This is a genomic window from Pseudomonas fluorescens NCIMB 11764 (genome assembly GCF_000293885.2).
Classification (GTDB): domain Bacteria; phylum Pseudomonadota; class Gammaproteobacteria; order Pseudomonadales; family Pseudomonadaceae; genus Aquipseudomonas; species Aquipseudomonas fluorescens_B.
On record NZ_CP010945.1, the window covers coordinates 1,205,123 to 1,255,000 of the forward strand.

Consider the following 49,878-nt stretch of genomic DNA (forward strand, 5'->3'; position numbering starts at 1 on the left):
CGGCCACGCTCGGCAACGTACGACCATTCAGCACGCGAGGCAGGAAACCTTCCATGGACGGACCGATCCAGTAAACCAGATCCACCGATTGAACCTTCCGTACGTCGGAAGGGCGCAAGGCATAGTTATGTGGGGAGGCCCCCGGCGGAAGCAGTACCTCCGGGATCGCCACGCCGTCCTGCACCGCAGCGGCAATCAGCTGTAGCGGCTTGATGCTGGTGAGGACCTTGACGTCGGCTTGAGCAGAACCAATCAACAGAAAACTGGCGACAAATGCGACAAAGATAGAAAAAAGTCGGGACACGATGACCACTCGAAGAGGCGAGAACGGGTAACATAATAACGTCTCTCACAAAACTCGTCGCCGCTCATGCCTAAAACACCGATTGCCAGCCGTCCCCACGACCACTCTCATTGCGTTCACAGCGCACTGTCTGAGGCCGATGCCCTGTGCGCACGTCAAGGCCTGCGCCTGACCGCCTTGCGCCGGCGGGTGCTGGAACTGGTGTGGCAAAGCCACAAGCCTTTGGGTGCCTACGACATCCTTGCCGTGCTCAGTGAGCAGGACGGCCGCCGCGCCGCGCCGCCGACCGTGTACCGCGCGCTGGATTTCCTGCTGGAAAACGGTCTGGTGCACCGCATCTCCTCGCTGAACGCCTTCGTCGGCTGCAATCACCCGGAACACGCCCACCAGGGCCAGTTCCTGATCTGCCGTGAATGCCACGCCGCCATCGAACTTGAGCAGAAGTCCATCAGCGACGCGATCATCGGCAGCGCCAGGGATGTCGGATTCGTCGTCGAAAGCCAGACCGTCGAAGTGGTCGGCGTCTGTTCGGGTTGCCAGGGGGCTTGATGAGCAACGCGCTGATCCGCCTTGAGCAGGTTGCCGTCACCTTTGCCGGGCAAAACGTGCTGGATAACATCGAACTGAGCGTCGAACCGGGGCAGATCGTTACCCTGATCGGTCCCAACGGTGCAGGCAAAACCACCCTCGTGCGGGCTGTGCTCGGCTTGTTGAAGCCGGACAGCGGCAGTGTGTGGCGCAAGCCGAAACTGCGGGTCGGTTACATGCCGCAAAAACTTCACGTCGATCCGACACTCCCGTTGTCGGTGCTGCGCTTCTTGCGGCTGGTGCCCGGTGTGGATCGCACGCGTGCGTTGGCGGCACTCAAGGAGGTGGGCGCCGAACAGGTGATCGACAGCCCGGTGCAAAGCGTTTCCGGTGGTGAAATGCAGCGCGTGCTGCTGGCCCGGGCGCTGTTGCGCGAGCCTGAATTGCTAGTGCTGGACGAGCCGGTGCAGGGCGTCGACGTAGCGGGGCAGGCCGAGTTGTACAGCCTGATCACCCGTCTGCGTGATCGTCACGGTTGCGGCGTGTTGATGGTTTCCCACGATTTGCATCTGGTCATGAGCACCACCGATCAAGTGGTCTGCCTCAACCGTCATGTCTGCTGTTCCGGTCATCCCGAGCAGGTCAGCGGCGATCCGGCTTTCGTCGAGTTGTTCGGAAAGAACGCACAAAGCCTGGCGATTTATCACCACCATCACGACCACGCCCATGATCTGCATGGTTCGGTGGTCACCACGGCCCCGACGGCCCAACCCCACGTACATGGAGATAGCTGCAAGCATGGCTGATTTTCTGCTCTACGCCCTGCTTGCAGGCCTGGCCCTGGCGCTGGTGGCGGGTCCGTTGGGATCTTTCGTGGTCTGGCGGCGTATGGCTTATTTTGGCGACACCCTGTCTCACGCAGCCTTGCTCGGCGTGGCGTTGGGCTTTCTGCTGGATGTCAGCCCGACGGTAGCCGTTACCGTCGGCTGTTTGTTGTTGGCGGTGTTGCTGGTGACCTTGCAACAGCGTCAGCCACTGGCATCCGACACGCTTTTGGGAATTCTCGCACCGAGCACGCTCTCTTTGGGCTTGGTGGTACTAAGCTTCATGCACGAAGTGCGGATCGACCTGATGGCCTATCTGTTCGGCGACTTGCTGGCGATAAGCCCGACCGATCTGGCGTGGATTCTCGGCGGTAGCGCGGCCGTTCTGGCCCTGCTGGTGACGCTGTGGAGGCCTTTGCTGGCGATCACGGTGCATGAAGAGCTGGCCAGGGTGGAAGGTTTGCCGGTGCCGGCGCTGCGCCTGACCCTGATGTTGCTGATCGCCGTGGTGATCGCGGTGGCGATGAAAATCGTCGGTGTGTTGTTGATTACATCGCTGTTGATCATCCCTGCGGCTGCGGCACAACGTCACGCCCGGTCGCCGGAACAGATGGCACTGGGGGCGAGCCTGCTGGGCATGCTCGCGGTGTGTGGCGGGTTGGCATTGTCATGGTTCAAGGACACCCCGGCAGGCCCGTCGATCGTGGTGACGGCCGCCGCGCTGTTTCTGCTGAGTTTTGTCCTGCCCCGTCGAGGGGTGTAGACTTGCTCGTTTTTTGCGCAAATAGAGAGTCGCAGGAATGAAGCTGTTAGCCTCCCGTTATCTGCTCCTTGTTGCATTTTCGCTGCTACTGGGCGCCTGTCAAAGCACGCCACCAGCGGCCACCGAGGTCACTGATGCGCAGGCCACGGCCATCGCACAGCTCGAGCAAAGCCTCGCCAGCAGCGAGCTGGCCACTGCTGAAGATCAACTGGCTGCCTTGCAGGCCGGGTCGCCAAACGACCCATCGCTTGTGCAGTACCAACGGCAACTTGCCGAAGCCTATCTGCAACGCAGCCAGATCGTGCTGCAAAAAGGCGATGTGAATGCTGCTGCCACCGCCCTGAGCCGGGCGCGGGCACTGATGCCCAAGGCGCCGGCGCTGACCGGTGGGGTCAACAACGCGATCGTCAATGCGCGCAAGGCAGAGCTCGATAGAGCTGAAGCGGCGCTGCTGGCTGCCGAGGCTAAACCGCAGGCGAAGGTGATTGATCCGACCGCTGAAAGCACCACGGTAGCGCTGAATCTCACCGATATGGGCAAACTTCGTCGGCAACTGGATGCGATCGCGGCCGATGTAGTGAATTACCAGTGCGACGTGAGCATTCAGGCGCCGCGCACGCAGGATTATCCTTGGTTGGCGACGTTGTTGACCAAGCGGGTGAAGAAGCTGGATTCGAATTTCGATCTGAATCTGCAGAAGCAAATCGTGCGCAACATTCCGGCGCAGATTGTCTTGAGTCCGCGTAAACCTTGAAAGCATCGCGAGCAGGCTCGCTCCCACAGTGGATTGAGGTGACCCTATATTTGTGGTGAACCCATAACCCTGTGGCAGCGAGCCTGCTCGCGATAGCGTCCTTGCTATTGATTCACAACCTAAGCCGGAATCGCCTTGGCCTTAGGTTCTCGATCCCAAACCCGATGCTGCCCGATCGCCGCGAAAAACGCTTTGATCAACTTCGCGTCCGTCCCCACGATCAACCCCGCATCAGCTTCCAGTTTCAACATATCCAGCAGTTGCTTGGCTTCGCCTTGCAGCGCGATCGCCTTTAAATGCTTGTACGCCTCCAGCACGTAATGCAACGCCACGCCATCACCGCTCAACGCTTTGATGGATGCCGCGCCACCTGGCACAAAGACCGCATCGAAGGCGATGGATGGCATGCCTTCCATGGAGGCATCCACCGGCAGCGACTTGCCATCGGCCGTTGTCACCGGGGCGGACGTCGGGCCGAGCAACTTGGCGTGCGCGCCTTCAGCTTTCAGCGCTTTCTTCATGGCATCGATTGCAACGCCATCGACACCGTTGGCCGCCAGAATCGCGACTTTTCGGGTTTTGATATCGCCGGGCAACAAATTGGCCTGGCTCAGGGCGGGTGAACGGTCCAGGGATATTTTCGGTACATCGACCGTCCCGGCCTTCGGTGCCGGCAAGCCAAGGTTCTGCGCCACACGCTTGGCCAGTTCCAGGTCGATGTTGGCAAGGATCTCATTCACTTCGCGCGCACGGATAAATTCCCGCTCAACCTTGCCCAGCTCAAAGCTGTAGGCCGCAATGATGTGTTCCTGCTCGTGTTTGCTCATGCTGTGAAAGAACAGTCGCGCTTGAGAAAAGTGATCGCTGAACGACTCGCTGCGCTGGCGGATCTTGTTGGCATCGATGCGCTCTGGATACGTCTCGAAACCACCATCCTGCGCGGCGGGCGGTGTTTCCTTCGGCCAGCCACCGTCGATGGAATTCGGCTCGTAGGACGCGCGACCCTTGTCGATGGTGGTGCGGTGCATCGCATCCCGTTGGCCATTATGGAAGGGGGCGACCGGACGGTTGATCGGGATCTCGTGAAAATTCGGCCCGCCGAGTCGGCTGATTTGTGTATCGGTGTAGGAAAACAACCGACCTTGCAGCAACGGATCGTTGGAGAAATCGATCCCCGGCACGATGTGCCCCGGGCAGAAAGCGACCTGCTCGGTTTCGGCGAAAAAGTTGTCCGGGTTACGGTTGAGCACCATTTTGCCCAGTGGGGTGATGGGTACGATTTCCTCGGGAATGATTTTGGTCGGGTCGAGAATGTCGAAATCGAAGGCATGTTCATTTTCCTCCTCGACGACCTGTACGCCCAATTCCCATTCCGGGTAATCGCCCATCTCGATTGATTCCCAGAGATCGCGGCGGTGGTAGTCGGTGTCTTTACCGGCGAGCTTCTGGGCTTCATCCCAGACCAGCGAGCAGGTCCCGGCGGAAGGGCGCCAGTGGAATTTGACGAAGCGTGATTTGCCCTCGGCGTTGATCAGCCGGAATGTGTGCACGCCAAAGCCCTGCATGCTGCGCAGGCTTTTCGGGATCGCCCGGTCGGACATTGCCCACATCACCATGTGCGCTGATTCCGGAACCAGCGAGACAAAGTCCCAGAAGGTGTCGTGCGCCGAACCTCCCGTAGGAATCTCGTTGTGTGGCTCCGGTTTTACCGCGTGAACGAAGTCAGGAAACTTGATCGCGTCCTGTATGAAAAACACCGGCATGTTGTTCCCCACCAAGTCGAAGTTGCCTTCGTCGGTGAAGAACTTCACGGCGAAACCGCGTACATCGCGCACGGTATCGCCTGACCCGCGCGGGCCTTGCACCGTGGAAAATCGTACGAAGACTGGGGTTTTCTTACCCGGGTCCTGTAAGAAACCGGCCTTGGTCAGTACGGAATGGTTTTCATAGGTCTGGAAAAAACCATGAGCCCCAGTGCCCCGGGCATGGACGATGCGCTCCGGGATCCGTTCATGGTCAAAGTGCGTGATCTTTTCACGCATGATGAAATCTTCCAGCAACGACGGCCCGCGGGCGCCGACTTTCAACGTGTTCTGATTGTCCGAAACCTTCACGCCCTGGTTAGTGCGCAGGGCCTGTTGGGTGGCGTCGGAGCGGAATTTTTCCAGGCTGTCGAGCTTGGCATTGGTGTTGCCGCGGTCCAGTGTGTCGGTCCCGGCCATTGCGCTTTTAGGTGCGGCAGGCTTTTTAGTACTCATCAGTCGTTAACTCCTCGTTGCGATTCCTGCCGTAGCCAGGACTCTTATGTATTCCCCAGGCACGGCACCGGGGGGCGTTTTCGAGTTGCCTTATTAGTGACTGATGGGGTTTTTAGCCGTTCCTTTTTTATGACCTTTGATCGCGTTATTGCCAAATGAAAGGTTGAATGCGGAATAAATGCTAATAACCTCTATACGGACAGGCTAAAATGCGCGCCCGGCTAACCGCTGATTCTTTTCTAACGCGCCCCACAAGGTTCGCTACGTGATCGAGTTTCAAAACGTCCATAAAACCTACCGCGTCGCCGGTAAGGATATTCCCGCCCTGCACCCGACCAGTCTGACGATTGAAAACGGTCAGGTCTTCGGCCTGATCGGTCATTCCGGTGCGGGAAAAAGTACTCTGCTGCGTCTGATCAATCGCCTGGAGAACTCCAGTGGCGGCAAGATCATCGTCGACGGCGAAGAAGTCACGGCGCTCGACGCCAACAGCCTGCGACGTTTTCGTCAGCAGGTCGGGATGATTTTCCAGCACTTCAACCTGCTGGCGTCCAAGACCGTTGCCGACAACGTCGCGTTGCCGCTGACCCTTGCGGGCGAATTGTCGCGCAGCGAGATCGACCAGCGTGTGGCCGAGTTGCTGGCGCGGGTTGGCTTGTCCGATCACGCCAAAAAGTACCCGGCGCAGTTGTCCGGCGGCCAAAAGCAGCGCGTCGGGATTGCTCGTGCGCTGGCGACCAAGCCGAAAATCCTGCTGTGCGATGAAGCCACCAGCGCCCTGGACCCGCAGACCACAGCGTCGGTCCTGCAATTGCTGGCCGAGATCAACCGCGAGCTGAAGCTGACCATCGTCCTGATCACCCACGAGATGGATGTGATCCGTCGCGTCTGTGACCAGGTTGCGGTCATGGACGCGGGTGTGATCGTCGAGCAAGGTTCGGTGGCCGAGGTGTTCCTGCATCCCAAGCACCCGACTACCAAGCGTTTCGTGCAGGAAGACGAGCAGATCGACGAAAGCGAACAGCGGGACGATTTTGCTCACGTGCCAGGCCGTATCGTGCGCCTGACCTTCCAGGGCGAAGCGACCTACGCGCCATTGCTGGGGACTGTCGCTCGGGAAACGGGCGTGGACTACAGCATCCTGGCCGGTCGTATCGACCGCATCAAAGACATCCCCTACGGGCAATTGACCCTGGCGGTCACCGGCGGCGACATGGAGGCGGCGTTTGCCCGCTTCACCGCGGCTGATGTCCACATGGAGGTGCTGCGCTGATGGAAGCCCTGACAAGTTTCTTCGCCAATATCGACTGGTTCGAAATCTGGCTGGCCACTGGCGATACCCTGCTGATGCTCGGCGGTTCGCTGTTGTTCACCGTGCTGCTGGGCCTTCCGCTAGGCGTGCTGTTGTTCCTTTGCAGCCCGCGTCAGTTGCTGGAAGCCAAAGGCGTATACGCAATGTTGTCGCTGGTGGTGAACATTCTGCGTTCGCTGCCCTTCATCATTTTGCTGATCGTGATGATTCCGTTCACCGTGTTGATCACCGGCACTTCGCTAGGTGTTGCCGGTGCAATTCCTCCGCTGGTGGTGGGTGCCACGCCGTTCTTCGCACGACTGGTGGAAACCGCCCTGCGTGAGGTGGATCGCGGCATCATCGAAGCGACACAGGCCATGGGCGCGACGACACGTCAGATCATCACCAATGCCTTGCTGCCAGAAGCCCGCCCGGGCATCTTCGCGGCGATTACGGTGACAGCTATTACACTGGTGTCGTACACGGCGATGGCCGGCGTGGTGGGTGCGGGTGGTCTGGGTGACCTGGCGATCCGTTTTGGCTACCAGCGTTTCCAGACCGATGTGATGGTCGTCACCGTGGTATTGCTGCTGGTTCTGGTTCAAGTGTTGCAAACCGTTGGCGATAAGCTGGTCGTACACTTCTCGCGTAAATAAGTCATGAGCCGGCCATTCGCTGGCAGGCGCCATGCGCCTCACAAGGAGTTTGCTGAATGAAAAAACTACTCGTCGCGTTCGCTGCTGTTGCAGCTTTTTCCGCCCACGCCGGCACCCTGACCGTTGCGGCCTCCCCGGTCCCGCACGCAGAAATCCTCGAATTCGTGAAACCGGCCCTGGCCAAGGAAGGCGTGGACCTGAAAGTCAAAGTCTTCACCGACTACATCCAGCCGAACGTGCAAGTGGCCGAGAAACGCCTGGATGCCAACTTCTTCCAGCACCAGCCGTACCTCGATGAGTTCAACAAGGCCAAGGGCACCAACCTGATTTCCGTGGCCGGTGTGCACCTGGAACCCTTGGGCGCTTATTCGAGCAAGTACAAAGCGCTGACCGAACTGCCGGGCGGCGCCAACGTAGTGATCCCTAACGACGCCACCAACGGCGGCCGCGCGCTGTTGCTGCTGGCGAAGGCTGGCCTGATCAAGTTGAAGGATTCGAACAACATCCTGTCGACCGTCAAGGACATCACCGAGAACACCAAGGACCTGAAATTCCGCGAACTGGAAGCCGCGACCCTCCCGCGCGTACTGACCCAGGTCGACCTGGCGCTGATCAACACCAACTACGCGCTGGAAGCCAAGCTTGATCCGGCCAAGGATGCGCTGGTTATCGAAGGCAGCGACTCGCCGTACGTGAACATCCTCGTTGCCCGTCCGGACGACAAGGACAGCGAAGACATGAAGAAGCTGGTTACCGCGCTGCACAGCCCGGAAGTGAAAGCCTTCATTCTCGAGAAGTACAAAGGCGCGGTAGTGCCGGCGTTCTGATCTGAAGCTGTAACGAAAAATGGGGCGCATTCAAATGCGCCCCATTTTTTTATGCCTGAAACACGGACCCTGCAGGAGCCGGGTGTTATTTGCGGTTAAGCATCACCGGCAACTGCGCCACCAACTTGGCGTTGTTCAACGGCGCCCGGATGAACCCGCGCTGCGTCCCGTCCGGCCCGATCACCGCCAGGTTGCCGCTGTGATCAACCGTGTAATTCGGCTTGCTGGTGTCCGCCGGAATGAACGGAATGCTCACCGCGTTGGCCAGCTTCTGAATGTCCTCGACCGAGGCCGCCGTCAGTCCTTGAAACTGCGGGTCGAAGTAACCCAGGTATTGCTTGAGCTGCTTGGGTGTATCGCGGTTCGGATCGACGCTTACCAGGATGATCTGCAATTTATCCACAGCCTCCGGCGGCAATTCGCTCTTGATCTGGCGCAGCTGGGCGAGGGTGGTCGGGCAGATGTCCGGGCAGAAGGTGTAGCCGAAGAACAGCAACGACCACTTGTCTTTCAACGCATTGACCGCCACCGGTTTGCCGTCCTGATCGGTCATCGTCACGTCCGGCAGGTTGCGGCTTTGCGGCAACAGGATAATCCCGGCGTCGATCAGTGCCGTAGGGTCACCCTGGCCTTTGCCGGACAGCACTTTGTTGATGGTCAGGCCCAGGACCAGCGCGATCAGGGCGACAAGGATGAAGACGGTTTTCTGGGTTCGAGTCATAGGTTCAACAGTAGGTAGTGGTCTACGAGCAGCGCGATAAACAGCAGGAACAAGTACCAGATAGAGTACTTGAACGTGCTGATCGCCGCGTGCGGCCGAGTGCCACGGTACAGCACGACGGCCCATTGCAGGAACCTCGCGCCAAGCCCGACGGCGCAAATCAGGTAGAGGACGCCGCTCATGTGAATCACGTACGGCATCAGGCTGACGGCCAGCAACGCGAAGGTATAAAGCAGGATATGAATTTTCGTGTAGTGCTCGCCATGGGTCACCGGCAGCATCGGAATATCGGCCTTGGCGTATTCCTCTTTGCGATGGATCGCCAGCGCCCAGAAGTGCGGCGGGGTCCAGGCGAAGATGATCAGCACCAGCAGCAGCGGTTCGGCACTGACGTGGCCCGTGGCTGCGGTCCAGCCGAGCAGCGGCGGGGCGGCACCGGCCAGGCCGCCGATGACGATGTTCTGTGGCGTCGCGCGTTTGAGGAAACCGGTATAGACCACGGCGTAACCGAGCAGGGAAGCCAGGGTCAGCCACGCCGTCAGTGGATTGGTGAACGCCAGCAACAACGCCTGACCCAGCACCGCCAGCACCAATGCAAATGTCAGCGCAGCCTTCGGTGACACCCGGCCTTCGGCCAAGGGCCGTTTGTGTGTGCGCGCCATCACCGCATCGATCCGCCGGTCCACCACATGATTGACCGCCGCCGCCCCGCCGGCACACAACGCGATCCCCAGATTGCCGAACACCAGCACCGTCCATGGCACCCCGGCGCGGGTCGCGAGGAACATGCCGACCAGCGAGGTGATGAGCATCAGCACCACCACTTTCGGCTTGGTCAGCTCCAGGTAGTCACGCCAGATCGCCTGGCTGTGACGTGCGCCGATCAGAGTCGCCATGGCATCTCTCCTTTTATTGTTATGGGCCCGGCCGAGTGTTTGCGCGGGCTGAAGCGCCAGCGCGTCGGTTGTTTGACCCGAACCAGACTGGTCCGGGCGTGGTAATTGACCAGCACCATTGTCAGCAACAGCGCTGCGCCGCCGGCGTTATGCGCGACAGCCACCGGCAGCGGCAGGTGAAACAGCACGTTGCTGATGCCGAGGGTGATCTGTGCGGCGAGAGCAATCAGCACCAGTCCCGCCAGGCGTGTCATGCCGACGACTTTCAGTTGCCACGCCAGACCGAACAGCACCAGCGTCACCAACAGCGCGCCAATGCGGTGAGTCAGGTGAATCGCCGTGCGCGCATCGCTGTCGAGCTGCCCGCCCAGGTAATTGGGGCCGATGTGTTGGGTCAAATGAAAGCCGTTGGCGAAATCAGCGGGCGGCAGCCATTGCCCGTGACAGGTCGGAAAGTCGATGCAAGCCACCGCCGCGTAGTTGGAGCTGACCCAGCCACCGAGGGCGATTTGCAGGATCACCAACAGCAACCCGGCCGTCGCCCAGTACTGCAAACGCCGCGGCACCGTCAGCGCCGGCAGCACGCCGGACAGGCGCAAGGTCAGCAGAAACAACAGGCTCAACGTTGCGAAACCCCCGAGCAAATGCCCGGTCACCACTTGTGGCCAAAGCTTGAGCGTTACCGTCCACATGCCGAACGCCGCTTGGGCGATTACCACCGCCAACAGGAACAATGGCAGCTTCACCGGTTGCCCCGGATGCCGACGATGCACCCAGGCGCGCCCGGCCAGTACCAAAATCAGCAACCCCAATGTGCCGGCAAAGTAGCGGTGGACCATTTCGTTCCAGCCCTTGTGCGCCTCGACCGGGGCATCGGGAAAATGCAGTTCGGCATGAGCCAGCTGGGCTTCGCTTTTCGGCACGCTGATAAAGCCGTAGCAGCCCGGCCAGTCCGGGCAACCGAGGCCGGCGTGGGTCAGGCGGGTGTAGGCACCGAGCAACACCACGATCAGTGCCAGCAAGGTGGCAAACAGCGCGAGGCGAAATCCAGGTTTGGCCATGACGATGCCCTTATCCGATGTTCGACAGTTTCAGCAAATGGCGCAGGTCATTGAGCAAGTCCTTGCCTTTCACGGTTGGGTCGTAGCGCAGCACCAGATTGCCGTGCGGGTCGATGATCCACAGCTGCGGCACGGTTTGATCGCCAGTGGTCTTGCTGAACGTGGTCAGGTCCATGGGATAACGCTGCAGCTGCGGGTATTCGCGGGTCAGCTTGGCGTCGTAGTCGCTGTTCAGCGGTTGCGCGGCAGCCAGGGCGTGACTGGCGCGCCCGGCATCACGGCCAAGGCCGATCTGGACTTGTCGCGCCAGATACACCAACTGCTGGCAATCAACCGAACACTCCTTGGGCGCGGTGACCAGCAATTGCCAGCGGTCCTCCTGCGCCTGCACGCCAAGGTCGGCGCGGGTCTGGCCGTTGCCGATCAGCTCGCCGTGATAGCTGCGACCTTCCGGCACCCAGAACTGCAACTTGTACATGCCGGTGGCGAGGATCATCGGACCGATCACCCCAAGCAGGATCAGCAGCAGCTGCAAGCGACCCTTGCGCCGGTTCGCCGGCGTTTTCGCCTCAGACATGCTGGGTGGATTCATGGCCGCTCCCATGGTGTTTCTCCTTTGCGTTGTGCCAACCGAGATAGACGTAGAGGCCGAGCAGGGCGATCGACATGGCGAACCACTGCACGGCATAAGCGATGTGTTTTTCCGGCCCCATGGCCACTACCGGCCAATCGGCCTGGTAGGACGCGGGGCCGGTTTCTGCGCGTAATTCGTAGGCGAACCCGTCACGGTCCAGCGCCGCCCAGAGCTTGGAAGGTTCGACCGCGGTGACTAATCGAGGCCAGGTGGTGGTGCTCGGATCGGCCTGCAATTGAAAGGTCGCGCCGGGCGAGACGTAGACCCAGGCATCCAGGCTCAAGGCCTGAGTCGGCGTGGTGAATTGCGGCGGTGTGCGCCGGTCCGGCCACGGCAGCCAGCCGCGATTGACCAGCAGCCACAGTCCGGTCGCCTGCTCCTGAAACGGTTGCAGCAGCTCGACGCCGACTTTGCCGTCGCGCTGGCGGTTATCCAGCAACAGGCTGTGTGCCGCATCGAACTGGCCGTGCAGGCGAACCCGGCGAAACGCCGGATCTTCGGTGTGTTGCAGCTCGGTGCTGGCCATCGGCGCGGCGGCACGGCGCTCGGCGTAGGTGTGCAGCAACGCGCTTTTCTCCGCGCCCCGGCTCAGTTGCCAGAAGCCGAGCGAGACCAGCAGCGGCAGCAGGAGCGCGACCACCAGCGTCGGTACGATGCCCGGCCGAAAGCGCTTCATGGCTTCGCCAGAAAGTCGGTAGTCGCGATAGCTATACTCAAGTGCATCGCCTTTCCCCCGGAGTCCCACCATGCTCAAAGCAGCCATCGTCCTGATGCTGATTGCCACGGTTGTCAGCCTGTTCAGCGGCCTGTTTTTTCTGGTCAAGGACGACAGCAGCTCGAACCGCCTCGTCATTGCCTTGAGTGTTCGTGTTGCCCTGGCCGCCATCACCGTCGGCTTGATCGCCTGGGGTTTTTTCAGCGGCCAGCTGGTGTCGCATGTGCCCTGGTAAGCCTCAGAGCACGTAGACGAAAACGAACAGTCCGATCCACACCACGTCCACGAAGTGCCAGTACCAACTCGCCGCCTCGAAGCCGAACTGGTGCTCGTTATCGAAATGCCCACGCATGACCCGCATCAGCATCACGAAGAGAATGATGGTGCCGATAGTCACGTGAGCGCCGTGGAAACCGGTGAGCATGAAGAACGTCGCGCCGTAGATGCCCGAACCCAGGGTCAGGCCCAGTTCGTGGTAAGCATGCAGGTACTCTTCGGCCTGAAAACCGAGGAACGCGCAGCCCAGCAACACGGTGATCGCCAGCCAGATTTTCAATGCGCCGCGGTGGCCTTTTTTCAAGGCGTGGTGGGCGATGGTCACGGTGACGCTGGAACTCACCAATAGAATGGTATTGATCAGCGGCAGGCCCCAGGGACTGATAACTTCCTTCGGCGGCGGAAACAGTTTGGAATCAGGGTTGTTCAGCAATGGCCAGACAAATTCGAAGTTCGGCCAGAGCATATGTGCGATGCCTTTGGGACCTTCACCGCCGAGGGCCGGACCGGAAACGTGGCGCACGTAAAACAGCGCACCGAAGAACGCGATAAAGAACATCACCTCCGAGAAAATGAACCAGCTCATGCCCCAGCGGAACGAGCGGTCCATCTGCGCGCTGTACAAGCCGCCGCGACTTTCCTTGATGACCGTGCCGAACCAGCCGAACAGCATGTACGCCAGCAGCAGGCCGCCGACGAAAAAAATCAGCGGGCCGTGGGATTCCGGCCGCGCCGCTTTCAGATCGTTGAACCAGGTGGCCAGGCCGAACACGGTGACGAACATCCCGACCGTGGCGATGATTGGCCATTTGCTCTGGGCCGGAACGTAATAATGTTCATGAGTTGCCATTTATTGTTCTCCTTATCGGGCACGCTCAGCCGCCAGTATTTACAGCCACCGGTGGATGTCGGGCGGTGATATCGAACAGCGTGTAGGACAGCGTCAGGTGCTTCACATCCTTGGGCATGTCACGGTCAACGATGAAACGTACCGGCATCTCGATCCGTTGACCGGGCTGCAGCACTTGCTGGGTAAAGCAGAAACATTCGGTCTTGTGGAAATACGCCGCCGCGGCGCTCGGCGCGATGCTCGGCACCGCTTGCGCGCTCATCGGCTTGTCAGTGGGGTTGTGCGCGATGAAGATCATCTCGTTCACCGCCCCCGGGTTGGCCGTCAGCTCGTCGCTCTTGGGGTAGAAATCCCAGGACATGTCAGCCGAGTTGGTCGACAGGAACTGCACGCGGACCTGCCGCGAGGTATCGACGGTTTGTTCGCCCTCATACTGGCCGCCAGTCTTGCCATTGATGCCGAATGCCTTGCACATCACGTCGTAGATCGGCACCAGGGCAAACCCGAAAATAAACATCGCCACCACTACCAGCAGCAGGCGGGTGACCAGCTTCTTCATCGAAATCGAGTCAGCCATGGGATCCAGCCTCTACGCATAACCCGATAGGAGTGGGCCTTTGTGGCGAGGGAGCTTGCTCCCGCTGGGTCGCGAAGCGGCCCCAAAAGTTTTGCGTCTGCTTCGCAGCCGAGCGGGAGCAAGCTCCCTCGCCACACAGGCTCGCTCCTACAGGGGCGAAGGTGTTCATTTCACTTCCGGCGGCGTGGTGAACGTGTGATACGGCGCCGGTGACGGGATGCTCCACTCCAGGCCTTCCGCTCCATCCCACGGTTTGGCCGGTGCTGGCGGGCCGCCGCGGATGGTCTTGATCACGATGAACAGGAAGAAGATCTGCGTGGCACCGAACATGAACGCGCCGATCGACGACACCATGTTGAAGTCGGCGAATTGCAGGTTGTAGTCCGGAATCCGCCGCGGCATGCCCGCCAGCCCCACGAAGTGCATCGGGAAGAACGCCATGTTCATGCCGATGAACGAGAGCCAGAAGTGCAGCTTGCCGAGGGTTTCGTCGTACATGTGGCCGGTCCATTTCGGCAGCCAGTAGTAGGCCGACGCGAAAATCCCGAAGATTGCCCCTGGCACCAGCACATAGTGGAAATGCGCGACCACGAAGTAGGTGTCCTGGTACTGGAAGTCTGCCGGGGCGATGGCCAGCATCAACCCTGAGAACCCGCCAATGGAAAACAGGATCACGAACGCCACCGCGAATAGCATCGGCGTCTCGAAGGTCAGCGAGCCTTGCCACATGGTGCTCGCCCAGTTGAACACCTTCACTCCGGTGGGCACCGCGATCAGCAGCGTGGCGTACATGAAGAACAGCTCGCCCACCAGCGGAATGCCGACCACGAACATGTGGTGCGCCCAGACGATGAACGACAGGAACGCGATACTGGCCGTGGCATAAACCATCGAGGTGTAGCCAAACAGCGGCTTGCGCGAAAAGGCCGGAATGATCGAGCTGACGGCACCGAAGGCCGGCAGGATCATGATGTACACCTCAGGGTGACCGAAGAACCAGAACACGTGCTGGAACAACACCGGATCACCGCCGCCGGCGGCACTGAAGAAACTGGTGCCGAAGTGAATGTCCATCAGCATCATCGTCACGCAACCGGCCAGCACCGGCATCACCGCAATCAGCAGGAATGCGGTGATCAGCCAGGTCCAGACGAACAACGGCATTTTCATCAGCGTCATGCCGGGGGCGCGCAAGTTGAGGATGGTCGCGATCACGTTGATCGCGCCCATGATCGAACTGATCCCCATCAAGTGGATGGCGAAGATGAAGAACGTCACGCTTTCCGGCGCGTAGGTCGTCGAAAGCGGGGCGTAGAACGTCCAGCCGAAGTTCGGCCCGCCACCGGGGGTGAACAGGGTCGACACCAGCAGGATGAACGCCGCCGGCAGCAGCCAGAAGCTGAAGTTGTTCATCCGCGGCAGGGCCATGTCCGGTGCGCCGATCATCAGCGGGATCATCCAGTTGGCGAGGCCGACGAACGCCGGCATTACCGCACCGAACACCATCACCAGACCGTGCATGGTGGTCATCTGGTTGAAGAATTCCGGCTGGACGATCTGTAACCCCGGCTGGAACAGTTCGGCGCGAATCACCATCGCGAACGTACCGCCCAAGAGGAACATGGAGAACGCAAACCACAGGTACAGCGTGCCGATATCCTTGTGGTTGGTGGTCAGCACCCAGCGCATCAGACCTTTGGCAGGGCCGTGGGCGTGATCGGTAGCATGACCATGATCATCAATGACGGCGCTCATGGCGTGTCTCCTGCAAACAGATGGGCTGGGCAGGCCGGGGCGCGCTGCCCCGACCGGTTCCTTGGTTGCGCAATAGGCCGGGTCATTGGCTTTCCGCCTGTTTCAGCTCCAGCACTTCTTTAGGAGTGACCATGTCGCCTTTGTTGTTGCCCCAGGCGTTACGTTCGTAGGTCACGACCGCCGCGATATCGACTTCCGAGAGCTGCTTGCCGAACGCCGCCATGGCGGTGCCAGGCTTGCCGTGGAAGACGATGCCCAAGTGATCCTTGATCGGGCCGGTGGCGATTTTCGAGCCCTTGAGTGCCGGGAACATCGGCGGCAAGCCTTGGCCTTCGGCCTGGTGACAGGCCACGCAAGTGGTGTGATAAACCTTGTCGCCACGCTCTTTAAGCTCGTCGAGGGTCCATTCCTTGCTGGTCAGCTCTTTGAGCTGCATGGCCTCGGCCTTGCGCTCGCCCAGCCATTTTTCGTAATCGGCCTTTTCCTTGACCTCGACCACGATCGGCATGAAACCGTGGTCCTTGCCGCACAACTCGGCGCACTGCCCGCGGTAGATGCCAGGTTTGTCGATGCGGGTCCAGGCTTCATTGACGAACCCCGGAATCGCATCGCGCTTGACCGCGAAGGCCGGCACCCACCAGGAGTGGATAACGTCAGCGGAGGTCACCAGGAAGCGCACCTTGGCGCCAATCGGCAGCACCAGTGGCTTGTCGACCTCCAGCAGGTAGTGCTCGCCCTTGGTTTCCTTGTTGTGAATCTGGTCGGCGGGCGTGGCCAGGTTGCTGAAGAACTCGACGTCCTGGCCCAGGTATTTGTAATGCCACTTCCACTGATAGCCGGTGACCTGGATATCGATATCCGGCTCACTGGCGTCGTACATCTTGATCAGGGTCGCCGTGGCAGGAACCGCCATGGCCACCAGGATCACGAAGGGCACGATGGTCCAGAGGATTTCGACGGTGGTGCTTTCATGAAATTTTGCGGCCACCTGCCCGGTCGAGCGACGGTGGAGGATCATCGACCAGAACATGGCGCCGAAGACGATGATGCCGATCACTACACAGATCCAGAAAATGGTCATGTGCAGGTCAAATACTGCGTGACTGATTTCAGTCGCTCCCGGCGCCATATTCACAGTCCAGGCGGCGTGCGCCTGACCGAAAATCGACCACAACAGGAGGCCCATCCAGACGTGTGGATGTCGCATCATTGCGGGTTCCCCTTATCGTTCTTGTTATCCCGCCGGCTTTCACCTGCGGCAAGGGAGCGGCATTTCAGACTACGAACTTGAATCGCCGGGCCTTGCTGCGTGTGCAGTCGGGCGTCATCAGCTAACTCCATTCCCACCCGAGTATAGACAGCGACTGCCACCTCGCAACGTGACGGCGTAAATGATCTGAAACAGCTGGGACTTGCGTTCAAGGTCCCGAATGGAGAAGGATGCAGACGAGTGGTGGCAAATGGATATAACTGTGATGTCTCAAGGATGAAACAATTATGACAAATGCGTCTTAGCCTTTTTCGTATGCAAGCTAAGTTATGTCTTCCCTATTTCATTGCCTTTGTTTCCTGGAGTTTTCATGAACACCGCCGCATTGCGCGAGCAGATCCAAAAAGCCCAACAACACGAGGCCGAGACCGGCCTGTTGACGCGTCAGCTGGAAAGCAAACTGCCTCATCTACACCCCACGATCCAATTGCCGGAGGCGGATGCCAACGGCGTGTTGACGCGTTTTGTCGCCGCCTACATCGATGAAGTTCCTGATCTGCTGGATGCAGCCAATGAAGTCGCCAGGGAAGCGGGTATCGAGTCACAGATCAAACCGGTGCTGAAAATTGCCGAGCAGTACTTCCTTCAGCCGCCGACCATCATGGCGGGTCACATCGGGCTCGACAGCCTGCTGGACGAAGCCTATCTGGCGCATCGGTTTGTCGAAGAGGTCAACGACCTGTACATCAAGCACTTTGGCCAGCCACTGATCCCATTGGACATGACTGTCGCCAACCTGATTGCTCACCAACTGATCGGTGAGGAATTTGCCAACCAACTGGATGAGGCGGTGCATCACGCCGTGGACGAGATGCTCAACGATGAAAGCTTTGCGCTGGAGTCGGTGGAAGCCTATCGCGAGAAACTCAGCAGCCCCGATACCGGCGCTGCGTGGAAGCGCTGGCCGTGCATGTCACGCCGGTTGGGCGTAGGGCTGGAGCTGGATCAGCCCGCCGCCTGATCCAACTGAAAAACCCAAACCCCTGTGGGAGCGGGCTTGCTCGCGAAGGCGGTGAGTCAATCGACATTAATGTTGAATGACCCACCGCCTTCGCGAGCAAGCCCGCTCCCACATTGTCTATGTTCAGGCCGTAGAACCTACTCCGGTGGTAGTCCGTAACCGCCCTTCAAGCCTGCGCTTCAACCCTCGCGCTTCAATCAATAGCGTCGAACCCTTGGCCGCATTGGCCCGACCCCATTCTTCAAGCAACTCCAGGCACGAGTGATCGATATAGCTCAGGTTATTGAGCGGCACATGCACCGTTGCACCGGCGGGAATGGTCCCCAGCACCTGAGTCAACGCCGGCACCTTGAGAAAGGTCGCAGCCCCGATCAAGCGCAACTCCATTTCACCGTCCTTGGGCAGATCGATCAGGCTGATCTTCAACCGCGAGGCTTTCCACGCCAGCTTGGCCAGGGTCAGGCCGAAGCCGATCAGTACGCCGGTCAACAAGTCGGTGAAGACAATCGCCAGCGCTGTCGCGGCGTAGGTGAACATCGGCATCCGGCCATAACGGCCCAGACTGCGGAAGGCCTTGAGGTCGACCAGTTTGAAACCGGTGTAAACCAGCACACCCGCCAAACTTGCCACCGGAATGCTCTGCAGCACGCTGGACAGCAGCAACACGAACGCCAGCAGCCATAGGCCATGGAATATCGTCGACAGTCGTGTGGTGGCGCCAGCTTGCACATTGGCCGAGCTGCGCACGATCACGCCGGTCATGGGCAACGCACCGAGCAGGCCGCAGAGCATGTTGCCGACGCCTTGCGCCGAGAGTTCCCGGTCGAAGTCCGAGCGTTGACCGCTGTGCATGCGGTCTACCGCAGCGGCAGACAGCAGGGTTTCGGCACTGGCGATGAAGGCGACAGCGAAGGCCGCGATCAGCAAGGTCGGATCAGCAAGATTGAGCAAGTCCGCCGGTTTCAGCCAGTCGATGGCTTCCGCCAGATTGGCCGGGACCTCCACGCGTTTGACCTGCAAGGCGAGCATCAGGCTGGCGACAGTCGCCAGGCCTACACCCAGGAGCGCTCCCGGAATGAAGCGCAGGGAATGCGGGCGCAATTTTTCCCACAGGTACATCATCGCTATGGTTGCGAGCCCGAGCAGGCCGGCCTGCCAACCAAAAGAAGGCAAGGCTTGCGCCACGGCAGCCGGAAAGGCCGCCAGGTTATCCAGCCCCGACGGTTTGGGCACGGCGTCGAGCATCACATGCACCTGTGACAATACGATCAGCACGCCAATCCCGGCGAGCATGCCGTAAACCACCGCCGGCGCTGTTACCCGAAACCAGCAGCCCAGTTTCAAACGTCCGGCCACCAATTGCAGAAACCCCGCCAGCAGCAGAATCGGCCCGAGCATGGCGATGCCGTGCTGGCGCACCAGTTCGAACACCAGAACAGCCAGACCCGCCGCCGGACCGCTGACTTGCAGGGGCGACCCCGCGAGCCAACCCACGACCAGACCACCGATGATGCCGGTGATCAGGCCTTTGGCCGGCGGTAATCCCGAAGCGATGGCGATGCCCATGCACAAGGGCAGGGCGACCAGAAACACAACCACTGAAGCGAGCAGCTCCCGTGGCAGAACAGCTTTGAGTTGCGCAGCACGCATGGTGATTCTCCCGAAGATTTCTTCAGGCATGGCGTGGCCTGGCCGCTGAAACAGCGGCCAGGGTCAAACCACACAGATTTTTAGGAAGATTTAGAAGCGCGCTTTGGGCGTCGCCACCGGAATCGGATGGCTGCCATCGAGCGGCAGGAAACGCCCCTGATCGGCGTCATAAGCTTTGATTGCGCTGGTTTCGATGTCATAGACCCAGCCATGGATGAACAGATGACCGTTCGCCATGCGCGAGGCTACCGAGGGATGAGTACGCAGGTGCTGCAGTTGGGCGATGACATTCTCTTCGGTGAGGATGTGCATTGTTTCGTTTTCGTCGGTGCAGTTGCAGTTGTCGTGCACCATGGATTTCGCGACTTCCGCATGCCGCAGCCAGGCTTTGACCGTGGGCATCTTTTCCAGGCTGTCGGGATTGAGCACGGCACGCATCGCGCCACAATCGGAGTGGCCGCAGATGATGATGTGTTGCACGCCCAGCGCCAGCACCGCGTACTCGATGGCGGTGGAAACACCGCCGTTCATTTGGCCATAAGGCGGTACGACGTTGCCGACGTTGCGAGTCACGAACAGATCGCCAGGCGAACTGTGGGTGATCAGTTCGGGCACGATGCGCGAGTCGGCGCAGGTAATGAACATCGCCCTTGGCTGTTGGGCGGTGGCGAGTTTTTTGAAGAGCTCTTCCTGCTGCGGAAAGATCTCATGATGAAAATGCAAAAAACCATCAACGATATGCTTCAACGCTGCATCGGCGGTTTCCGCCTCGGGTTGGGCTGAAGCCGACGCAGCCAACGGCTGTTTATCCTTGTCACTCATGAATTCATCCTCATTGGCGGAGTCAGGGAATTTTCCCGTTTTGTCCGGTGTGAAGCCAGTGGCTGTTTAAAAAACATCCAGGTCGGAAATCTCGACCCGTCAGTCACTCGATGAACAAGGTAGCTGCCGAAACTTAACTCAAACTGAATCAACTGCTCTAGAACGTGCGTTACAGGTTACAAAAAATGTGACCAGGCTAATTATGTCGCACGTTTCCTACTACTCAACCATAGGCCAATTGTCCTCAAATCAACGACATCTGGCGACCCGGCGGACAAAAGGCGTCGCAATCCAGATTGAAACCTTCCCGTCGATTGAGCCCCAGGCGTTTGATGGTTTTGGCAAAGCGCTGCGCCAACAGATCGGCAAACGGACCTTCGCCACGCATTCGGGTGCCGAACCGACTGTCATACAGTTCACCGCCGCGGCTCTGGCGAATCAGACTCAACACATGGGCTGCTCTTTGAGGATAGTGGGCCGCCAGCCATTCCTCGAACAACGGTGCCACTTCCAGCGGCAGGCGCAACATCATGTAGGCCGCACTTTGTGCTCCGGCCGCCTGCGCCTCGGTCAGCAGGCTTTCGAGCTCGCTGTCGTTGATCATTGGAATCATCGGTGAACACAGAACGCCCACCGGAATCCCGGCCTCGCGCATTACGCGGATCGCCCGTAGACGGGCCTTGGGCGCAGCGGCGCGGGGTTCGAGGATGCGTTTGAGTTCATCGTCCAGGGTGGTCAGGCTGATCATCACCGCTACCAGCCGTTGTTCGGCGAGTTCAGCCAGCAGGTCCAGGTCGCGCAGAATCAGCGAGCCCTTGGTGATGATCGTCACCGGGTGACGGTAACGCAGCAGCACTTCCAGGGTTTTGCGGGTGATCTTGTGTTCCCGTTCGATGGGCTGGTATGGATCGGTGTTGGAGCCCAGGTTGATCGGTGCGCATTGATAGCCGCGTTTGGACAGTTGCTCTTCCAGCACATCGGCGGCATTGGTCTTGGCAATCAGTTTTGTTTCGAAATCCAGCCCCGGTGACATGTCCCAATAAGCGTGGCTGGGTCGTGCATAGCAATAGATGCAGCCGTGCTCGCAACCGCGATAGGGATTGATCGAACGATCGAAGGGCAGGTCCGGCGAGTTGTTGCGGGTAATGATGGTTTTCGCGGTCTCGATGCGCACCTCGGTGCCCTGGGTCATCGGCGCTTCCTGATACCAGCCATCGTCCTCCGCCACTGAGCGGTTCGGGGCGAAGCGGTTGTGAGGGTTGGTGGCGGTGCCGCGTCCGCGGGGAGGCAAGGGAGTGCTCATCGATCAATACTCTTTGCTGTATGTGCATACAGTATCGAAGGATGAACGAGCCGGCCAGTGCCGTTCGGCACTCCGACAGGGCAGGAAACTTCTTGGCAATGAAGTTGACCGGCGAGTTCAACCTGGTGACATTCCGGGAAACATATGACGAATAGCTTGGAGACTAAATTAATAAGTAGTATCCGTCTCGCACGAAGTTTCGTGTCTTAATTAATTAAATGGATTTCATTAATGTCGATTTTTAATCAGCGCGGTATCTTTTTACAACTTATGCAGCCAAGTGCTTCGGAACCAAACACGCTCGTTTCAATACAGCTTGCCCGTATGGAATTGGGTTTTGATGCCGAAAATGAAGTGCAGACCGAGGCCCTGGTGGATTCTGTCTATATGACTGCAACTTCAGTTGATGGCGGTCGTTCGTTCGATATCAAAAAAGTAAAAAGTGATGTGGACGGTGACGGCGATATCGACAGCGACGACAAGGAAAAACTGCTGGCTCTGGCCAAAGCTTATTCCAGTATCGTCAATCCGTAAGCCTGGTTACTCACTAAACCTGTGAGAGTGCCGCGCAGGTTTAGTTGTGAAGTGCGAGTTGAATCAGCCGTCGCAGGTATTGTTGGAAAGCACAAATTCAAAGGGAGCGGATTCACGATTCTTTGACAGGTGGCTCACGGACCTTTGACCGCTCGACGCTCATTGTGGCGTCGTCACCCCGCCTTCCAATACGGTCGTCAAGCATGTCCCCACGCCTTATTCCTGCGATGTGTTTGTCGCTGGTTGCACTGTTCAACCTGACGTTTGCTCACGCTGACGAGACAGTCGTGCCCCGTCCTGCGGAGTGGGCTCAACCGGTCGGGGTTCAGTACAACCTTTTCCAGATGTCCCCGACTCTCTACCGCAGCGCATTACCCGATCGCGGAGCCGTTCCCTTGTTGGCAAAACTCAAGGTCGCCACGGTGATCAACTTCCTGCCCGAGTCCGATTCAAGCTGGCTGGCCACACCCGGTATCGAACAGGTGCAACTGCCCTACCGCACCAATCACGTGGATGATGCGCAAGTCCTCACGGCCCTTCGTGCCATTCAGAGCGCCGAAGCCAAAGGCCCGGTGCTGATGCATTGCAAACACGGCTCGGACCGTACTGGCCTGATGGCCGCCATGTACCGGGTGGTTGTGCAGGGATGGAGCAAGGAGGACGCCCTGAGCGAGATGACTCAGGGCGGCTTTGGTGACAGCACACACTTCAGGGACGGTGTTCGTTACATGATGCAGGCCGATGCCGAGAAGCTGCGCACAGCGCTGGCCAACGGGGAGTGCAGCACGAGCCCGTTCGCTGCGTGTTCGATGAAAAACTGGTTCAAGTCCGCCCATGTCGAGTAAACAGCACCTCCCACGGCATTGCGCTGTGGGAGGTGATCACTGGACTCAGTGCTGTTCGTCAGGCTTTTTCTTCAGCTTCGGGTTCGGGAAAAACTGTACGGCCTGAACCTTGGCGTCCGGTACCTTCAGCGCCGAAACATTAACCCGCGTTCCCAATTCCTTGGGGACGGACAGGCCTTGTTCATTCAACGTGTCTGAATACCCGCAGGCCACGCACTCGCGGTGCGGGACGTCGTCTTCGTTCCACATCATCAACTTGTCCGGCTCGCTGCACGCCGGGCAGACCGCCCCGGCGATGAAGCGTTTTTTCGTCTTCACAGGCGCCTCACTCATGCTGCTGCGTCCTCACTCAGGCCGCTGTGGCGCAAGAGTGCGTCAATCGACGGCGCACGGCCACGGAAGTCGACGAACAGCACCATCGGTTCCTGAGAACCGCCGCGGGCCAGGATCGCTTCGCGGAAGGCGCGACCGGTTTCGGCATTGAGCACGCCGTCCTCTTCGAACTTCGAGAACGCGTCGGCGGACAGCACTTCTGCCCATTTGTAGCTGTAGTAACCCGCCGCGTAGCCGCCAGCGAAGATGTGGGCGAAGCTGTTCGGGAAGCGATTGTAAGCCGGCGGGCGCATGACCGAGACCTCGTCGCGCACGCCTTCGAGCACTTGCAGCACGCTGCGGCCATCGCCGTGGGTGGCATGCAGTTCGAAGTCGAACAACGAGAATTCCAGCTGGCGCACCATCATCAGGCCGGACTGGAAGTTCTTCGCCGCGAGCATTTTTTCCAGCAGATCCTGGGGCAGTGGCTCACCGGTTTCGTAATGACCGGAAATCAGCGCCAGGCCTTCCGGCTCCCAGCACCAGTTTTCCATGAACTGACTTGGCAGCTCGACCGCATCCCACGCCACGCCGTTGATGCCGGAGACGCCCGCGTGTTCGACGCGGGTCAACAGGTGATGCAGGCCGTGACCGAATTCGTGGAACAGGGTGGTCACTTCGTCGTGGGTCAGCAACGCAGGCTTGCCGCTGTCGGCCGGTGTGAAGTTGCACACCAGATTGGCCACCGGGTTTTGCAGTGCGCCTTCAGCGGTGCGGCGACGGTCGCGGGCGCCGTCCATCCAGGCGCCGCCGCGCTTGTTGGCGCGGGCGTAAAGGTCGAAGAAGAAGCGGCCGACATGCTGGCCATTTTCCTTGATCTCGAACAGGCGAACGTCCGGGTGCCAGGTGTCGAAGCCTTTTTGCTCGGCGATTTCGATGCCGTACAGACGTTGAACGATGGCGAACAGGCCGCTCAACACTTTATCAATCGGGAAGTAGGCGCGCAGGGCTTCCTGGGCAACGCTGTAACGTTGTTCGCGGAGTTTTTCACCGTAGAAACCGCTGTCCCAGCTTTGCAGGTCCGGGCAGCCTTGTTCGGCAGCATAGGCCTTGAGCTGTTCCAGATCCTGGACGGCGAACGGCTTGCTGCGTTTGGCGAGGTCGCGCAGGAAACTCAGCACCTGATCGCTGGATTCGGCCATTTTGGTGGCCAGGCTCAGCTCCGAGAAGCTGGCGAAGCCCAAGAGTTTTGCCAGCTCCTGACGCAGGTCGAGAATTTCTTCCATCACCGGGCCGTTATCGTTCTGACCGGCATTCGGGCCTTGGTCCGACGCACGGGTACAGTAGGCGGCGTAGACTTCTTCGCGGAGGGCTCGGTCGTGTGCGTAGGTCATCACCGCGTAGTAGCTCGGGAATTCCAGGGTGATCAGGAAGCCTTCCAGCCCCTTGGCCTGGGCAGCTGCGGCCATTTGCGCCTTGGCCGAATCGGTCAGGCCGGCGAGGGCCGCTTCGTCGGTAACGTGCTTGGTCCAGGCTTGGGTCGCATCGAGCAGCTGGTTGGAGAAGCGGCTGCCCAGCTCTGACAATTTGCTTTGCACTTGGGCGTAACGCTGTTGCTCGGCTTCTGGCAGATCAATACCCGACAGACGGAAGTCACGCAGGGAGTGTTCCAGGATAGTTTTTTGCGCCACGTCGAAACCGGCGGCTTCCGGGCTGCTGGCCAAGGCTTCGAAGGCCTCGAACAATTCGCGGTTCTGGCCCAGCTCGGTAGAGTAGGCACTCAGGGCGGGCAGGCAGGATTCGTAGGCTTCGCGCAATTCGGCGCTGTTGCACACGGCATTCAGGTGGCTGACCGGGCTCCAGGCAGCGCCCAGACGATCGTTGAGTTCGTCCATCGCCAGCACCAGGCCGGCCCAGGTCGGTTGTTTGCCCTGGGTTTTGAGGATATCGATAATCGCGGCGCGGTTGTCAGCCAGGATCTGTTCAATGGCCGGTTGCACGTGTTCGGCACGGATCGCCGAGAACGGAGGCAGGTCGTAGGACTGCAGAAGAGGGTTGTTCACGCTCACGGTTGGCACCTTGGCTGGAAGAAACATGCCGCCATCTTAATTACAATCGACGCTCACCGCAGCTATCGGCAACAGAGAGAAACCCTATCGTGACCCTTCGCAAGTATCAGAACCACACGCCACTGCTGGGCAAAGGCGCTTTTGTCGACAGTTCGGCGGTGGTGATCGGCGACGTCGAAATCGGCGATGACAGCTCCGTTTGGCCGCTGACGGTGATCCGTGGCGACATGCACCGCATCCGTATTGGCGCACGCACCAGCGTGCAGGACGGCTGCGTGCTGCACATCACCCACGCCGGGCCGTTCAACCCTGATGGCTTTGCGTGTTTGATCGGTGATGACGTGACCATCGCGCACAAAGTCATGCTTCACGGATGCAGCGTGGGCAGTCGGGTGCTGATTGGCATGGGCAGCATCGTCATGGACGGCGCTGTGGTCGAAGACGATGTGATCATCGGCGCCGGCAGCCTGGTTCCGCCGGGCAAACGCCTGTCCAGCGGCTTTCTGTATGTCGGCAGCCCGGTGAAACAGATCCGTCCGCTGACTGACAAGGAACGAGCCTTTTTCACCTACAGCGCGGCGAATTACGTGAAGCTCAAGGATCTGCATCTGGCTGAAGGCTACGACCAGATCTGACCTCGACGCCCATATTCAGGATTCAACATGCATTACCAAACCATTTTGTTCGACCTCGATGGCACCCTGACCGATCCGCGCGAGGGCATCACCCGCTCAATCCAGTTCGCCCTGAGCAAGCTGGGAATTGACGAGCCCGACCTGACCCGACTCGAACATTTCATCGGCCCGCCGTTGTTGCAGGCGTTCATGCAGTTCTACGACTTCGACGAACCCAAAGCCTGGGAGGCGGTGAATTTCTATCGCGAGCGCTTCAAGGTTACCGGCCTGTATGAAAACCGCGTATTCGATGGCGTTAAGCCGCTGCTGGAAACCCTCGGAGGGCAAGGGCGCCAGCTGTACATCGCGACCTCCAAGCCGTGGGTCTTCGCCCGGGAAATCGCCCGGCACTTCGACTTCGCCAAACACTTCAAAGTCATTTACGGCAGCGAACTGGATGGCACGCGGACCAACAAGGTCGAGCTGATTGCCCACCTGATGGCCGAAGAAAACCTGGACCCGGCGAACACCCTGATGATCGGCGACCGCAAACACGACCTCATCGGCGCGCGCAGCAACGGACTGGATGCCGCGGCGGTGGGTTATGGTTTTGGCAGCCGGGAAGAGTTGAGCGCAGAAGCGCCGGCGTATCACTTTGAAACGCTGGATGAGATGCACCAGGCGTTTTTGCGGCACTGACACTCAAATGTGGCGAGGGTGCTTGCGCCCGTTGGGTCGCGTAGCGGCCCCAGGATCGGCAAGAACGCCACTGCGACGGCTTCGCCGCCGAACGGGAGCAAGCTCCCTCGCCACAGAATTACTTGCCCGTCAGTTTTTTTAGCGCTGTCTTACGCTCACCAACTGGCAATGCACCCAGCTTCTCTACCGCTGCATAAAACTTCACCCAATCCCCATCCACTTGCCTGAACAACGCCGCAAACGCCGGTACCCATTGGTCGTACAAACCAAACGGCAACAACCGGGCGTTGTTCATCGGTGCGTTGATCCAGGCGTCGTAGCGTTTGTCACCCGTCCATTGGCTATCGCGTAACTGCCGGTATTCGGTGCGCAACCGCTCGAACTCGGCTGCTTTGCGTTGACGCATCAGCTCGCTGGCCAGCGGCTGTGCGTATAGCTGTTCAAGCCGCGTACGAGTGTCCAGCACCAACTGAATAAACTGATCCCGCCGCTGCGCCAGGGCGCCATTGTCCGGCGCCAACCCGCGATGGGCACGCCACTGCCGAGTGCCTTCCTGTTCCACGAACGTGGCGAAAGACTCGTTGAACTCGGTGTCGTCCTTCACATAAAAACGCTGATGCGCCAACTCATGGAAGATCAAGGTCGCCAACCGCTCATCGCCCCAACCCATCATCGAACTGATGATCGGATCGTTGAACCAGCCGAGCGTCGAATAGGCCTCGACACCGCCGATCGACACGTCCATACCTTGCAGTCGCAGCAATGCTGCCTCGCCACGGGCCGCGCTCTGGCTGTAATAGCCGCGATAGGCCACGCAACCGGCGATGGGGAAACAATGGTTTTGCGGTGTGAGGGAAAATTCCGGCGTGGCGAACACGTTCCAGACTACGAACGGTCGGCCAATGTCAGCGTACAAGCGGTAGCTCTGGTTATCCGGCAGATGCAGATGCTGGCTGGCGAACGTTCTTGCCTTTTGCGACTGGGCCAGATGCGCACGCAGCTTCTGATCGCGAGCAGGGTCGGCAATCACCTCGGTAACCGCTTCCCGAGCCCGCAGCAATTGCAGCTGACCACTGGCCAATTGGCCGTAATAGCTGAAGCTTGCGCAGCCGTTGAGCAACAAAAACAACACACCCGGAAACAAAACGCGCAAAACGCGATCAAGTAACCCAAGGCTTGGAAGCGGCCTGATCAAAATAAAATCTCCCTGGAGAGTCTGCCCGCAAGACTATCCCGCCTGACTGGAGCTCCGCTATGCGCAAGATGATGCTGACGGGAGGCCTGTTGATGCTGACAGGCTGTGCAGGATTCGGATTACCCCACCCTGATCCCGCTCAAGCGTGGATCGATCTCCATACGCAGCAACAAGACACCGCGTTGCAAGCGCTGGAAGTCGATGACAAGGCCTCCACCGACAAGCGCTATTTTGAGGTGCAACCCGGCAGCCATGAGTTGACGGTGCGTTATCAATTCCCGGTCGAGCCGAGCAACATCGGGCCTGACGCCGAGCCGCTGTGGCGCGATTGCCAGCTGAATGTGAAATTCAACGGCTTCCATGCGGGTGAGAAATATCAGCTGCAAGCAGGGAATATCGGTTTTCGGCCGTGGGCCAAGCTCTACGACCAACAGCGAAAAGTGATAGGCCAGGGCACACCGGCAGGCTGCCAACGCACTTGATCAGCGCTATGATGAATGACCAATCCTCTGGACATTCATCATGCGCAGGTTGTTACTATTGCTCGCGGCAGGCGCCATCGCCGGTTGCCAGAGCCCGTTGCCGGCGGTCAATCCACAGATGGCGTGGGTCGAATTCTCGACGCCATTCCCCAACGATAAGTTGCTGATGGCGGAGCGACTGGACAAGCAGCGATTGCGCGATGGGCGTTTCTTCCAGGTGACGCCCGGCAGCCATGAGCTGGTCGTTCGTTTCGACTTTGAAGTGCCCGGTGGCGGGGGCTTGGGTGTGATGAATGGTCCTACGGAGCGGCTGTGCTACCTGACCATCCGCTACGAGCATTTCGAAGCAGGCCAGCGTTATGTGCTGGAAGGCCGCTCGATAGCGTTCACGCCCGGCGCTCGGTTGTATAACGCCAAGCGCGAAATCGTCGCTGAAGACCGAGAGTCCTATTGCCTCATGTGAAGCGTATCAGCGCTCGTTTTTCTGGTAGATGATGGCTTTTCTACCGTAGTCGCACGTGCCGACGACCATCGCGGCGTCATGCTTGTCGGCTTCTTCCTTCGACACGATTTCCAGCGTGTAGGAGGGCACGGCATTTGCCTGAATCTTCACTTCGATCTCATTCTTGAGTTCTTCGCAATCTTTGGGCGCTGCAAACGCTGAGGTCGTAAGCACACCACAGATAATTGCCAAGGCAAAACGTTTCATGGTTGAAGCTCCTTTGAGGCAGCACGCAGGTTGATGCGTTTTCGCTGCTGTCATTTATTCGACCACAGTCACGCCAGCCGGGTTTTGTTTCAGCGCAAAAAAATCGCAGCCTGTCGAAGGCTGCGATCACTTATCGCGACAACGCGGATCTAGCTGACCAGTGTGGCATCCAGACTGATCTTCGCATTCAGCACTTTGGACACCGGGCAGCCTTCTTTGGCTTTATTGCTCAGCTCCTCGAACTGCGCCTGGGTCGCGCCAGGAATTTTCGCCTTGAGGATCAATTTCACCGCCGTGATCGCGAACCCGCCGTCCACTTGGTCCAGCGTGACCTCGGCATTGGTATCGATGCTGTCAGCCTTGAGACCGGCATCGCCGAGAATCATAGAAAATGCCATGGAGAAACAACCGGCGTGGGCCGCGCCGATCAGCTCTTCCGGATTAGTGCCCTTGCCGCCCTCGAAACGAGCCTTGAAGCCGTAGGGCGCTTCTCTGAGAACACCGGTTTCCGTGGAAATCGAGCCGATGCCGGTTTTCAGATCACCTTCCCAATGCGCCGATGCTTTCTTGGTAATAGCCATGTCTGCCTCCTCAGGATCCAGCGCGAAGCGTCGCGCCTTCGTGGTTTTCGGTTGCTAGGGTTCTGAGGATAGACGGTGGTGCAAAGTTCACCTGATCTCATAAATCCTACCGTTTACGTAGGATTTTTTGCCTTGGCTATTGAAACTCGGGTATATGCCCTCATTGCATGAAACACGCTTATGGATTCGGCAGGTTTTCGTTTACAAGAAAAAACCTGCGTCCTCAATTTGGAGAAGCAGGTTTATGAAACGACTGTCCGACATCAAATTCTCGACCCTTGACCTTGTGCCCGTGCGCGAGAATGGCAGCGCAGCCCAGTCCCTGCGTAACTCTCTGGACCTGGCGCAGCACGTCGAAAAATTCGGCTACAACCGTTTCTGGGTCGCCGAGCACCACAACATGGATGGCATCGCCAGTTCGGCGACCTCGGTGCTGCTTGGGTATCTGGCCGGCGGCACGTCCACCATTCGGGTCGGCTCCGGTGGCGTGATGTTGCCCAACCACGCGCCGCTGGTGATTGCCGAGCAGTTCGGCACGCTCGAAAGCCTGTATCCGGGCCGGATCGACCTCGGTCTGGGCCGCGCCCCCGGTTCCGATCAGATGACCGCCCGCGCCTTGCGCCGTGAGCGCTCCGGCAGTGCGGACGATTTCCCTGAAGATGTGGCGGAGCTGGTGCGTTACCTCGGCCCACGCACACCGGATCAACGGATCATTGCTATGCCGGGCACGGGCACCAATGTCCCGGTCTGGTTGCTGGGCTCAAGCTTGTTCAGTGCACAGCTGGCGGGTGAGCGCGGTTTGCCCTACGCCTTCGCTTCCCATTTCGCACCGCGTTTCATGCATGAGGCGATTCGGGTCTATCGCAATCACTTCAAGCCTTCGGCGGTATTGGATAAGCCTTATGTGATGCTGGGTGTTCCGCTGGTAGCGGCTGACACCGACGAGCAGGCCGAATATCTGGCAACGTCGGTCTATCAGCGCATCCTCGCACTGATGCGTGGCCAAAGCCTGGTGCAACGTCCGCCGGTGAAAACCATGGACGGCCTGTGGCTGCCCCATGAGAAAGACGCGGTCCATGATTTCCTGGGGCTGGCGATGGTCGGCAGCCCGCAGAAAATCCGCGCCAAACTGGACGTGTTGATTGAGCAGACCCAGGCGGACGAGCTGATTTTTACCTGCGACCTGTACGAACATGCCGATCGCGTGCATTCCTACGAGCTGCTGGCGCAGGTCATGAAAGGCTGACACGCAAGCAGTGTCTAGTCCTGAAATAGGTTTACACCTGTTTCACCCTAACGCCCGATGCACCGCATCGGGCGTTTTGTATTTTAAAGAGAGGTGCGGCCGCTCCTGGTTGTAGATCGTGACGGCCTCTCGCACCATCTGTGTGGCCTGCGCAAAATCCGCAGGTCGGTGGATCAAGAACTCTGTTTTCAAGATGCCGTTGACCCGCTCTGCCAAGGCGTTTTGGTAGCAGTCGTAGCCGTCGGTCATCGAGCAAGTGATGCCATGCTTTGCGTGCATTTCTTGATAAAGGGCCGAGCAGTACTGGGCGCCTCGATCCGAGTGATGGACTAGTTTCTGAACGCTTCGACGTCGCTTCAAAGCCATTCGAAAGGCTTGCACCACGGAGTCGGTGTGCAGACTTTCATGCACGTGATAGCCGACTATTTTTCTCGAAAAGACATCCGTCACTAAACTCAAATAGGCAACGCCATCACGGGTAGGCAGGTACGTAATATCGGCCACCCAGACCTGTTCTGGGCCGGTAGCGACTATTTGTTCCGGGCTTGGTTTCAGCAGATTGGGGTGTCGGCGGAAGCGATGATGGCTGTCGGTCGTCTTGTGATACGCCCGTTTTCTGCGGACCAACTGGCGGCTTTCCCGCAAAACCGCGAACAAACGATCCCGGCCAACATGGAGCTCCTGTTGCTCACGCTGCTCATGCATCATCGAATGCAGCTTGCGAGTGCCGATGCACGGTTGGCGAACACGGACCTTCTCTACAAACGTTATGAGCTGCTGATCCTGGTCGGCCCGAGCCCTGTAGACCCGGTTGCGTTTGTAATAGGCCTGACGGCTTATTCCCATAAATTGGCAAGCCCTGCTGACACTCAGGGTTTGGGTTTGCGCAACGACTTGCCGGGTCGCTTTTTTACGACAGATACGCCGTAGTCATTTTTCAGAACATCGACCACGGCTTCAAAGAATTGGGCTTTCTGAGTTGCCAGCGCCAGTTGTTCTTCGAGTTCTTTGATTCTTTGCTCGGGAGTCAGTGGCAAGGTTGGCTCGTCCATAGGTCTGATCCTCTGGGAACGAATGGAGGCGCCTTGGCTCCAGTCCTGGCGACCATGTTTGCGTAACCAAACCAGCACCGTCGACCGACCCTGAATCCCATAGCGCCGCTGAGCCTCTTTATAACTCAACTCGCCTTTTTCGACCTGGTGGACAACCGATAATTTAAAAGCCAGTGTGTAATCACGCTGACTGCGCTTCGTGCCCGTATCCATTGCACCTTCCTGAAAAGAAGTCAGAAGGTGTAAACCTTATTCAGGACGGGACACAGCGCACAAAAAAGCCGACGCAATCGCGTCGGCTTTTTTCGTTATCGACGGAATCCATCTACCGCTTGTAGACGATTTCCTTGGAACCTTTCTCACAGGTGCCGACGACTTTTCCGTCAGTGGACGTGCCTTTATCAACGATTTCCAGTGAGTAGCCAGAAACGCCTTGGGCATCGAGCTTCGCTGCAATTTCGGCTTTCAGCTCTTCACATGGCTTGCCGTCAGCAAACGCTGTACCCGCGAGGCTCAACAAACCTACCGCCAACATAAACATCTTCATCGGTCGCACTCTCTGGTCGGATCAAAGGGAGCATCCAGCCATCAGCCGGATGCACTCATGTAGCGCTTTGCCATTCCGTATGGCACTCGGCCAGCGCGCAAGTTCAGAAGACTCGCTCAAACTCAGCTGCTGGCAATCCGGAACCCGACTTTGAGCGTTACCTGGAAGTGTGCAGCCTTGCCGTCCTTGATGTGCCCGCGGGTTTCGGTCACTTCAAACCATTCCAGGTGCTTGATGCTCTTGTTGGCTTCGGCCAGTGCGTTGTTGATGGCGTCTTCAATGCTACTGGTGGATGAGCCGACAAGCTCGACTTTCTTGTAAGTGTGATGGTCAGTCATGGGCGTTCTCCTTGGGGTATGAAATACAGCCTAGCAGTGATTTTTCCTATTACTTCTGTCGGCTACTTCCACGCAGAAGTTCAGATTTACTGCACTTTCTCGAACCCCTGGAGTCCCAACCAACACACGCCACTCATCACCAATGCAGGAGAGCCACCATGGCCAACACCTCTTTACGTAAAGCCTCATTGCAAAGCATGGAAGCCGAGATCGAGAGTCTGCTGAAGTCTTTGGAAAACCTGAAGGACGACGCCTCGGACGAGTCGCGTAAAACCCTCAAGGCCTTGAAAGCCAACGCCGAGAGCGCCCTGAAGCATTCGCGTCATCTGCTCAGCGATGCGTACGAAGAAGTCAAAGTCAAAACCCGTGAAACCGGGATTGCCACTCGGGACTACGCCCAGGAACATCCTTGGACTACAGCCGGTGTCGCTGTAGGTGCGCTGGGTCTGCTCGCGGCTTACCTGCTGTGCAAACGCGGCGATTAATCTGCTTGGCGCAGTTCGTTTTTGAGCCACTGCGCCAGTTGCCGAGCGCGTCCGTCCGCTGCGCGCTTGGGTAGCCACAACGCCAGTTGCGCCGGGGTTTCACTGAAGCCCCAGGGCGCAACCAGGCGACCGGCCTTCAAGTCTTCGGCCACCAGCGGTTCAGGGGCAATCGCCACGCCCAGCCCGGCCACTGCCGCCTCCAGCAAATAATACAAATGCTCGAAACCCTGCCCGTACTTCAACGCTTTGCCGTCGAGGCCGCTTTGCTGCGCCCAGCTTGGCCATGCCTGCGGGCGTGAAGTGGTGTGCAGCAACGGCTCGCTGAGCAATGCGCTGGCCGGCGCCTGTTGAAGCCGTTCGTAACCGGCGAAGCGTGGACTCATGACCGGGCCGATGCGTTCGCTGGCCAATTCGTAAACCTGCATGTCCGCAGGCCATGGCGGCTCGGCGAACACCAGCAAAGCGTCCAGCCCCGGACGACGGGGATCGAGATCGCCTTCTCCGGCAGACAGGTGCAGGCGCAAGTCCGGTAGATCAGCATTCAACCGGCCCAACCGCGGGATAAACCAGCGCGCGAGCAGACTTCCCGAACAGCCGAGCACGAACGGGGCGTCGGCGGTGCTTTGGGTCAGTTCAGCGCAGACCGTGCGCAATCGCTCGAAGGCTTCAGCGCTTGCATCGCGTAAGCGCACACCGGCATCTGTGAGTTTAAGGCCGCGACCATCCTTGATGAACAGACTCACGCCGAGATGCGCTTCCAGCACTTTCAATTGTCGGCTGACTGCGCCATGGGTGACGTGCAGTTGCTCGGCAGCCTGACTGACGCTGTTCAGGCGGGCAGTGGCTTCGAATGCGCGAAGCGCGTTCAGCGGGGGAAGATCGTGGCTCATGGGATCTGTGAGTTTTCCTGACAGGTTGTGGCGATCTTATCGGTTTTCAGGCTGAGGCGTCAGGGGTAGAGTTGACTCCATTGTCATCTCACGCATTCAACTGGAGCGACCCATGACCCAGACTAATCTGCGCAACGGCCCCGACGCCAACGGCCTGTTCGGCTCGTTCGGTGGCCGCTACGTCGCCGAAACCCTGATGCCGTTGATCCTCGATCTGGCTCGCGAATATGAAGCGGCCAAGGAAGATCCGGCATTCAAAGAGGAATTGGCCTACTTCCAGCGCGACTACGTCGGACGTCCGAGCCCGCTGTATTACGCCGAACGCCTGACCGAGTTCTGCGGTGGCGCGAAGATTTATCTGAAGCGTGAAGAGCTGAACCACACTGGCGCGCACAAGATCAACAACTGCATCGGGCAGATCCTGCTGGCCCGGCGCATGGGCAAGAAACGCATCATCGCCGAAACCGGCGCCGGCATGCACGGCGTGGCGACCGCCACCGTGGCCGCGCGTTTTGGCCTCGACTGCGTGATCTACATGGGCACCACCGACATCGAGCGCCAGCAAGCCAACGTATTCCGCATGAAACTGCTGGGCGCCGAAGTGATTCCGGTGGTCGCCGGCACCGGCACCCTGAAAGATGCGATGAACGAAGCGCTGCGTGACTGGGTGACCAACGTCGACAGCACTTTTTACCTGATCGGCACCGTGGCCGGTCCGCACCCTTACCCAGCCATGGTCCGCGACTTCCAGTCCGTTATCGGCAAGGAAACCCGTGATCAACTGCAAGCCCAGGAAGGCCGTCTGCCGGACAGCCTGGTGGCGTGCATCGGCGGTGGCTCCAACGCCATGGGCCTGTTCCACCCGTTCCTTGATGACAAGAGCGTCGAGATCATCGGTGTCGAAGCGGCCGGTTACGGTATCGAAACCGGCAAGCACGCGGCCAGCCTGAATGGCGGCGTACCGGGCGTACTGCACGGCAACCGTACCTTCCTGCTGCAGGATGACGACGGCCAGATCATCGATGCGCATTCGATCTCCGCCGGCCTCGACTATCCAGGCATCGGCCCGGAACACGCCTGGTTGCATGACATCGGTCGCGTTCAATACACCTCGGTGACCGATCACGAGGCCCTCGACGCATTCCATAAATGCTGCCGTCTTGAAGGGATTATTCCGGCACTGGAAAGCGCCCATGCCTTGGCCGAAGTGTTCAAACGTGCACCGACCCTGCCTAAAGATCACCTGATGGTGGTCAACCTGTCCGGCCGTGGCGATAAAGACATGCAAACCGTGATGCACCACATGGAACAATCAAAGCAGGAGAAACACTGATGAGCCGCCTGCAAACGCGTTTTGCCGAACTCAAGGAACAAAACCGGGCCGCCCTGGTGACCTTCGTCACCGCCGGCGACCCGAGCTATGACACGTCCCTGGCGATCCTCAAAGGCTTGCCCGGTGCTGGCGCCGACGTGATCGAGCTGGGCATGCCCTTCACCGATCCTATGGCCGACGGCCCGGCAATCCAGCTGGCCAACATTCGTGCCCTGGGTGCCAAACAGAACCTGGCGAAAACCCTGCAAATGGTGCGCGAGTTCCGTGAAGGCAACAGTGATACGCCACTGGTGCTGATGGGTTACTTCAACCCGATCCACATGTACGGCGTGCCACGTTTCATCGCTGACGCCAAAGAGGCCGGCGTGGATGGTCTGATCGTGGTCGACCTGCCGCCCGAGCATAACGGTGAACTGTGCGAACCCGCCCAGGCTGCTGGTCTGGACTTCATTCGTCTGACCACCCCGACAACCGACGATGTACGCCTGCCGACAGTCCTGAACGGCAGCTCCGGTTTCGTCTACTACGTGTCTGTGGCCGGTGTGACCGGTGCCGGCGCGGCGACGCTGGAGCACGTTGAAGAAGCGGTTGCGCGTCTGCGTCGCCACACTGATCTGCCGATCAGCATCGGTTTCGGTATTCGTACACCCGAGCAAGCGGCGTCTATCGCGCGTCTAGCCGACGGTGTCGTGGTGGGTTCGGCGTTGATCGATCACATCGCTAATGCATCGACGCCAGAACAGGCGATTGATGGCGTATTGAGTCTTTGCTCGGCGCTGGCCGATGGCGTGCGTAAGGCCCGCGTCAGCTGAAGGTAAAGTTCCTGATACAGAGGAATTAGAGCCTCGCGGCACAGACTAAACAGCAAGACCGAGGGCTTCAGGACTACGTTCTGAAGCCCTTTTTGCTGTAGGTGCAGTGAGGAAAGACCTGATGAAAATGCCGAAACGTCTGATTGCCAGCCTGGGCGTACTGATGCTCAGTGCCACCCCTTTGCTGCACGCCAGCGCCGATCAGCGCGACGATCACGACCGCGGCGGCCAGCAACAAGGCCATTACGACAACCACGGCGATGATCATCGCGGCCCGCAGGACAACCATCGCGGCGGCCCTCCGCCACGGGACTTTGGCCCGGTGCGTCAGACGATCCGTGACAATCATGGCTATTTCGTACGCGGCGCGCCGCCGCCTCCCGGCATTCATCTCGTACGTGGTCGGCCTTTGCCGCGCGGTTATTACGGAGAGCGTCTGGATCATCGCGCGTTGAGCCGACTGCCGTATTACCCGGGTTACGAATGGCGGCGCGCGGGTGGCGACATTGTGCTGATCGCGGTGGGTACCGGCATCGTCTATGAAATTCTGGAAGGGGTTTTGTAGTGCTGGAGGGACGCGCTTTTGCGTAATGCCAAAAAAGATCGCAGCCTTTGGCAGCTCCTACACAGGATCGCAATCCCGTGTAGGAGCTGCCGAAGGATGAGATCTTTTGAAGTTCACGGCAACTCCAACCCACCCGATGCTTTATGCAGTTTCCGCAAATGTTCGCCAACCTGTTTCAGGTTGGCTTCGTTGGCGGCCATCTCTGCGGCTCGGCTCGGTTCGAGCAACGCTCTCACTTCTTTGTCCAGATCGCCGGTCAATGCCTGAAGCTGTTTCTGCCGCAGGCTGCTTTCCGACTCCAGGCGTTGCCATTCGCTGGGCTGCGGCAATCCATAACCGCCAGTGCCGAGCAGCTCCGCCGGACGGCTAAGGAAGCCGCTGTTGGCGAGGATCTGCTGCAACGTCGCGTTGGCTTTGTCCATGCCGCCGTTCTTCAACTCCCTAGCGCCCAGGTAGCGTTGTTTCACTTCGTCCTGAGCCAGCACCAGTTGTTGTCGGAACGCGGCCTGCTCCAGCAACAGCAACGCCGCGCTGGTGCGCAGGTCAGCCTGATCAATCCATTTGCGGCGCTCTTCGGCCTTCAATGCCAGCCAGTCTTCGACCTTGTCCTGTTTGATCGGCAAGTGCTTCTTCAGCACTTCGAACATCGCTTGATAACGATCACGGAAAGAGTCGAAGCGATAACCAAGCCGCAGCGCTTCGCGAGGATCATCCAGCACGCTGGTATCCGCCAGTCCGCGTCCCTTGAGCACTTCCAGCAAGCCGTTGGGCATGATGTTGTCCAGCCCGACCAGCTTTGCGTTGTTGGTGCCGCTGCGTAGCAACTTCAGGCCTTCCACCGCACAGTTGTTGGACAGGAAGAAGTAATTGCCGTCGTAGCTCCAGTGCATCTCGGCGGCGTGTTCCACCACGTCTTCAATCTCGTTGCGCGACAAATTCAGCGGCACCGAGGCGAGGCTGCGCAATTCGGTCTTGGTGTACTCGTCGATCACTTGGGCCAGCGGCAGGACGAACAGGCGCGACGGGTACTTGCCGACCAATCCGTCCCAGCTCGACAGCTGTACGTCACCCACGAAGGCCCGGTAGGACAACACCAGGTGCTGATCCAGATCCAGCCGGCAATCCGGCCCGCGTGGCCGGCCCGGTGCGCAGATCACCAGGCGCAACATGCTGTGGCCCCAGCGGCTGACCCAGTTCTGGTTGGCTTCGGCCAACAGATAGTCCACGGCATACACCCGTTCCGGGTCGACCTGGCCCAGGGGTTGTTTTGCGAAATCGTTGCCGGCGTTGAGGAAGGCGAAGGATTTGCCGCAAGTATCTTTGGCGGCAGGTGCCCAGCCGAAATGTTCTTTGTAGTAGCGGTACAGCGCAGGACGGCGACAAGCGTAGCTCGGGTCGAGGAGGAAGTACTCCATGTTGACCGCGACGAACTCTTTGGGACTGCTCGTTTCGTAAATATCCGGGCTGCGGGCGATCTGTCGATTGTTCTGTTCGCGTTCGCCGCGACGGCCGACGTATTGCGGCCAGCCCGCGAGGTCGAGCAGACGCGGGTCATCGCTAAGGGTAAAGCGTCGGGAAGATTGGCCACGGCATTCATCCGGAATGCCGACCAGTCCGGAACTGTTGTTACGTCGGGTGCAGCGTTGGATCAGCGTGCGTTCGGCAGCTGGCCAAAAACGCGAGCGGTCATAGATGTGGGTAAGTTCGTGCAGCACCGTGGCCAGCATTTCGCGGCGGACGGTGCCGTGAGGACGATAAGTCTTTTTGGTTGCAGCGCTGCCATCGGTGAGGCTGGCAAGCAGGTTGCGGTTGAGGTCGAGCTCGGATACCAGCGATGCCTGGCCGTAGGCGTTGCTCGGCATGTCATCGGTCCAGCCGACGTCGATGCGCCGGTCGAGTTGTTCGATGAACCGCGGCGGTAGCGCCTGCATGGCTTCATCAAGCAGCGCCTGGCTGGCCTGTTGTTCCGCAGGGCTCAAACCTTCTGTCTTGAGATGTAATTGCAGGCCGGCCTGGGCCGTATTGCCGAGCAGCAACACGACCCCGGCCAGGAGCCAGGCACTTATCGACCTCACAGTGCGAGGATGGCTTCGGCGAGTACCTGGTCACTGGCGTCCCGGGCTTCCGGTACGCGGGTGCGCAATGTGTTGAAGGCCGCTTCAAGGTGCGCACCACGGATTTCACCCTCACTGGCGACGAAACTGGCCGCATCGTCGTGGGCTTCACGAACGATTTTCGAATCACGGATCGACGTCGTGGTGTCGGACGTGAAATCGAGTGTTCGCTGGGTGGCGTTGATGATGATGTTACTGGTGGCTACCAGGGTGTGCGCCTGGGCCAGATCGGCCAATAACAGCAGGCCAAGGGTGGCGACAATCAGCGGGCTACGCATGGAACGACTCCGGAGGAACAAGGATAACTATTGGACGAGAATAGCCTGTGCCAGTTCAAGATCGCTTGCATGAAGTTTTGGCTGGACCCGACGCAGGTAAACCAACGCGGATTCCAGTTGTGCTCCTCGCAATTGGCCGTCACTGGCAATGAATGACGCGGCGTCATCCCGGGCGGCCAGCAGCAGCTTACGGTCGAAAGGGGCGGAGGTCACCATGCTGGTGGCGTAGCCTGTGGCCACGAGACCCTGTGTCGTCAGGTCAAAGGCATGGGCCGTGCCTGCCCAGCAGGCCGCCATGAAAACCGGTGTAATCAGTAGATGTGTAGGAAAACGCATGGGACTCGACAGTTGAAAGCGAGTCCAAAGGCTAGCGCAACGCCCGGTTTAGAGCCAGCGTCGAAACATTGGGACACGTTGGGCGTGTCCCAAGAGGAAATGACGTTTTAGATCGTCAGAATAGCCTGAGCCAGTTGAGCATCCGTTGCATTCAACCCCGGCGCCTGATGGCGAATGTGGTCGAGTGCGCTTTCCAGTTTCACGCCGCGAATGGCGCCTTCGCTGGCGACAAAACTGGCCGCGTCATCGCGGGCGGCACGGACGATCTTGTCATCCCGAAAGGACGACGTGACATCGGAAGTGGCGTCGGACGTGGCCTTGAGTGCACCGACGACAGCATCGGTGGTGACGATGAAGCTGGTGGCGTGGGAATTGGCAGCCACGGCAAGCAGGGCTGCAGCGCTGAGCAGACGAAGACGGGACATGGTGTAACTCCTTTGGGTGAACCGATTGAGAGGTGGCGCGGTATCTGTTGAGTCAGACGCCTGTCGCGCAGTCATCGCCACGTTCTGGATTGATATTAGGCCTGTAGACAGCGGTTCGCACAGTCCCGTCTGTTCAGGTGAGACTTCAGCGCCAGAACGGTTTATCCAGTTCCCTGACACGATCGGAATGACTGATGCCCAGGTCAGACAGCTGCCTGCCATTGAGTTGCGCCAGTAAACGCCGGGTTCTGGCTCTCTCGATGCTGTCGGCGAGGCTTCTGAACATTCTTCTTGTCCAGGTAAATCGGGGCGTCGATTGCGGGGTGTCAGCGGCAAGTTCCAGTAGATGATTCATGGTGCAGTCCTTTTGCGGGCAGGTCGGGATCTCATGATGATCCCGCCGGATATCCCGGAACAGACACACTCAAGTGAAATTGTACTGGTTCAGTTGTGTTGTTGTGTTAACTGTACCTGTTGAAAGGTAGGGTTATTGTTTGGGGGGATTTTCCGGCCCAAAAACGACAAAACCCGTCGCGGTTTCCCACGACGGGTTTTGTTTGTTCAATTCGGGTGCTGGCGGTTGATCTTAAGGATCAGAGCCAGCGACGCTAACTTAGCGCCAGAACGGCTTGCTCAGCTCTTCGTAGCGTTGTGCTTCGCTAATCCCGGCATCAGCCAGCAGACGCGAATCCAGACGGGCCAGTTGGTGGCGGCTGGAGATGCGGCGCTGCCACAGCATCAGGTTGGCGATAACGCGAAGAGGCATGGAAGCCTGGGTTTTTGCAGCGGTGTCTTCGAAGAACAGATCGGAACTGAGTGTACGTTCCATGGTTTTCATCCTTCCGCTTGTGGCGGGATTAGGTAGTGGTTTAACTGATGCCAATGATCCTCTCGTTTGGCCAGTCTCTCTAGATACAGTTCACCTGTATTGTGAGGGACCAGTTAACTGTTAAAGAGTGGTGTACTGGTCAAAATTGAGGCAACTGTACCTATCTGCACTTATATAGTGCATTTATTGGGATTTTGGTCGGAAAGGTAGGCAATTACGGTAGGAGATGACCGGTACAGCAGTACAGTTTTAAACACTTATCTGCCTGACAGTAGCAAGCTGACGAAACTGTGTTTGCGTCAGCCGCTATCTGTATCAATTACACGGCGAGCATCCGCCCGGTTTCTTCCAGATTCATGTGCCAGCTCAGTGCGTCACGCAGGATATGCGGGGTGTGTCCGCCAAGTGCACAGGCGGCGGTGAAGTAATCATTCAGGGCTTGGCGATAGTCCGGGTGCACGCAATTATCGATGATGACGCGAGCCCGTTCCCTTGGGGCCAAGCCACGCAAGTCCGCCAGACCCACCTCGGTTACGAGGATGTCGACGTCATGCTCTGTGTGATCGACATGGCTGACCATTGGCACCACGCTGGAGATCGCGCCGCCCTTGGCGATCGACTTGGTCACGAAGATCGCCAGATGCGCGTTGCGCGCGAAGTCGCCCGAACCGCCAATGCCGTTCATCATCCGTGTGCCACAGACGTGGGTGGAGTTGACGTTGCCGTACAGATCAAACTCCAGCGCGGTGTTGATGCCAATGATCCCGAGCCGGCGCACCACTTCCGGGTGGTTGGAAATTTCCTGCGGACGCAGGACCAGCTTGTCCTTGTAGCGCTCCAGGTTACCGAACACATCGGCATTACGACGGCTCGACAAGGTGATCGAACTGCCTGAGGCAAAACTCAGCTTGCCGGCGTCGATCAGGTCGAAGGTCGAGTCCTGCAACACTTCGGAGTACATGGTCAGGTCTTCGAACGGCGAGTCGATCAGGCCGCACATCACGGAGTTGGCGATGGTGCCAATGCCGGCCTGCAGTGGGCCGAGTTTGTTGGTCATTCGCCCGGCCGCCACTTCCTGCTTGAAGAAGTCGATCAGGTGGTCGGCAATGGCCTGAGTGTCGACGTCCGGTGGCAGCACGGTCGAAGGCGAGTCGGACTGGTTGGTGATCACGATCGCGACGATCTTTTCCGGCGGGATCGGAATGGCGGTGCTGCCAATACGATCATCGACCTTCACTAATGGAATCGGCGTACGGGTCGGGCGGTACGTCGGTATATAGATGTCGTGCAAACCCTCGAGGTTCGGGTTGTGCGCCAGGTTGATCTCGACGATCACGTGTTTGGCAAAAATCGCGAAACTGGCCGAGTTGCCCACGGAAGTGGTCGGTACGATGTGGCCTTGCTCGGTGATTGCCACGGCCTCGATGACGGCGATGTCCGGCAGCTTCAGCTGCTGGTTGCGCAATTGCTCCACGGTTTCCGAGAGGTGCTGGTCGATGAACATGACTTCGCCGGCGTTGATTGCCTTGCGCAAAGTGCTATCGACCTGGAATGGCATGCGTCGCGACAGAACGCCGGCTTCGGTGAGCTGTTTATCGAGGTCGTTGCCCAGGCTGGCACCGGTCATCAATGTGATTTTCAGCGGGGTGACTTTGGCGCGTTCGGCCAATGCGTGAGGCACGGCCTTGGCTTCACCGGCGCGAGTGAAACCACTCATGCCGACGGTCATGCCGTCCTCAATCAGAGCGGCAGCATCGGCGGCGCTCATCACCTTATCCAACAACGAAGGCAAGCGAATACGATCACGGTACATGGGTTGTTATCTCGGGTAACGGAAGCAAGGTGTGCAGTCTAGTGGCTTGAAAAAAATCCGTCCCGCTACCATGGTCGAATGCCGAGCCCTGATTTAGAGCCTTTGGTCGGGTTTCACGGGGAATAAAAAAACCCCAGCCTACTAAAGGCTGAGGTTTTGGGTATTGCGTTGGAGCAGGTTTTACTCGACGGCTTTGACCATGTCTTCGATGACCTTTTTGGCGTCGCCGAAGACCATCATGGTTTTATCGAGGTAGAACAGTTCGTTGTCCAGGCCGGCATAACCGCTGGCCATCGAACGCTTGTTGACGATGATGGTCTTGGCTTTGAACGCTTCAAGAATCGGCATGCCGGCAATCGGTGATTTCGGATCGTTCTTCGCGGCCGGGTTGACCACGTCGTTCGCGCCGAGCACCAGCACCACGTCGGCCTGACCGAACTCGGAGTTGATGTCCTCCATCTCGAACACCTGGTCATAAGGCACTTCGGCCTCGGCCAGCAAGACGTTCATGTGGCCAGGCATCCGACCAGCAACCGGATGGATCGCGTACTTCACGGTCACGCCGCGGTGGGTCAACTTCTCGGTCAGTTCTTTCAGTGCGTGCTGTGCCCGCGCTACCGCCAGGCCGTAACCCGGAACGATGATCACCGTATCGGCGTTGGTCAGCAGGAAGGTCGCATCGTCAGCCGAGCCGGATTTCACCGGACGGGCTTCCTTGGCGCCTGCAGGACCGGCTTCGGCTGTGTTGCCGAAACCACCGAGCAGCACATTAAAGAAGGAGCGGTTCATCGCCTTGCACATGATGTACGAGAGGATCGCACCGGACGAACCCACCAGCGAGCCGGCGATGATCAGCATCGAGTTGTTCAGCGAGAAACCGATCCCCGCTGCTGCCCAGCCGGAATAGCTGTTGAGCATCGATACCACCACCGGCATGTCTGCGCCGCCGATCGGGATGATGATCAGCACGCCCATCACGAAGGCCAGGGCCAGCATCAACGCGAAAGCGCCGAGGTTGCCGGTCATCATGAAGGTGATGCCCAGTGCGAGCGTTGCCAGACCCAGCAGCAAGTTCAGCTTGTGTTGGCCGCTGAACTGTACTGGTGCGCCTTGGAACAGACGGAACTTGTACTTGCCCGAGAGCTTGCCGAACGCGATCACCGAACCGGAGAAGGTGATTGCACCGATGGCCGCGCCGAGGAACAGCTCCAGGCGGTTACCGGCAGGAATCGCATCGCCCAGTTGCTTGACGATGCCCAGCGATTGCGGCTCGACCACCGCCGCGATGGCGATGAATACCGCGGCCATCCCGATCATGCTGTGCATGAAGGCGACCAGTTCCGGCATCTTGGTCATTTCAACGCGCTTGGCCATGATCGAACCGGCCGTGCCGCCGACCAGCAGGCCGACGATGACGTAACCGATGCCGGCGGTGGCAAGCTCTGCGCCCAGCTTATAGATGAGACCCACGGTGGTGAGGATCGCCAATGCCATGCCGAGCATGCCGTACAGATTGCCGCGCCGTGACGTGGTCGGGTGCGACAGGCCTTTCAAGGCCTGGATGAAGCAGATGGACGCGATCAAGTAGAGCGTCGTTACAAGGTTCATGCTCATTACTTGGACGCCTCTTCTTTTACCGCTTTCGGGGCTTTCTTCTTGAACATCTCAAGCATCCGGCGAGTCACCAGGAAGCCACCAAAAACGTTCACCGCTGCCAGAGCCACCGCCAGGGTGCCCATGGTCTTGCCCAGAGGCGTGACGGTCAGCGCCGCTGCCAGCATGGCGCCGACGATCACGATCGCCGAGATGGCGTTGGTCACGGCCATCAATGGCGTGTGCAGTGCAGGCGTAACGTTCCAGACCACGTGATAACCGACATAAATCGCCAGCACGAAGATGATCAGGTTGTAGATACCGGGGGAGATAAGCTCTTCCATCGTCTGAATCCCTGCTTAGGCGTTTTTGCGGATGACTTGGCCGTCGCGGCACATCAGGCACGCGGCGACGATGTCGTCTTCGAGGTTCACTTCGAACTGGCCTTCTTTGTTGAAGACCAGCTTCAGGAAGTCCAGCAGGTTGCGCGCATACAGTGCCGAAGCATCTGCCGCGACTTCACCGGCCAGGTTGGTCGGGCCGCAAATGGTCACGCCATTCTCGACCACCACTTGATCCGCCACGGTCAGCGGGCAGTTGCCGCCCTGGGCCGCTGCGAGGTCGATGACCACGGAGCCTGGCTTCATTTGCGCCACGGTTTCCGCACTCAACAGCGTCGGTGCCTTGCGGCCCGGAATCAGTGCGGTGGTGATGACGATGTCAGCCTGTTTGGCGCGCTCGTGCACCGCCAGGGCCTGGCGCTGCATCCAGCTCGCAGGCATTGGGCGTGCGTAACCGCCAACACCGACGGCGCATTCACGCTCTTCATCAGTCTCGTAAGGCACGTCGACGAACTTGGCGCCGAGGGATTCGATCTGCTCTTTAACCGCAGGACGCACGTCAGACGCTTCGATCACCGCACCCAGACGTTTCGCCGTAGCGATTGCCTGCAAGCCGGCTACACCCGCGCCGAGAATCAGCACGCGCGCCGCTTTCACGGTGCCCGCAGCGGTCATCAGCATCGGCATGAAGCGTGGGTAGTGGTGAGCGGCCAGCAACACGGATTTATAACCGGCGATGTTGGCCTGTGAGGACAGCACATCCAGGCTCTGGGCGCGGGAGGTGCGCGGCGCAGCTTCCAGTGCGAAGGCGGTAATGCCGCACTCAGCCAGCTTGGCAATGGTTTCATTGCTGAACGGGTTGAGCATGCCCACCACAACGGTGCCGCTTTTAATCAGCGTCAGCTCGCTGTCGCTGGGGGCGACCACCTTGAGAATCAGCTCGGCACCAAACGCATCGTTGGCGCTGCCAATAATTGCGCCTGCCGCTTCATAAGCACTGTCGACAACACTGGCCTTAATGCCGGCGCCGCTTTGCACAGTGACCTTATGACCTTGGCCGATCAGCTTCTTGATGGTTTCCGGGGTTGCAGCAACCCGTGTTTCACCCGTCTGGGTTTCGAGAGGAACACCAATGTGCACGTCAAATCTCCTGCGTGATCTTATTGATTAAACCCAGGCACTTCGGATGGTGCAGCTGGGGCGGCCGATCAGCACGATCCCGCCAAATCAGGGCGGGGCGCGGCATTTTGCAGGCGAACTTTGTGCCCTTCAAGGGATTATGACGGGTGACGGAAAATTAACTACAAGTCACCCCGTGACCGAATGTCGCAACCAACCGGTTCAATCCCTTGCAGGCCGTGCCTTGTAAGGATTCTGGCCGAAATACAAGAATTTACACATCGGCACGGTGAATGGGTTGGTATTGCCATTGAATAGCGGCTCAAGGCCACGTTTTCAGGCGCTTGTGGGACGTTTGTACCGGTTCTAGGTACAGTCTGCGAATATGCGACAAAAACTTATATCTGTAGGGCTTTTAAATTGCTGACTACGAGGTCAGCTAATGCCGGTAAGCCTTTATTCCTCTAGGCTGTAGCTCTGTGCCTGATTAACTAGCCAGTCGCGAAATGCCTTCAAGGACGCCGATTCGACCTTTCGCTCAGGAATCATCAAGTAATACGCCTTGATGCTGGACAGTGCCTGTGTGTTCGCAATCACCAGTCGCTTCTCCGCCAGTTCGCGCTGAATCAGGAACGGCGGGATCAAGGCGATCCCCATGTCGTGCATCGCCGCTTGGGCAAGCATGGAGAATAGCTCGTAGCGCGGTCCTGTCATGTCTCGCGGGATATTAAGGTTCTGCGAGTTGAACCATTGGCGCCAGGCGTAGGGGCGGGTGGTTTGTTGCAGCAGGGGCAGTTCGGCAATTTCAGTGGGGGTAAGGTTTGTCTTTTTACCCAGTAGGGTGGGGCTGCACACGGGCATCGGATTTTCGCCCATCAGCCTGTGGGATTCAGTGCCTGACCAGTCCGCATCACCAAAATAGATCGCCGCATCGAAATCGGTGTCGGCAAACAGGAAGGGGCGGGTGCGGTTAGTGAGGTTGACCGTCACTTCCGGATGTTTTTGCTGGAAGTCCTTGAGTCTTGGCAACAGCCATTGGGTGCCGAAGGTCGGCACAACCGCCAGCTCGATCACGTTGGCACCTTGCTGGCCCATGACCGACAACGTGTCACGCTCAACGGCATCCAGCTGGGTGGCGACCCTGCGGCTGTAGGAAAGTCCTGCTTCCGTCAGCTTGACCCCACGTCGGGAGCGTCGGAACAATTCCACGCCTAGGAACTCCTCCAGGCTGGCGATCTGTCGGCAAATCGCTCCTTGGGTGAGTGAAAGTTCCTGGGCTGCCTTGGTAAAACTCTCGTGGCGTGCAGCCGCTTCAAAGCTGATCAGGGCCGTGGTGCTGGGAATCTTTCTGCGCATGTACGTCAACCTCACTAATACATCGCATTAAAGCTGCTTCGCGACGTTTCGGAGTGAGAAATTAGCACAACAGTATGCAAAATCCTCGTTTGCGGTGACGCCGAAGCGGGCCTAGGATCAGTCCACGTTATTTGACCCGATACGAGAGGACACACTCATGGGCGGTAAAGCTAGCTTCAACTGGATTGATCCCCTGCTGCTGGATCAACAGCTCACCGAAGAAGAACGCATGATCCGCGACACCGCCGAGCAATTCGCTCAGCAAAAGCTCGCGCCGCGTGTTCTTGAAGCATTCCGCCATGAGAAAACCGATCCGGCAATCTTCCGCGAGATGGGTGAAGTCGGCCTGCTGGGTGCAACCATTCCTGAGCAGTATGGCGGCAGCGGCCTGAACTACGTCAGCTACGGCTTGATCGCCCGAGAAGTCGAGCGCGTCGATTCGGGTTATCGCTCGATGATGAGCGTGCAGTCCTCTTTGGTGATGGTGCCGATCAATGAATTCGGTACTGAAGCCCAAAAGCAGAAGTACCTGCCAAAACTCGCAACGGGTGAATGGATTGGTTGCTTCGGCCTGACCGAGCCTGACCATGGTTCCGACCCCGGCTCGATGATTACTCGTGCACGCAAAGTGGAAGGCGGCTACAGCCTGACCGGCAGCAAGATGTGGATCACCAACAGCCCGATCGCCGACGTGTTCGTGGTCTGGGGCAAGGACGACGCGGGCGACATCCGTGGCTTCGTTCTGGAAAAAGGCTGGAAAGGCCTGAGCGCTCCGGCGATCCACGGCAAGGTCGGCTTGCGTGCGTCCATCACGGGCGAGATCGTCATGGACAACGTGTTTGTCCCTGAAGAGAACATTTTCCCTGACGTCCGTGGCTTGAAAGGCCCTTTCACTTGCCTCAATTCTGCGCGTTACGGCATTTCCTGGGGCGCCCTGGGTGCTGCGGAATTCTGCTGGCACACCGCGCGCCAGTACACCCTGGATCGTCAGCAATTCGGTCGCCCGTTGGCCGCTACTCAGCTGATCCAGAAGAAGCTGGCCGACATGCAGACAGAGATCACCATGGCGCTGCAAGGCTGCCTGCGTCTGGGTCGCATGAAAGATGAAGGTACGGCTGCGGTGGAGATCACTTCGATGATGAAGCGCAACTCCTGCGGCAAGTCCCTGGACATTGCCCGGATGGCGCGGGACATGCTGGGTGGTAACGGCATCTCCGACGAATTCGGCGTGGCCCGTCACCTGGTCAACCTGGAAGTGGTGAATACCTATGAGGGTACGCATGACGTCCACGCGCTGATCCTCGGTCGTGCGCAGACCGGCCTCCAGGCGTTCTATTAATAGGAGAACGGCCATGGGCGCGCTTTCGCATCTACGGGTACTGGATTTATCGCGGGTGCTGGCCGGGCCCTGGTCCGGGCAGATTCTGGCGGACCTTGGCGCCGAGGTGATCAAGGTCGAGCGTCCCGGTAATGGCGATGATACGCGCGCCTGGGGCCCTCCGTTTCTTAAAGACGCCTATGGCGAGAACACCAGCGAGGCCGCCTATTACTTGTCGGCCAATCGCAACAAGCAATCCGTAACCATCGACTTTACGCGCCCGGAGGGGCAGAAGCTGGTGCGTGAGCTGGCGGCCAAGTCGGACATCCTGATCGAGAACTTCAAGGTCGGTGGTCTGGCGGCTTATGGGCTGGACTATGAGTCGCTCAGGGCAGCGAACCCGAATCTGATTTACTGCTCGATCACGGGGTTTGGTCAGACCGGCCCATATGCCAAGCGCGCGGGTTATGACTTCATGATCCAGGGCTTGGGCGGCCTGATGAGCCTTACAGGTCGGCCGGAAGGAGATGAGGGGGCGGGGCCGGTGAAAGTCGGCGTGGCGCTGACGGATATTCTGACCGGGCTCTACTCGACTGTGGCAATCCTTGCGGCACTGGCTCACAGGGATCATGACGGCGGCGGCCAGCATATTGATATGGCACTGCTGGATGTTCAGGTGGCTTGTCTGGCTAACCAGGCGATGAATTACCTGACGACGGGCAACGCGCCGAAGCGGCTGGGTAATGCGCATCCAAACATCGTGCCCTATCAGGACTTTCCTACGGCAGACGGCGATTTTATCCTCACTGTGGGTAATGATGGGCAGTTCCGCAAATTTGCTGAAGTGGCCGGGCAGCCGCAGTGGGCGGATGATCCGCGCTTTGCGACCAATACGTTGCGGGTCGCCAATCGGGCGGTGCTGATTCCGTTGATCCGCCAGGCTACGGTGTTCAAGACTACGGCTGAGTGGGTGTCGCAGCTGGAGCAGGCTGGCGTGCCGTGTGGCCCTATCAATGATCTGGCGCAGGTGTTTGCCGACCCTCAGGTAAAAGCACGCGGTTTGGCGATCGAGCTGCCTCATTCCTTGGCAGGGATGGTGCCGCAGGTGGCAAGCCCGATTCGCCTGTCCGAGACGCCGGTGGAGTACCGCAATGCTCCTCCTTTGCTGGGTGAGCATACGTCGGAGGTATTGCTGCGAGTGTTGGGTCTGGACGCTGGTGCGGTAGCTGCTTTCAAAGAAGCCGGGGTGCTCTGAAGATTTCTTCTATATAGAGGGAGTGGTTTCCCTCTCCTATATAGAGGAAAACAGGCTGTTTCCTGGCTTTCTGCAAGTTATTGATAGAAAAGCCAAA

The 49,878-nt window shown here is 58.8% G+C and carries 56 protein-coding genes (1 of these 56 running past the window's edge); 22 read left to right on the forward strand and 34 right to left on the reverse strand.

From position 1 onward, the window contains the following. On the reverse strand, nucleotides 1–304 hold the start of the coding sequence (locus B723_RS05520; protein ID WP_031319205.1) for a zinc ABC transporter substrate-binding protein ZnuA. 617 nt of this gene lie to the left of the window's left edge; 304 of the gene's 921 nt are visible here — the first part of the coding sequence; it begins with the start codon at nucleotides 302–304; the stop codon falls past the left edge of the window. Between the two features lie 66 nt (nucleotides 305–370). Here B723_RS05520 and zur point away from each other — a divergent pair, with 66 nt between their 5' ends. From zur to B723_RS05540, 4 genes are read left to right on the forward strand one after another with little or no spacing between them, the layout of a single operon-like run. Further along, the gene (gene zur / locus B723_RS05525) at nucleotides 371–853 is read left to right on the forward strand and encodes a zinc uptake transcriptional repressor Zur (protein WP_017341763.1); all 483 of its coding nucleotides are present in this window, start codon (nucleotides 371–373) and stop codon (nucleotides 851–853) included. Beyond that, complete coding sequence (znuC, locus tag B723_RS05530; protein ID WP_017341764.1) at nucleotides 853–1,638, forward strand: zinc ABC transporter ATP-binding protein ZnuC; 786 nt, start codon at nucleotides 853–855, stop codon at nucleotides 1,636–1,638. The genes zur and znuC overlap by 1 nt, the downstream gene beginning before the upstream one ends. After that, a complete protein-coding gene (znuB, locus tag B723_RS05535) occupies nucleotides 1,631–2,419 on the forward strand; it encodes a zinc ABC transporter permease subunit ZnuB (RefSeq protein WP_017341765.1) in 789 nt (262 codons plus the stop codon). Before znuC ends, znuB begins: the two co-directional genes overlap by 8 nt. A 37-nt stretch (nucleotides 2,420–2,456) precedes the next feature. After that, a complete protein-coding gene (locus B723_RS05540; protein WP_017341766.1) occupies nucleotides 2,457–3,173 on the forward strand; it encodes a PA5502 family lipoprotein in 717 nt (238 codons plus the stop codon). A gap of 119 nt (nucleotides 3,174–3,292) precedes the next feature. Here the strand turns inward: B723_RS05540 and katE are convergent, their stop codons facing one another. Then, nucleotides 3,293–5,431 carry a catalase HPII gene (gene katE / locus B723_RS05545; RefSeq protein ID WP_017341767.1) on the reverse strand — a complete coding sequence of 713 codons (2,139 nt, stop codon included), beginning with the start codon at nucleotides 5,429–5,431 and terminating at the stop codon, nucleotides 3,293–3,295. Nucleotides 5,432–5,696: 265 nt separating this feature from the next. Here katE and B723_RS05550 point away from each other — a divergent pair, with 265 nt between their 5' ends. The 3 genes from B723_RS05550 to B723_RS05560 are packed head-to-tail and all read left to right on the forward strand — an operon-like array spanning nucleotide 5,697 to nucleotide 8,205. Continuing rightward, nucleotides 5,697–6,704, forward strand: coding sequence for a methionine ABC transporter ATP-binding protein (locus B723_RS05550; protein ID WP_017341768.1), 1,008 nt, complete (start codon nucleotides 5,697–5,699; stop codon nucleotides 6,702–6,704). After that, nucleotides 6,704–7,378, forward strand: coding sequence for a methionine ABC transporter permease (locus B723_RS05555; RefSeq protein ID WP_008002212.1), 675 nt, complete (start codon nucleotides 6,704–6,706; stop codon nucleotides 7,376–7,378). The genes B723_RS05550 and B723_RS05555 overlap by 1 nt, the downstream gene beginning before the upstream one ends. Nucleotides 7,379–7,434: 56 nt before the next feature. Then, a complete protein-coding gene (locus tag B723_RS05560; RefSeq protein ID WP_017341769.1) occupies nucleotides 7,435–8,205 on the forward strand; it encodes a MetQ/NlpA family ABC transporter substrate-binding protein in 771 nt (256 codons plus the stop codon). 85 nt (nucleotides 8,206–8,290) lie between these two features. On the opposite strand, the gene B723_RS05565 is transcribed toward B723_RS05560, so the two are convergent. The 5 genes from B723_RS05565 to B723_RS05585 are packed head-to-tail and all read right to left on the reverse strand — an operon-like array spanning nucleotide 8,291 to nucleotide 12,193. Then, nucleotides 8,291–8,926 (reverse strand): SCO family protein, encoded by a 636-nt coding sequence (locus B723_RS05565; protein WP_017341770.1) that lies wholly within the window; start codon nucleotides 8,924–8,926, stop codon nucleotides 8,291–8,293. Further along, entirely contained in the window at nucleotides 8,923–9,822 is a 900-nt protein-coding gene (gene cyoE, locus B723_RS05570) for a heme o synthase (protein WP_017341771.1), read from the reverse strand. The genes B723_RS05565 and cyoE overlap by 4 nt, the downstream gene beginning before the upstream one ends. After that, entirely contained in the window at nucleotides 9,810–10,883 is a 1,074-nt protein-coding gene (locus B723_RS05575; RefSeq protein WP_017341772.1) for a COX15/CtaA family protein, read from the reverse strand. The genes cyoE and B723_RS05575 overlap by 13 nt, the downstream gene beginning before the upstream one ends. A gap of 10 nt (nucleotides 10,884–10,893) precedes the next feature. Next, nucleotides 10,894–11,487, reverse strand: coding sequence for a hypothetical protein (locus B723_RS05580; protein WP_031319206.1), 594 nt, complete (start codon nucleotides 11,485–11,487; stop codon nucleotides 10,894–10,896). Next, entirely contained in the window at nucleotides 11,453–12,193 is a 741-nt protein-coding gene (locus tag B723_RS05585) for an SURF1 family protein (protein WP_017341774.1), read from the reverse strand. Before B723_RS05585 ends, B723_RS05580 begins: the two co-directional genes overlap by 35 nt. Before the next feature lie 70 nt (nucleotides 12,194–12,263). On the opposite strand from B723_RS05585, the gene B723_RS05590 reads away from it, so the two are divergent. Beyond that, nucleotides 12,264–12,467, forward strand: coding sequence for a twin transmembrane helix small protein (locus B723_RS05590; RefSeq protein ID WP_008152470.1), 204 nt, complete (start codon nucleotides 12,264–12,266; stop codon nucleotides 12,465–12,467). Nucleotides 12,468–12,470: 3 nt separating this feature from the next. Here B723_RS05590 and B723_RS05595 read toward each other — a convergent pair whose 3' ends face one another. From B723_RS05595 to coxB, 4 genes are all read right to left on the reverse strand, one after another. After that, nucleotides 12,471–13,358, reverse strand: a complete 888-nt coding sequence (locus B723_RS05595; RefSeq protein ID WP_017341775.1) for a cytochrome c oxidase subunit 3 — start codon at nucleotides 13,356–13,358, stop codon at nucleotides 12,471–12,473. Nucleotides 13,359–13,383: 25 nt separating this feature from the next. Continuing rightward, complete coding sequence (locus B723_RS05600) at nucleotides 13,384–13,935, reverse strand: cytochrome c oxidase assembly protein (protein WP_017341776.1); 552 nt, start codon at nucleotides 13,933–13,935, stop codon at nucleotides 13,384–13,386. Between the two features lie 165 nt (nucleotides 13,936–14,100). Beyond that, nucleotides 14,101–15,690 (reverse strand): cytochrome c oxidase subunit I, encoded by a 1,590-nt coding sequence (gene ctaD, locus B723_RS05605; RefSeq protein WP_017341777.1) that lies wholly within the window; start codon nucleotides 15,688–15,690, stop codon nucleotides 14,101–14,103. A gap of 82 nt (nucleotides 15,691–15,772) precedes the next feature. Next, entirely contained in the window at nucleotides 15,773–16,900 is a 1,128-nt protein-coding gene (gene coxB, locus B723_RS05610; RefSeq protein WP_017341778.1) for a cytochrome c oxidase subunit II, read from the reverse strand. 370 nt (nucleotides 16,901–17,270) lie between these two features. Between coxB and B723_RS05615 the strand changes: the two genes are divergently transcribed. Next, nucleotides 17,271–17,921 carry a hypothetical protein gene (locus tag B723_RS05615; RefSeq protein ID WP_017341779.1) on the forward strand — a complete coding sequence of 217 codons (651 nt, stop codon included), beginning with the start codon at nucleotides 17,271–17,273 and terminating at the stop codon, nucleotides 17,919–17,921. Between the two features lie 123 nt (nucleotides 17,922–18,044). Here B723_RS05615 and B723_RS05620 read toward each other — a convergent pair whose 3' ends face one another. From B723_RS05620 to B723_RS05630, 3 genes are all read right to left on the reverse strand, one after another. Further along, entirely contained in the window at nucleotides 18,045–19,571 is a 1,527-nt protein-coding gene (locus B723_RS05620; protein ID WP_017341780.1) for a SulP family inorganic anion transporter, read from the reverse strand. A gap of 90 nt (nucleotides 19,572–19,661) precedes the next feature. After that, nucleotides 19,662–20,393 (reverse strand): carbonic anhydrase, encoded by a 732-nt coding sequence (locus B723_RS05625; protein WP_017341781.1) that lies wholly within the window; start codon nucleotides 20,391–20,393, stop codon nucleotides 19,662–19,664. A 244-nt stretch (nucleotides 20,394–20,637) separates the two neighbouring features. Beyond that, nucleotides 20,638–21,696, reverse strand: coding sequence for a PA0069 family radical SAM protein (locus tag B723_RS05630; protein WP_017341782.1), 1,059 nt, complete (start codon nucleotides 21,694–21,696; stop codon nucleotides 20,638–20,640). Nucleotides 21,697–21,927: 231 nt separating this feature from the next. On the opposite strand from B723_RS05630, the gene B723_RS05635 reads away from it, so the two are divergent. Together B723_RS05635 and B723_RS05640 are read left to right on the forward strand one after the other, a co-directional pair. Then, entirely contained in the window at nucleotides 21,928–22,230 is a 303-nt protein-coding gene (locus B723_RS05635) for a hypothetical protein (protein ID WP_031319208.1), read from the forward strand. A 203-nt stretch (nucleotides 22,231–22,433) separates the two neighbouring features. Continuing rightward, entirely contained in the window at nucleotides 22,434–23,075 is a 642-nt protein-coding gene (locus tag B723_RS05640; RefSeq protein ID WP_031319209.1) for a tyrosine-protein phosphatase, read from the forward strand. 45 nt (nucleotides 23,076–23,120) lie between these two features. Here the strand turns inward: B723_RS05640 and B723_RS05645 are convergent, their stop codons facing one another. Further along, nucleotides 23,121–23,408, reverse strand: a complete 288-nt coding sequence (locus B723_RS05645; RefSeq protein WP_017341786.1) for a YheV family putative zinc ribbon protein — start codon at nucleotides 23,406–23,408, stop codon at nucleotides 23,121–23,123. Continuing rightward, nucleotides 23,405–25,456 (reverse strand): oligopeptidase A, encoded by a 2,052-nt coding sequence (prlC, locus tag B723_RS05650; protein WP_031319210.1) that lies wholly within the window; start codon nucleotides 25,454–25,456, stop codon nucleotides 23,405–23,407. The genes B723_RS05645 and prlC overlap by 4 nt, the downstream gene beginning before the upstream one ends. 89 nt (nucleotides 25,457–25,545) lie before the next feature. Between prlC and B723_RS05655 the strand changes: the two genes are divergently transcribed. Together B723_RS05655 and B723_RS05660 are read left to right on the forward strand one after the other, a co-directional pair. Continuing rightward, on the forward strand, nucleotides 25,546–26,091 hold the full coding sequence (locus B723_RS05655) for a gamma carbonic anhydrase family protein (protein WP_017341788.1): 546 nt from the start codon (nucleotides 25,546–25,548) through the stop codon (nucleotides 26,089–26,091). A gap of 27 nt (nucleotides 26,092–26,118) precedes the next feature. After that, a complete protein-coding gene (locus tag B723_RS05660) occupies nucleotides 26,119–26,769 on the forward strand; it encodes an HAD family hydrolase (protein ID WP_017341789.1) in 651 nt (216 codons plus the stop codon). Nucleotides 26,770–26,887: 118 nt separating this feature from the next. On the opposite strand, the gene B723_RS05665 is transcribed toward B723_RS05660, so the two are convergent. Further along, nucleotides 26,888–27,964 carry an aminopeptidase gene (locus tag B723_RS05665; protein WP_031319211.1) on the reverse strand — a complete coding sequence of 359 codons (1,077 nt, stop codon included), beginning with the start codon at nucleotides 27,962–27,964 and terminating at the stop codon, nucleotides 26,888–26,890. A gap of 59 nt (nucleotides 27,965–28,023) precedes the next feature. Between B723_RS05665 and B723_RS05670 the strand changes: the two genes are divergently transcribed. Beyond that, nucleotides 28,024–28,446 carry a hypothetical protein gene (locus B723_RS05670; protein WP_017341791.1) on the forward strand — a complete coding sequence of 141 codons (423 nt, stop codon included), beginning with the start codon at nucleotides 28,024–28,026 and terminating at the stop codon, nucleotides 28,444–28,446. Nucleotides 28,447–28,486: 40 nt separating this feature from the next. Next, nucleotides 28,487–28,909 carry a hypothetical protein gene (locus tag B723_RS05675; RefSeq protein WP_017341792.1) on the forward strand — a complete coding sequence of 141 codons (423 nt, stop codon included), beginning with the start codon at nucleotides 28,487–28,489 and terminating at the stop codon, nucleotides 28,907–28,909. 6 nt (nucleotides 28,910–28,915) lie between these two features. Here the strand turns inward: B723_RS05675 and B723_RS05680 are convergent, their stop codons facing one another. Beyond that, on the reverse strand, nucleotides 28,916–29,155 hold the full coding sequence (locus B723_RS05680) for a DUF1161 domain-containing protein (RefSeq protein WP_017341793.1): 240 nt from the start codon (nucleotides 29,153–29,155) through the stop codon (nucleotides 28,916–28,918). A 149-nt stretch (nucleotides 29,156–29,304) separates the two neighbouring features. Continuing rightward, nucleotides 29,305–29,736 carry an OsmC family protein gene (locus B723_RS05685; protein WP_008152515.1) on the reverse strand — a complete coding sequence of 144 codons (432 nt, stop codon included), beginning with the start codon at nucleotides 29,734–29,736 and terminating at the stop codon, nucleotides 29,305–29,307. Nucleotides 29,737–29,980: 244 nt separating this feature from the next. Between B723_RS05685 and B723_RS05690 the strand changes: the two genes are divergently transcribed. Further along, on the forward strand, nucleotides 29,981–30,982 hold the full coding sequence (locus tag B723_RS05690) for an LLM class flavin-dependent oxidoreductase (protein ID WP_008027732.1): 1,002 nt from the start codon (nucleotides 29,981–29,983) through the stop codon (nucleotides 30,980–30,982). A gap of 42 nt (nucleotides 30,983–31,024) precedes the next feature. On the opposite strand, the gene B723_RS05695 is transcribed toward B723_RS05690, so the two are convergent. The 3 genes from B723_RS05695 to B723_RS05710 all read right to left on the reverse strand — a co-directional run bounded on the left by B723_RS05695 (nucleotide 31,025) and on the right by B723_RS05710 (nucleotide 32,919). Beyond that, a protein-coding gene (locus B723_RS05695; RefSeq protein WP_416739011.1) for an IS3 family transposase occupies nucleotides 31,025–32,247 on the reverse strand; the annotation gives its coding sequence in 2 pieces (ribosomal slippage) (nucleotides 31,025–31,896 and nucleotides 31,896–32,247; 1,224 coding nt in all). 112 nt (nucleotides 32,248–32,359) lie between these two features. Further along, on the reverse strand, nucleotides 32,360–32,581 hold the full coding sequence (locus B723_RS05705) for a DUF1161 domain-containing protein (protein WP_017335794.1): 222 nt from the start codon (nucleotides 32,579–32,581) through the stop codon (nucleotides 32,360–32,362). Between the two features lie 122 nt (nucleotides 32,582–32,703). Continuing rightward, nucleotides 32,704–32,919 carry a dodecin gene (locus tag B723_RS05710; protein ID WP_010465710.1) on the reverse strand — a complete coding sequence of 72 codons (216 nt, stop codon included), beginning with the start codon at nucleotides 32,917–32,919 and terminating at the stop codon, nucleotides 32,704–32,706. Between the two features lie 158 nt (nucleotides 32,920–33,077). Here B723_RS05710 and B723_RS05715 point away from each other — a divergent pair, with 158 nt between their 5' ends. After that, the gene (locus B723_RS05715; RefSeq protein WP_008027738.1) at nucleotides 33,078–33,404 is read left to right on the forward strand and encodes a DUF883 family protein; all 327 of its coding nucleotides are present in this window, start codon (nucleotides 33,078–33,080) and stop codon (nucleotides 33,402–33,404) included. Here B723_RS05715 and B723_RS05720 read toward each other — a convergent pair. Then, nucleotides 33,401–34,294 (reverse strand): LysR family transcriptional regulator, encoded by an 894-nt coding sequence (locus B723_RS05720; RefSeq protein WP_017335795.1) that lies wholly within the window; start codon nucleotides 34,292–34,294, stop codon nucleotides 33,401–33,403. The two genes, B723_RS05715 and B723_RS05720, sit on opposite strands and share 4 nt — an antisense overlap. Before the next feature lie 112 nt (nucleotides 34,295–34,406). On the opposite strand from B723_RS05720, the gene trpB reads away from it, so the two are divergent. From trpB to B723_RS05735, 3 genes are all read left to right on the forward strand, one after another. Continuing rightward, nucleotides 34,407–35,627 carry a tryptophan synthase subunit beta gene (gene trpB, locus B723_RS05725; RefSeq protein ID WP_017335796.1) on the forward strand — a complete coding sequence of 407 codons (1,221 nt, stop codon included), beginning with the start codon at nucleotides 34,407–34,409 and terminating at the stop codon, nucleotides 35,625–35,627. Further along, entirely contained in the window at nucleotides 35,627–36,439 is an 813-nt protein-coding gene (gene trpA, locus B723_RS05730; protein ID WP_017335797.1) for a tryptophan synthase subunit alpha, read from the forward strand. Before trpB ends, trpA begins: the two co-directional genes overlap by 1 nt. 121 nt (nucleotides 36,440–36,560) lie before the next feature. Then, nucleotides 36,561–37,004, forward strand: coding sequence for an anti-virulence regulator CigR family protein (locus tag B723_RS05735; protein WP_017335798.1), 444 nt, complete (start codon nucleotides 36,561–36,563; stop codon nucleotides 37,002–37,004). 113 nt (nucleotides 37,005–37,117) lie between these two features. Here the strand turns inward: B723_RS05735 and B723_RS05740 are convergent, their stop codons facing one another. From B723_RS05740 to B723_RS05785, 11 genes are all read right to left on the reverse strand, one after another. After that, nucleotides 37,118–39,079, reverse strand: a complete 1,962-nt coding sequence (locus B723_RS05740) for a DUF4105 domain-containing protein (RefSeq protein WP_017335799.1) — start codon at nucleotides 39,077–39,079, stop codon at nucleotides 37,118–37,120. Beyond that, nucleotides 39,076–39,396 (reverse strand): DUF2388 domain-containing protein, encoded by a 321-nt coding sequence (locus B723_RS05745; RefSeq protein WP_017335800.1) that lies wholly within the window; start codon nucleotides 39,394–39,396, stop codon nucleotides 39,076–39,078. The genes B723_RS05740 and B723_RS05745 overlap by 4 nt, the downstream gene beginning before the upstream one ends. A gap of 27 nt (nucleotides 39,397–39,423) precedes the next feature. Then, complete coding sequence (locus tag B723_RS05750) at nucleotides 39,424–39,732, reverse strand: DUF2388 domain-containing protein (RefSeq protein WP_017335801.1); 309 nt, start codon at nucleotides 39,730–39,732, stop codon at nucleotides 39,424–39,426. 107 nt (nucleotides 39,733–39,839) lie between these two features. Further along, a complete protein-coding gene (locus tag B723_RS05755; RefSeq protein ID WP_017335802.1) occupies nucleotides 39,840–40,157 on the reverse strand; it encodes a DUF2388 domain-containing protein in 318 nt (105 codons plus the stop codon). Nucleotides 40,158–40,302: 145 nt separating this feature from the next. Next, nucleotides 40,303–40,512, reverse strand: coding sequence for a DUF1127 domain-containing protein (locus B723_RS31980; RefSeq protein WP_017335803.1), 210 nt, complete (start codon nucleotides 40,510–40,512; stop codon nucleotides 40,303–40,305). Between the two features lie 258 nt (nucleotides 40,513–40,770). After that, nucleotides 40,771–40,986, reverse strand: coding sequence for a DUF1127 domain-containing protein (locus B723_RS05760; protein WP_007947887.1), 216 nt, complete (start codon nucleotides 40,984–40,986; stop codon nucleotides 40,771–40,773). Nucleotides 40,987–41,305: 319 nt separating this feature from the next. After that, nucleotides 41,306–42,799 (reverse strand): acetyl-CoA hydrolase/transferase family protein, encoded by a 1,494-nt coding sequence (locus tag B723_RS05765; RefSeq protein WP_017335804.1) that lies wholly within the window; start codon nucleotides 42,797–42,799, stop codon nucleotides 41,306–41,308. Nucleotides 42,800–42,979: 180 nt separating this feature from the next. Further along, nucleotides 42,980–44,413, reverse strand: coding sequence for an NAD(P)(+) transhydrogenase (Re/Si-specific) subunit beta (locus tag B723_RS05770; protein WP_017335805.1), 1,434 nt, complete (start codon nucleotides 44,411–44,413; stop codon nucleotides 42,980–42,982). Continuing rightward, the gene (locus tag B723_RS05775; RefSeq protein WP_017335806.1) at nucleotides 44,413–44,736 is read right to left on the reverse strand and encodes an NAD(P) transhydrogenase subunit alpha; all 324 of its coding nucleotides are present in this window, start codon (nucleotides 44,734–44,736) and stop codon (nucleotides 44,413–44,415) included. The genes B723_RS05770 and B723_RS05775 overlap by 1 nt, the downstream gene beginning before the upstream one ends. A 15-nt stretch (nucleotides 44,737–44,751) precedes the next feature. Then, nucleotides 44,752–45,873, reverse strand: coding sequence for a Re/Si-specific NAD(P)(+) transhydrogenase subunit alpha (locus B723_RS05780; RefSeq protein ID WP_017335807.1), 1,122 nt, complete (start codon nucleotides 45,871–45,873; stop codon nucleotides 44,752–44,754). 435 nt (nucleotides 45,874–46,308) lie between these two features. Beyond that, nucleotides 46,309–47,208, reverse strand: a complete 900-nt coding sequence (locus B723_RS05785; RefSeq protein ID WP_017335808.1) for a LysR family transcriptional regulator — start codon at nucleotides 47,206–47,208, stop codon at nucleotides 46,309–46,311. A 157-nt stretch (nucleotides 47,209–47,365) separates the two neighbouring features. Between B723_RS05785 and B723_RS05790 the strand changes: the two genes are divergently transcribed. Beyond that, nucleotides 47,366–48,547: an acyl-CoA dehydrogenase gene (locus B723_RS05790; protein WP_017335809.1), complete on the forward strand. Its 1,182-nt coding sequence runs from the start codon at nucleotides 47,366–47,368 to the stop codon at nucleotides 48,545–48,547. Between the two features lie 13 nt (nucleotides 48,548–48,560). Further along, complete coding sequence (locus tag B723_RS05795; RefSeq protein ID WP_017335810.1) at nucleotides 48,561–49,781, forward strand: CaiB/BaiF CoA transferase family protein; 1,221 nt, start codon at nucleotides 48,561–48,563, stop codon at nucleotides 49,779–49,781. The last annotated feature ends 97 nt before the right edge of the window (nucleotides 49,782–49,878 follow it).

What these genes read in the sequence shown, in the direction of transcription:
- zur (WP_017341763.1), top strand. Translation starts at nt 371, where the DNA reads ATGCCTAAAACACCGATTGCCAGCCGTCCCCACGACCACTCTCATTGC.
- znuC (WP_017341764.1), top strand. Translation starts at nt 853, where the DNA reads ATGAGCAACGCGCTGATCCGCCTTGAGCAGGTTGCCGTCACCTTTGCC.
- znuB (WP_017341765.1), top strand. Translation starts at nt 1,631, where the DNA reads ATGGCTGATTTTCTGCTCTACGCCCTGCTTGCAGGCCTGGCCCTGGCG.
- B723_RS05540 (WP_017341766.1), top strand. Translation starts at nt 2,457, where the DNA reads ATGAAGCTGTTAGCCTCCCGTTATCTGCTCCTTGTTGCATTTTCGCTG.
- katE (WP_017341767.1), bottom strand. Translation starts at nt 5,431, where the DNA reads ATGAGTACTAAAAAGCCTGCCGCACCTAAAAGCGCAATGGCCGGGACC.
- B723_RS05555 (WP_008002212.1), top strand. Translation starts at nt 6,704, where the DNA reads ATGGAAGCCCTGACAAGTTTCTTCGCCAATATCGACTGGTTCGAAATC.
- B723_RS05560 (WP_017341769.1), top strand. Translation starts at nt 7,435, where the DNA reads ATGAAAAAACTACTCGTCGCGTTCGCTGCTGTTGCAGCTTTTTCCGCC.
- B723_RS05565 (WP_017341770.1), bottom strand. Translation starts at nt 8,926, where the DNA reads ATGACTCGAACCCAGAAAACCGTCTTCATCCTTGTCGCCCTGATCGCG.
- cyoE (WP_017341771.1), bottom strand. Translation starts at nt 9,822, where the DNA reads ATGGCGACTCTGATCGGCGCACGTCACAGCCAGGCGATCTGGCGTGAC.
- B723_RS05575 (WP_017341772.1), bottom strand. Translation starts at nt 10,883, where the DNA reads ATGGCCAAACCTGGATTTCGCCTCGCGCTGTTTGCCACCTTGCTGGCA.
- B723_RS05580 (WP_031319206.1), bottom strand. Translation starts at nt 11,487, where the DNA reads ATGGGAGCGGCCATGAATCCACCCAGCATGTCTGAGGCGAAAACGCCG.
- B723_RS05585 (WP_017341774.1), bottom strand. Translation starts at nt 12,193, where the DNA reads ATGAAGCGCTTTCGGCCGGGCATCGTACCGACGCTGGTGGTCGCGCTC.
- B723_RS05590 (WP_008152470.1), top strand. Translation starts at nt 12,264, where the DNA reads ATGCTCAAAGCAGCCATCGTCCTGATGCTGATTGCCACGGTTGTCAGC.
- B723_RS05595 (WP_017341775.1), bottom strand. Translation starts at nt 13,358, where the DNA reads ATGGCAACTCATGAACATTATTACGTTCCGGCCCAGAGCAAATGGCCA.
- B723_RS05600 (WP_017341776.1), bottom strand. Translation starts at nt 13,935, where the DNA reads ATGGCTGACTCGATTTCGATGAAGAAGCTGGTCACCCGCCTGCTGCTG.
- ctaD (WP_017341777.1), bottom strand. Translation starts at nt 15,690, where the DNA reads ATGAGCGCCGTCATTGATGATCATGGTCATGCTACCGATCACGCCCAC.
- coxB (WP_017341778.1), bottom strand. Translation starts at nt 16,900, where the DNA reads ATGATGCGACATCCACACGTCTGGATGGGCCTCCTGTTGTGGTCGATT.
- B723_RS05615 (WP_017341779.1), top strand. Translation starts at nt 17,271, where the DNA reads ATGAACACCGCCGCATTGCGCGAGCAGATCCAAAAAGCCCAACAACAC.
- B723_RS05620 (WP_017341780.1), bottom strand. Translation starts at nt 19,571, where the DNA reads ATGCGTGCTGCGCAACTCAAAGCTGTTCTGCCACGGGAGCTGCTCGCT.
- B723_RS05625 (WP_017341781.1), bottom strand. Translation starts at nt 20,393, where the DNA reads ATGAGTGACAAGGATAAACAGCCGTTGGCTGCGTCGGCTTCAGCCCAA.
- B723_RS05630 (WP_017341782.1), bottom strand. Translation starts at nt 21,696, where the DNA reads ATGAGCACTCCCTTGCCTCCCCGCGGACGCGGCACCGCCACCAACCCT.
- B723_RS05635 (WP_031319208.1), top strand. Translation starts at nt 21,928, where the DNA reads ATGTCGATTTTTAATCAGCGCGGTATCTTTTTACAACTTATGCAGCCA.
- B723_RS05640 (WP_031319209.1), top strand. Translation starts at nt 22,434, where the DNA reads ATGTCCCCACGCCTTATTCCTGCGATGTGTTTGTCGCTGGTTGCACTG.
- B723_RS05645 (WP_017341786.1), bottom strand. Translation starts at nt 23,408, where the DNA reads ATGAGTGAGGCGCCTGTGAAGACGAAAAAACGCTTCATCGCCGGGGCG.
- B723_RS05660 (WP_017341789.1), top strand. Translation starts at nt 26,119, where the DNA reads ATGCATTACCAAACCATTTTGTTCGACCTCGATGGCACCCTGACCGAT.
- B723_RS05670 (WP_017341791.1), top strand. Translation starts at nt 28,024, where the DNA reads ATGCGCAAGATGATGCTGACGGGAGGCCTGTTGATGCTGACAGGCTGT.
- B723_RS05675 (WP_017341792.1), top strand. Translation starts at nt 28,487, where the DNA reads ATGCGCAGGTTGTTACTATTGCTCGCGGCAGGCGCCATCGCCGGTTGC.
- B723_RS05680 (WP_017341793.1), bottom strand. Translation starts at nt 29,155, where the DNA reads ATGAAACGTTTTGCCTTGGCAATTATCTGTGGTGTGCTTACGACCTCA.
- B723_RS05685 (WP_008152515.1), bottom strand. Translation starts at nt 29,736, where the DNA reads ATGGCTATTACCAAGAAAGCATCGGCGCATTGGGAAGGTGATCTGAAA.
- B723_RS05690 (WP_008027732.1), top strand. Translation starts at nt 29,981, where the DNA reads ATGAAACGACTGTCCGACATCAAATTCTCGACCCTTGACCTTGTGCCC.
- B723_RS05705 (WP_017335794.1), bottom strand. Translation starts at nt 32,581, where the DNA reads ATGAAGATGTTTATGTTGGCGGTAGGTTTGTTGAGCCTCGCGGGTACA.
- B723_RS05710 (WP_010465710.1), bottom strand. Translation starts at nt 32,919, where the DNA reads ATGACTGACCATCACACTTACAAGAAAGTCGAGCTTGTCGGCTCATCC.
- B723_RS05715 (WP_008027738.1), top strand. Translation starts at nt 33,078, where the DNA reads ATGGCCAACACCTCTTTACGTAAAGCCTCATTGCAAAGCATGGAAGCC.
- B723_RS05720 (WP_017335795.1), bottom strand. Translation starts at nt 34,294, where the DNA reads ATGAGCCACGATCTTCCCCCGCTGAACGCGCTTCGCGCATTCGAAGCC.
- trpB (WP_017335796.1), top strand. Translation starts at nt 34,407, where the DNA reads ATGACCCAGACTAATCTGCGCAACGGCCCCGACGCCAACGGCCTGTTC.
- trpA (WP_017335797.1), top strand. Translation starts at nt 35,627, where the DNA reads ATGAGCCGCCTGCAAACGCGTTTTGCCGAACTCAAGGAACAAAACCGG.
- B723_RS05735 (WP_017335798.1), top strand. Translation starts at nt 36,561, where the DNA reads ATGAAAATGCCGAAACGTCTGATTGCCAGCCTGGGCGTACTGATGCTC.
- B723_RS05745 (WP_017335800.1), bottom strand. Translation starts at nt 39,396, where the DNA reads ATGCGTAGCCCGCTGATTGTCGCCACCCTTGGCCTGCTGTTATTGGCC.
- B723_RS05750 (WP_017335801.1), bottom strand. Translation starts at nt 39,732, where the DNA reads ATGCGTTTTCCTACACATCTACTGATTACACCGGTTTTCATGGCGGCC.
- B723_RS05755 (WP_017335802.1), bottom strand. Translation starts at nt 40,157, where the DNA reads ATGTCCCGTCTTCGTCTGCTCAGCGCTGCAGCCCTGCTTGCCGTGGCT.
- B723_RS31980 (WP_017335803.1), bottom strand. Translation starts at nt 40,512, where the DNA reads ATGAATCATCTACTGGAACTTGCCGCTGACACCCCGCAATCGACGCCC.
- B723_RS05760 (WP_007947887.1), bottom strand. Translation starts at nt 40,986, where the DNA reads ATGGAACGTACACTCAGTTCCGATCTGTTCTTCGAAGACACCGCTGCA.
- B723_RS05765 (WP_017335804.1), bottom strand. Translation starts at nt 42,799, where the DNA reads ATGTACCGTGATCGTATTCGCTTGCCTTCGTTGTTGGATAAGGTGATG.
- B723_RS05770 (WP_017335805.1), bottom strand. Translation starts at nt 44,413, where the DNA reads ATGAGCATGAACCTTGTAACGACGCTCTACTTGATCGCGTCCATCTGC.
- B723_RS05775 (WP_017335806.1), bottom strand. Translation starts at nt 44,736, where the DNA reads ATGGAAGAGCTTATCTCCCCCGGTATCTACAACCTGATCATCTTCGTG.
- B723_RS05785 (WP_017335808.1), bottom strand. Translation starts at nt 47,208, where the DNA reads ATGCGCAGAAAGATTCCCAGCACCACGGCCCTGATCAGCTTTGAAGCG.
- B723_RS05790 (WP_017335809.1), top strand. Translation starts at nt 47,366, where the DNA reads ATGGGCGGTAAAGCTAGCTTCAACTGGATTGATCCCCTGCTGCTGGAT.
- B723_RS05795 (WP_017335810.1), top strand. Translation starts at nt 48,561, where the DNA reads ATGGGCGCGCTTTCGCATCTACGGGTACTGGATTTATCGCGGGTGCTG.